This window comes from Mesorhizobium sp. M0028 (genome assembly GCF_040323855.1).
Lineage (GTDB): Bacteria > Pseudomonadota > Alphaproteobacteria > Rhizobiales > Rhizobiaceae > Mesorhizobium.
Window position 1 is genome coordinate 1 of record NZ_JAMYVG010000010.1, and the last position, 56186, is coordinate 56186.

A 56186-nucleotide genomic window follows, 5' to 3' on the forward strand; every position below is an offset into this window, starting at 1 on the left:
CGACACGCTGCGATTGCGCCTCATCAAAATCGCTGCGCGGGTGGTCGAGATGAAATCGCAAATCCGCCTGCACCTGCCGACATCGTGCCCCGACCAGCGCATCCTGCGCATCGTCCTCGATCGCATCCCCCAACTCGCGACATAACGATGGGGGCAGACGCCCCGAAACGAACCCGTCGACCGCAACCTGCAAACCCCCGCCTGCCATCACGACGGAGCAATCCCGGCGCCTGACGAGGCGCGTGGAAAAGCACCGCAACGGCGACCACAGCGTCGCTTCAGGCCGTCAAAAGCTTATCGCCGTGCATCAAGGCGGCTAGGTAGGTGTGGCCCGGCTTCGTTGAATCCGCTGCGGGCCAGCTCTCTGATAGAAATCGGCGCCGTCGTCCCAGGCTTTCCATGGGCATCGTTTCCCGCGCGGAATGAAGGTCTCCTTCCCGAAGGCGGCAATTCCTAAACTCGGTGCGATGCCCGATTTGCGGTCAGGCTGCATCCGCCTTTTCTTCCAGACCAAGTAATCGCTTCGGCCAGAGCGCCGGCGGTGAAGAATTGTCTTGCGCTATCCCTAGCAAATGCGCTCATGCTGCTATTCCTCCACGGGCACCTGCGCCGGGAGGGCACCTCTAAACGCGACCGATAGACCGAGGGGAGGGCTCAACCCAATGAGCAGGGTGGCGCCCGCAGATGCGACTCCAGCTTCGTCGGCGACATTTGCGCCGCTCGAGAATGCAACTTTCCGATCGATCTGGCTTGCTACGCAGGTGTCCAGCTTTGGCTGGCTAATTCAAACTGTCGCCATCAGTTGGCTGATGGCGACCATTTCGACTTCCGACGTGATGGTCGCCTTGGTGCAGGCTTCGACGACGTTGCCTACATTCATCCTGTCGATCATCGCCGGAGCCCTGGCTGATAATTTCAGCCGCCGCAATCTGATGTTCGCTGGCTGGTCCGTGATAGCGCTGTCCTCGGCGATGCTGACGGTTCTTGCAGGCTTGGGAATTTTCAATCCATGGATGGTTCTTGCATTCAGCTGTTTGGCCGGAGCGGGCGCCGCTTTCACCGATCCCGCTTGGCACGCGTCGGTCGGCGACATCTTACGAAAACGCGAAGTTCCAGCCGCGGTTACGCTCATCTCGGTTGGATATAACGCTGTTCGAAGCGTCGGTCCGGCGCTTGGTGGCATTGTCGTTGCCTCCTTTGGACCTTTGACAGCTTTCGCTGTGGCGACGCTGACCTATCTAGCGCTGCTGTGGACCATAGGGCGCCGCAAATGGGATGTTCGCTCGTCCCCCCTCCCGCGCGAGCCATTGACCACGGCCATTCATGACGGAGCGCGCTTCACGGCGCTATCGGCGGAGATCAAGGCGGCAATCGCGCGTGGCGCGCTTTTTGGCCTGACCAGCATCTCCATACTCGCGCTCCTGCCTGTCGTTGCCCGCGATCAATTAGGCGGAGGACCGATCGTTTATGGCATCCTGATGGCTGGCTTCGGGACCGGCGCCTTGTGCGTCGGCATCTGCAACAATGTTTTGAGACGGTCGCTCTCCCAGGAGCGACTGACAATACTGGCATGCATTGCTTGCGCGGCGTGTTGTTTATCTCTTGCTCTCACGTCTTCAGTGGCAGTGGCGGCTATTGCGCTGGCGCTCGGCGGCGCGGGATGGGTGGTCACCTGGACGGGGCTCGACGTAAGCGTTCAATTGGCAAGCCCAAGGTGGGTCGTTGGTCGCACGCTCTCGATCTATTATGCCCTTTCGTCGGGTGGTATCGCGGCCGGCAGTTGGCTGTGGGGTACGGTGGCTGAGAACTATTCGCTTGCCTCAGCCCTGGAGATTTCAGCTGCTGCGCTACTGATGGTCGCGGCCACCGGGTTCCTGTTGCCGATCCGTCAATGGCAAGACTCTGATCAGGATCCTTTTGGCTTCGAGACACCGCAACTCGCTCTCGACCTGAAGCCGAGAAGCGGCCCGATCGTCATCAAGATCGAGTACTCAATACCGGAGGCAAACGTCGAAGCTTTCCTCGATCAGATGCAGGAACGACGGCGGGTGCAAAGCCGCGTCGGCGCCAGGCACTGGAACCTCCAGCGCGATCTTCAGGATTCCTCGCTTTGGACAGAAACCTTCCGCACGCCGACCTGGATGGACTATCTGCGCCTAAACCATCGCCTCACAGCGGCGGACAAGGAATTGGACCAACGTCTGCTCGAATTGAACATGGGTGGAAACCCACCTCTTACTAAACTTTCGATTGAGCGGCCGACCGGGGCAACCCGCAAGCGGGATCAACCGACGCGATTTTTCTTCCGCCGGTGATCGCAGGCTGTTGTTGATAGAGTTTCAAGGGTGAGGGTAGATGACCGGCTTGGTAAGATTTGAGAGGCCAGTTGTGATTCAGATTGGCCGCTATACAGAACGCACCGTGTTCGATGTTAATGATGCGGCCTCCATCCTGCTGCGGGATCTTGGTGGTCGTCAGACGGAGAAGCACAGGGCAGCTATGGACGCCTGTCTGAAGGTTATACGAGGTGAGCTTCATCCACCCGCCGCCCGCAGGGCTTTCGTCGCGGTCGCGCGCGAAGCAAAGATTCTACGCTGCGATTGACTGGAGTGCTCAAGCGGCACCGCCCGGCAACTGGCGGCTGATACGGAAGGCCTGAGGCATGACGTTGCCGCTCTTCTATCTGACACGAGCAGGGCGCAGCAGTTCCTACCCGTCGACTACATCAGGCAAAGTATCTTCGACGACGCTCAAATTTCGATCGAAAGCCTCGGTGTCGGATGCGTGGGCTCGGAGAGATCGCACCTTGTTTAGGATAGCCGCAACCGCCGCTTCTTTTTCTGGCGCTATGCGTGTTGTCACCGCTTTGGCCGCCAACGCGGAAAAATCTATGGCGGCATAAGGTGGCACACCTGCAGTGTCGCTTGCTTTCGGCCGTTCTTTGACGATTGTGCGCCGGCCCCGCGGCGGAGCCATACGGCCGGCTTTTGCGGCAAATGTTGCGCCGCGCCGTAGGCGCGTCTGCAAGAGGCCTGAGCGGTACGCCGGTGCTGTCGGCACAATCGTCGGGAGCGCAGGAGATGGAACCGCCGCGGAAGCGTCCAGCGCAGGTCTTTTCGTGCGCGAAGCGTCGGTAGAGGCGGGCAGGGGCATGAATGCGCGTTTGGCGAGCTGGCCGTCGGCGAAATAGAAATTGCGCGTGCCAAGGATCGGCAGCTCGCCGCGCGGCAATATGATGACCTTGTTCTTGTCGAGCGTGCGGATTTCGTCCGGCCGCATGAGCGGCCGCCGCACTTCCTTGCGGTGCTCCGAGCGCGTGTAATAAGTGTCGAACAACGTCGCCTTGGTGCGCGTCACGTCTTTTTGCACGTCCGACCTTTCGCCGAGCTGCTCGGAAACGTAGCGCAGATCGTCAGCATCCTGCGCGCCGAAAAAGATCTGCACGCGAGCGGCATTAATGAGCGTCTTGCGCCCTTCCTGGCGATAGATCTCGCCTACAGCCTTCAACGACTGCACGAAAAACCACATCGAAACACCGTTGCCGCCGAGCACGCTCGCCATTTCGGTGACGTTCTCCAGCTTGCCGAGGTTCTGGAACTCGTCGAGCAGCACAAGTACCGGATGCTCGCCCGGCTGCGGCAGGCTTTCCGACATGAAGTTCATCATCTGCGTGATCAGGACGTTGAACAACGGTCCAAGCGAAGTGATCTGCTCGCGGCGCACGTCGAGATAGAGAGAAATCCGGTCCCGCTTGAGCCTGCGAATATCGAACGTGCTGCGCGAGGTGGCTCGCATCAGGCGCTCGTTGAGGAAGGGGGCCATGCCGGTGCGCACGCCGGCGTAGATTCCGGAGAACTGCCGCTCAGACATCTCAAAGTAGGGCAGCAGGGTTTGCAATGTGAAATGCGAACATTCGCGGCGGCGTTCCTCGCGCAGCGAGCCGATGAATTCCAGGAGCGGCTGCTCGGCACCGTTCATGATCTCGAGGATTGTGGCAAAGGTCTTTTTCTGGTTTGGGATCGTCGGCGATTCCATGACGAAGGATGCTATGCCGGTAAAAAGGAGACGGGCGTCGTTCACCCAATAAGGGTCGGCATTTGAGGGCGGTCGCGGAAACAGCGCCGCAGCGATGTTGCGAAGGTCGATGTCGCGCTGCGCCGAATCCAGCGAGATGAAGTCCATCGGATTGTAGCATGCGGTATTGCCGTCCTGATCAGCCGGCGCAAAACGCACCACGCGGCTGATGGTTGAACGGTAACCGGCAGTCGCCGCATAGGTCTCGCCCCGCAGGTCGAGAACCACGAGCGAATGCGGCCAGGTCAAGGCGTTCGGGATGATGAGAGACGTGCCTTTACCGGAGCGCGGCGGTCCTATGACGAAACCGCCGACATCATCGCCATCAATCCACAATTTCTTGCCGCCGATCAGCTTGCGCTGGGTCAAGCGGATCTTGCCGGAGCGCTGATCGCGGCCGGGCGACAGAATTTCGGCCAGCCTGCCGCCGGCTCGACCGACGAAGACGCCGCCAACTTTCGTCAGGCCGGTTTTTGATACGTCGCTCATAGTCATGAAGCGAGAGTCGTTGCGCTTTTTCGGGCGCATGAGAAACAGGCCGACCAGCGGCGCAAGAAACCCTAATGCCCCTGCGGCGACGGCGTATTGTACCCGGCTAACATTCCCCGCTATCGTATCTGCCCAGGCCAGACGAACGACGGGCAAGGGATTGGCGTTCAACTGGTCGAACAGGACCCGGGAGCCAGTCCTGAACCAATCTGTCGCGGCATAGACGACGGTGAAGACCAGGGCGCCCAGGGCCATCGCCATGAGCACCATGAAAATTGCAGTTGCGATTTTCTGCATGGATAGGCCCCCGCTAGATTGTCTCGGCCTTGGTGAACTTGATCTCGCTGATGCCGCGCCGTCCGCCTTCGGTGCGGACCATCTGGACGACCACCGGAATGACCTCGCGCAGATAGCCGAGGATTTCGCCTCGTGAGAGGCCCGAACTGCCCTGCATGACCATGAGCGCCAGCCGCTCGTAGGCGGACCGGGCGGAATTGGCATGAACGGTCGTGAGCGAACCCGGGTGGCCGGTGTTGATCGCCTGGAGGAACGCGAAGGTTTCAGCGCCGCGTAACTCGCCCAAAAGCAGACGGTCGGGCCGCATGCGAAGCGAGGCTTCGAGCAGCTGTTGGGCGGAGACCTTGGCAAGCCCCTGGTCGCCCTTCGAGGCTATCAAGGTGACGTTGTTGGGAGCCGGCAGCCTCAGTTCGCGGGTGTCTTCGATCGTGATGATCCGCTCATGGGCCGGGATCTCCTTCAAGAGCGCATTCAAGAAAGTCGTCTTGCCGGTTGACGTGCCGCCTGAAACCACGATCGAGACGCGGTTGCGCACCGCGTATTGCAGGAAGTCCATTGGCGACGTGTCGTGCAACATCTCGACGAGTCGCTTTTCTTCGATTGAAAGCGCAAGGCCGCTGCCCATTGCCGTGTCCTCGAAGGCGCCGAGATCCTTGTAGGCAGCAAGGCTCATATCCATGATGACCTGCTTGCGGATCGAAATCGCCCCGCCTTCGGGAGCCGCCGGCGGCAAGATGCATTGGATGCGCTCACCCGAGGGTAGAGCGGCCGACAGGACCGGCTTCTCTTCGTTGATGACCTGATTTGTCGCCGAGGCGACACCCGTCGAGATATGCCTAATCCAGCCGGGCGTGACCTCGCGCTTGACGACATGCTCCATTTCCTTCGCGCCGAGGCGTTCGATAAACAATTCACCCGGCCTGTTGATCGCAATCTCGGACACCGCATCTTCGGTCAAATAGGCCCATATCGGTTCCAGATGAGCACGCAGGACCGGGGCTCTCGCCCAAGGGTCAGGGAGGGGATGCACGGCATTCATTTCACCGGGCTCCCATAGCCGGAATAAAAATGATCCGTCGGCATGCCGTAGAGAGGCGTCGGATCGATCGCCGCCTTCGGCCGCCCACCTGCCTTCAGGCGTGCAACTTCTTCCTGGACGGGATCGGCGTATAGGTCCGAGAAATCGAGATCTCGCCGCACCAGCACGACGACCGATGTGCCCTGGTCGACGTAGACTGTCGGGCCAATGTTCTGCGTGTCGCGAAACGCCTCTTGCGCGAGTTGCTGCAAGGCGGTCGATGACTTATCAAACGCGATGCTGCGGGCGTCGCGCTGCGAGCCATTGCCACCATAAGTTAGGGTCGTGGTCTCACCTGTTACGGGATCGATTGTCGACACCTGGCGCTGTTGGCCATCTTGCCCGCTATCGCCAAGCGAGGACAGATATTCAGAGACTCCGCCAACCACGGAAAGCATGATGGCGTTGCCGTACCGTGCAGCCCAGTGCGTATCGACACGGCCGCCCATGCCGCCGCGGCCGAGCGCGTCGGCACCAGGCGATTTGATGTCGACGGAAATGCCATCCGAGCGGATGACCCTGCTCCAGACGATGAAAACACGCTTTTGACCGCGCGCAAGCCCCGAGCGGTATTCTCCGGTCAGGCGCGAGCCCTTCGGAATGAGGATCCGCCTGCCGTCGAGCGAGAAGACATCCTCACGCACGACAGCGCGCACGGCACCGGGAAGGTCGGTGTTGATCGCGGTTTCCAAATAGCCGCGAATGATCGTGCCTTCAGGGATCAACGCATCGGTGCGTCGGAAGACCCTGGCTTTGACGATGCCGGAAGAACTTGCCTCAGACTGCGCCAGGAATGCCTTGTTGGGATCACTGTCGGCGCCGGGGACCGGAATGATCTGACCGTCGGGCGCGATCTCGACCTGCGCCGCCTGGGCGCCGGCATCCGTCGAGCCGGTTTGATCATTCGTCACCATCTGGTTCGAGCGCAGGCGTTCCCACACCGCTTTTTCGCGCTCGGCGGCCTCTGCCTTACGGCGAGCCTCTTCCTCTGCCGCGGCTTCGCGGCGGGCTTCTTCCGCCTCGGCCTTGCGGCGAGCCTCCTCTGCCGCCATTTGCGCCTCCAGCGCGCGCCGCTGCGCATCGAGATCCGCGCCCTCCTGCACGGTCTGATCGACATTGGTAGCCTGTTGCGCGCCGCTCTGGTCGGCGGCCGGTGGCGGCACCACAATCTGCTCGATGGTGCCGTCGGCAGGTTGCGGCGGTTCGTTCAACGCCGGCGGGCGGAATTCGGGCGGGTTGAAGTTTTCCTCGCCGTCGCTGCGAACATCGCGCGATACCGGCTCCCGGGGCCAGTTCAGCCATATCAACGCGCCAACCAGCACCACGCCGAGGGCGACCAGGGCGATCCTGGTACCCACGCCCGCACCGCGGCGCGCGACCGTCGGGCTGCCGTCCAGCTGGTTATAATCGATCTGGGTCATCACCGCCCTCCGCTGGATCCGAACAGGGTGGAACCGCCTGTCAGTTTCGTTGGACCGTAGACTTGCTCGACCGGATCGATGGCGTTGGGTCGCGCCCGGTTGTAGAGGCAGAGCGTCTTGCCATCGGCCCGCAAGGTGAATTGCTGCGCGACCTTGTCGATGACTGTGTATTTGCCCTGCGTGCGAACGTTGACCAGCGACTCATGGCGCTTGTCGTCGACAACGAAAATCGCCGGAATGTCACCCTTGAACTCCAGAAACACCTTCGTGCCGTCGTCGAATACGGTACGCGGCTTCAGGCTGTCGTCACCCTTGTAGGCATAGTCGTAATTGAGATCGGCATAGTTCAGGTCCTTCAAATCCGGATCGGCGGCGCTCTCTTTGGCCTGTGAGAGCAGGCGCGCGTTGATATCCTCGTCCGGGTATTTGAACCGGACCTGGAACGATGCCCGGTCACGGCTATTGTCGGTTGCCTGCAGCAGCAAGGAATAGACGCGCCGGTTGGTGACGACGTTGACGTTGGTCCACGCATCGCGCTCCAGCGGCTTTACGAACAGAAATCGCGATCCGCGTTTGGGGATGATCGACCAGCCTTTCGTGTCGCCAGCCGACACGGTTTCGATGACTTCGGTCGGGCTGAGCTCGACCATCGTCGAAATACCCAGAGCTGCGCGCACCGACGTCACGTCGTCATTGTTGAAGGTGACGTATCGGATGCGGCCGTCGCGTGCGGCCGCGTCGTGCATTGTGCCGAGCAGAAAGGCGGCCGACAGCGCAAGGCCCACGCGCCATCTCATTGTAGGCTCCCCGCAGCGGGCGCCGATTCCTGATCGCGGCGGTAGTCCGTAACCTGAAATCCCAACGGATTGTCGAAACGCCATTCGTTCTTCAGCGGCGTCGAGGTGTAGCGGAATTTTATCACCGCCACCCAATCGTCGGTGGTGGACGAATTGTCCCGCCGCGTCGTCGTGGCAAAGCGCACCGAGGCTGTGTTGCGATTGAGCAGGGAAACCGACTTGATCTCGACCGAGACAGTGACATTGCGGCCAAAAATCTTGTCCAGCGATTGTGGATTTGCAGGCGTATAAAGCCACGTCAAATCCTTGGATGCCGCGTCGGTGGAGTAGAGCTGGGCCAGGTCGTAATTCTGTTTCAGTTCACGGGAATCGTAGGTTTCCCGGGCCCTGATATAGCGGACCAGATTGGCCGCCGTGACGGCTTCGTTCTGCGACAAATCTCCAGGCTTCAGCGCGCGCATGATTTCGAGGTAGCCCGTCGATTTGTCGACCTCGACAACATACGGTTCGAACTGCCGGAGCGGCAGGATCAGCACGAGCGCCAACAGAGACAGCACCGCCACCAGTCCGGAAACGCCGCTGATGATCCAGGCCAATGTACGCGATCGACGCATTGACCGGTGCGTGTCGTCTTCCCAGGTCGCGCCCGCCCTGTAATAGCGCTTGTCGACGAGTTCGCTGCTGCGGTCGGCAGCCGTTTCCACTGGCATTGTCACGTTACTATTGCCTCGTTTGCGCGACGCATTCTGATCCACGCCGCGATCGGTGATCGTTCTTGTGTCCTAGGCCAGAGGCCTGGAGTTATCGCGCGCACCTTGCTGGATGGCGGACCGGGTTGCGGCATCCGCCCTAGCTGCTCGCGAAGATCGAAAACTGTTTGCCGCGAGCTGTCGGGCGCCGCGAGCGGCGCGGCCTGCGACCCATCGCGCGCCGGAATAGCGCACGGCGTTTCTGCCGAAGTTTCTATAAGGATTGTATGCTCCCACGGTGCTCAGATACCCGCCGCCATTCAGGATCGAAGCAATCGAAGGTATCTGCATGAGAACGTAGATCCCGATGATCGTCACCAGCACCAGCGGCAGCACCAGCGACATTTTGCTGTCCATGGTCGCTCCGCCGGACGTGGCGGTGTTCAGCGCCGCGTTGACGAGCGAGAAGTAGAAACCGAGAAAGCCGTAGATCAGGACTTGCTGGATCATCAGGAAGGTGCTCAGCGAAAGGAAGCCTTCGCTCATGCGCGAGGACCATCGGTAAAGCCAGAGAATGATCCATATCGGCGCCAAGGCCAGCGTGATGAACAACATCACCTTGGCGGCGATGATCGCGGCAATGGCAAGCGCTGCGAAGATGATGGCAGACAGCAGGACGAGCAGCGACAAGAGCGCGCCAAAAATGTCATAGAAGGATCCGCTATAGACCTGATTGGCGACGTCCTGCGCCCCTTGGTAGAGATTGTCGATCAGCGCTGGAATTGCCGCCTGATCGCTGAGCTGATTGCCGGTGGCCCGCGACACGGCGCCGACGATCACCTTACCGACCTCGTCTGGAATGCTTTGCACGAGCTGATAGATCGTCGCGGAAAATGTCCCCCATCTGGTCAGCAGCAGATAGATGATGACGGCGCGGCCGAGGCGATAGGCCGCTTCGATTGGCGAAATCGACTCACGCCCGCTCAAAATCGAATAGCCCCACCACACGATATAAAGGGTCAGCATCAGCGTGAAGACGTTGCCCATCGCATTGCCCAACTGCATATAGACGGTGCGAACGAAGTCCTCGCCGATGTTGTCAATGCCACCGAGGATGCTTGCGGCGAGACCGTTCATGGATCCTCGTCAATGATGCTGGCGAACGGCGTTGAATTGACCGGCTTCAGCGCGCCGCATTCGTCGGTGTGGGCATACGCCAAAGGCCCGCACGGAGCTTTCAGTTCGCGATTAGCGCATCCAAAAAGCCCCGCGCCGAGCCCAATCACAACGCATATGCGCAGGACTCGCCTCGACAAGCGCTCAGCCCCCGCTCTTGCCGAATTCCGCGAATGGATTGACGGTGCGCGGCGTCATCATCTTCTGCACCTGGCTCTGGCGAAGAAGATCTCCCTTCAGCTTCTCATTCAGGGCCGCGACCGCACCGTTCTGCACGCCGATCAGTTCGTTGACCGCGCGCGCGTTTTCCAGCTGCATTCGTGTGTTCTGGTCCACCGATCCCTTGACGTCCTGTGACTGCCCGATCTGCCCGCTCGCGGACTGCAGGGACCGTTGGCGCTGGGTGACACCTTGCGAGGCCTGCGAAGTCAGCGCGCTTAGCAGCGAGGCCACGTTGACGCTGCCGCCATAGGCCGTGTTGACGGCGCTCGTCTCTTTGCCGGCAATCTGCTGGAGCTGCTTCACCAGCTGGAGCCCGTTGATGACGGCGCCGGCGATTTTCTGGATTTCGGGCGAAAGGCCGCCAAACGAAAGAGCCCCGCCGTTCAGGATCGATCCGAACGACGGCGCCTGGGCAATCGACATATTGCCGCCAAGGCCCATCTGTCCGATCCCGAGCGATCCGTCACGACTGCCGCTGAGAGCCTGCAGGATCTCGTCGCTCTTTTTCAGGATATCCTTGTTCGAATCCATGATGGAGTTGGTATTGTCCGCATTCTTGCGGGCGACATCGAGATTGGCGCCATCGATGACGGCAATCTGTGCGTGGGCCGTGCTTGCCCAAAGCGCCAGACTGCCGGCAATTGCGAATTTCGTCATGTCAGCCTCCTATTGCTGCAGAGAATCGATGACGCTGGCAGCGCCAGCAGGGTCAGTGGTGATGATCATCGAGCGGCTGTCGGCTGAGCTTGTCCCTGCATTCTCAACCGCGCATGGTAGCCACCGGCCGCGATCGATCTTCAACCATTCCAGTTCCACGGGATTGCAAGAGAACGGGTTTGGAGAACCGCTCTTCGGCTGTTGCACCAGCTTGGCCGACTGCGATGCCTGAACGTTCTGCAACGACAGAAGTTGAGCCAGCAGGCCAGTGAAATTCCCCGCATTGGCGAGGTACTGGTTGGTGACATCGGCGTTGATCCCACGAGCCGACGAGTTCAGCTCCCAAGCGTCCTTGTATTCCGTCACTTGGCCAACGTTGCCCGCTAGCGCGTCAATCGCCGCATAGTTGGCGCCCATCTGCGATGAGCTTGCATCAAGGCCGCCAGCCGCCTTCCTGACCGTGCCCATGGCCGCGTCCTGGGCCGTGCCGCCGGCGCCGTCGGCCGTCACGATCGAGAATGGTGCCGGCGCGGCGGCCGGAGCCTTGCCGCTCGACACATAGTCGTTGAAGTAACTGTTCCAACGGCCGACGCCGCCGGCCCATTGGTTTTGCTCGCCTGCGTTCGATCCGTTGTAGAAGGAGGCGAGACAGCTGTAATTTGTCGCCCCGCATTGCTTCACCCCCATTCCGAGATATTTGACGCCGCCTTCGATATTCTGCTCGTTCACGTCGCGGTCCAGTCCCATGGACTTGCCGGTGCCCTTGGTCAGCTGCATGACGCCTTTGACGCCGGTGTGGCTCCCGGCGCACGTGTCAAAGCGCGATTCCTGATAGGCGACGGAGAGCGCCAGGCCTTCGGGCACGCCGTACTTTTGCGCGTAATAGCGGATCATTTTCACGTTGCCCGCGTCGCGCTGCAACGCGTCGGCCGGGGACCGGCGAAACATCTGTGAGCGGTATTTGTTCGAATAGGTGCAGACGACGCTTTTTTTCCTGTTAGTTTCGTCCTTCTTCGCTTCATCCGACTTCGTGCTGTGCTGCTCGTCCTCTTGCCGCTTGTCGAGGTTCGAATCGTCGATGACCGCGATTTGCGCGACAGCCAAGCTCATGCTTTCCGCCGTCGCGAGTGCCACGGCCAGACAAGCGCTGCTAAGCCGCTTCGTCATGCTCGTTCTCCCATCCGCAGAAGTATGGCAGCCACATCTCCGGCTCGTCGCCGAAGGTTTCCCGGAGCCGTGCGCATTCCTTGCTGTTGGCTTCGTTCGAGGACAAGACCTTGATGAGATCGGGCATCGCCGACAAATCGAGCTTGGCGACGATCGAGTCGCTGTCGTGCTTGACGAGGAAGGTGCGTGTTTCCTTCGCGGTTCGGCGCACGAACTCGAATTCCTTCGCTGTCAGCGAGAAGCGCTCCATGTAGGACTCCTTGCTCGCCTTCGGGTTGGGGAAGAAAATGTTGGTCTTCGTTTGCTCGATCAGTGACGACGAGATGGCGGAATTGACGACGTCTTCCGCCGTCTGCGTGCCAAAGCCGACCACGCCGTTGCGGCGACGAATGGTCTTCAGCGTTTCGTTGATGAAAGCGGCGAAAACCTCGTCGTCCAGCAGCTTCCAGCCTTCATCGAGGAAGAGCATGATCGGCGAGCCGTCGATGACGTCCTCAAGACGGTGGAAGATGTAGAGCAACGCCGCCGAGCGCAGCTTTCGGTCGCCCAGGATTTTGGTCATGTCGAACCCGACAACGGGTTTCGAGAAATCCACCAGATCGACGGGATTGTTGAAAAGCCAGCCTCTGTCCTTCGGGTCGAGCCAGGGCTGTATCCGCGCGGCCAGATCATTCATGCCGGGCATGAGCGAACCCCGCAGCACTTCCGGCAGCAGGTCGAAGGTCCGCTGTTTGCGCGGGATCTTGTAGATCATGTCGACGGCGGCGTTGATGACGCGCATCTCCGCCACGTCCAGCGCACCGCCTTCCGGCGTTAGAATGTAGATGAGCAGATCTTCCAGGAAAGAACGGTTTTCTGCCGTGTCCTCGAGCTGCAATGGCGCGAACCCGGTCGGCTGAGAAGGCTCCATCACCTCGTATCGACCGCCGAGCGCCCGAACGAAAATTTCAGCGCCGCGCATATAATCGAAATAAACACATCGTGGCCGCGGCATGATGCGCATGGCCTGCGCCATCAGGAATGACAGCACCACGGTCTTGCCCGAGCCGGTCGGACCGAACACCGTAAAGTGCCCGACATCGTGAACGTGGAAATTGAAATAATAGGCTGTCTGGCTGGTCGTTTCGAGCAAAGCGATGGGGCGTTTCCAATGCAGCCTCTCGCGTTGGCCCGAGGGGAAATTGTGTCCTGAAAAAAGGCCGGCGAAGTTAAGGGACGAGATCAACGCGCGTCGCGCGATGTAGCTGAAATTTCCCGGCAACTGCGCCCAAAAGGCGAGTTCCGTGTTCAGTGTCTCGCGGACCGGCACGATCGACATGCGCGAAAGCTCGGCCGTGATATCGGATAGCGCACGGTTGAGCCCAGCCATATCCGGTGCCAATGCCATGACGCTCATGTGATGTTGTCCGAAGACGACTTCGCCGCCGGCCAGCTTGTCGGCGCCGTCGTGGACGGACTGCTCGACTGTCGTGCCCGCCTCGTCGGAGCCCTCAACCTGGTTCGCGATGGTGTTGATCCTGCGCATCGCCGTGACACGGTCTTCGATCGCGAAACTCTGCGTCAGGACGAACTCATGTGGCAGGCGCAAGAGACCGTCCAATGAGCCCGGCGCGGTGAACGGCGGATATTCCTTGATCGACACCATGGCGCCGAGCTTGCCAGCGTCCGGTCCGCGAAGTTCCAGCGCGGACTTGCCGAAAAACAGCTGCCGCGTCGCCAGCACATCGCCAAGGGACATGCGCGGCAAAGGCATTTCCACATCGACGCCGCCGGCGAGGATCTTCGCCAAAAATTCCGCGGGCTCGGAAAAGAAGCCGTTGCGGCGCTTCACGAGACCGAGAAGACGTGCACCATAAGCCGTAAAATCCTTGACGACGCCGTCGAGAACGTCCTGCAGTTCGGCCATCGCCTCTTCGCGGGTTTCTTCGCCTGCGGTGCTGATGCGGAACGCATTGAGCGCCTTGTCCACCCAGCCGACGCGGCCGACCATCGGCCGGCGTATGACCGTCAGATACGCTTCGTTGACGAAAAGGTTTTTCGCCCCAAGCTCATCCATGTAGCGGGCGTCGAGCTCGGCCACGAAAGGGTTGTCAAAGTCGCCTTCGATCTCCGGCGTCACGTGGCGGCGGATGATGGTAGTGTAGACCGCAAAGCGAGACGTTGAGAGATTCCGGAACGTCGTGTTGCGGTTGAACATGCGGCTGTTCAACTCGGCCTGGTCCATCGTCTGGAAGGGCAGGCCACTGAGCTGGATGACGCCCACCAGAAAGCCGCTCTTCGTTACGATCAGATTGTCATCGACATGGCGAAGGTAAGGGATGTGCATCGCCGCGGGCTTTTCACGCCGCCGCTCACGGCCAAATTTCAGGTCGGCATCGAGGCTCATGGCGAATAGCTCCTCGCCCCCCAGAAAGTAAGGTTCGCCACCGCTCCGCGTTTGGAGACGCGCCGCTCGAAAATATGAAACATATAGGGGTCGAGCTGGCACAGATATGCGCTGACCAGATGCACCACGCCGAACACCCCAAGACCGAGCATGAAGCTGCTCGTGGCGATAAAGCCGATCACCGCCAGGATGCCGTTCAGAGCAAAAACTTCATATCGCACCCCCCATTTCATCGGGGGGCGTGTCAGTGGCAGGCTGACCGGCTCGACATAGACTTCCTCGTCGTCCATGTCTCAGCTGCCTCCCGCGGTCGCGCGAACCGCATCCACCAACTGGGCAGCGCCGAAGATCAGAGCGATGCCAATGATGATGGAAAAAGCCATCATCCACGCCAGGCGGCCCGTCATGGCGAGGAAGCCAAGAAAACAGACCGCGATGATGGCGAATGAGCGCGCGATGTTGCCCTGCAGAACGCCGACGAACCACTCCAGCACATTCTCGACCGGTGCCGCCGACTGCGCATATGCACTGGCCGGCGCGAGAGCTATTCCGACCGCCGAGGCCAAGGCCAGTTTCAGGGCAAATTTGCCCGCTTTCCTGTATTCCACCCTTGGCTCCTTTCAGTTGCCGAAATCCATGACATGACCATCCTGCCAGGCGTCCTCGCTTGCTGGCGGAGCGGCCGCGAGCATTTCGGATTTGGCCAGGGCAGACTTCTTCACGACACCGCCGAACTTCCAGCGGTTCAGTATTTTCACGATGTATTCTGCAGTTTCCGGATTCACCGGAATGCCCTGCGCCTTGTAGACGCTGTTGGGCCCGGCGTTGTAAGCCGCCAGCATCAGCAGCGGATCCTGGAACTCGTCATAGAGTGACTTCAGATGGCGGAGGCCAGCCCGTACATTTGCCTCTGTGTCGCAACGGTCGCTCACGCCGAGATCGGCCGCCGTGCCTGGCATCAGCTGCATGATCCCTAGGGCTCCGGCCTTCGACGGACCCTGACTGGCGCCGAGATCGCTTTCGGCCCATGCAATTGCCTCGGCCAGATCGGCGTCGAACCCTTCCTCTTGCGCGATTGAACGCACAAGTCGGGAGACCTCAGCACGATTTCCGGTCGTACACGCCCCCGGCCTTTGCGCCCCGACCGCGGCAAGGGCTTGCGCCGGTGTTGCAAAGGCAACTGCTACGCGGTCTGATGCCAGGTCCTGGCCGTGCGCATTGAACGGCATCGTGGCGCCACACAGGGTGAGCAGGAGAGCGAATCGAGCGTTCATAGTGTCGCCAAAATTTAACACTTTACTATGGCTACACGCAGCCCTAGTAAAGTGTCAACACTGTATGTAATCGCAAGGACGGATTTCGATGAGACAGACGGCCCTTTGCATGGTTTTGCTGCTTCAGGGCACCGCGGCTTATGCTGCCGGCGCCGACGCCCCGAGTGCCTTTGCCCAGCCGTCGGAGCACTACCTGCTCCAGTTTGCCAAGCCGGGCGAGAAGGTGTTCGTCTATGAACGCTATGATGCAAAAGGCGCGCTCTTTCAGCGCGATGCGGCCGCCCTTATCTCGCCGGTTAAGGTGCCGTCGGCGACCGAGCGCGTCATAAACGGCGTGACGTACCGGCTGCGCGGCCTTGCGGCCTGCCCCAAACCGAAGATCACGTACAAGACGCAGCAATGGGACTGCACGAAGGCCGCGCAGGACTATGAAGAGGCAATCTACAACAATCGCGCATCTGTCGTGCTTTGCAAAACACTTGTGCTGCAAAGCACGAAGGGTGAACCCGACGCCGTGTCGTGTTTCTCTCTCGTCGGTGCGGGCAACGCAAACGACCCGTACAACGTCGCCTACGACGATGACGAAATGGTTTTTTTCGACATGGCGGCGATCGGACGCAACAAGGACGGCAAGTCGCTGCGCCCCGATCTGGAGCATTCGGCCGACCTCGGTGGACAGTTCCAGGAATGAAGCAGGCGAGCTTCGCAGTGCTGGCCGCATTTGGTTTGTGCGCTTCGGCCCAGGCCCAGGATGCATCCGAGTCTGCCGTGCCAACGCCCTTGGCAGTATCGAAATCGGCTCAACTGCTGACCGGAGATACCTGGCGTGATGGAGATCACCTTTTCCGCCTCTATGGCGTCCAGTCATGTCTTCGAGGCACGTCAGCCGAAGAGCAAAATGGAAACAAAATCGATTGCGGGAACACCTCGCTGGCGCACCTTGCAGCCCTATTCGATAGCGCGGCGGTTACATGCCAGCCAATCGGCTACGCCCTGGACAAGGCGGTTTTTGTCGTGTGCGGTGCGCAGCTGAATGGCGACACAATCGACGTCGGCACGGCGCTGATAGCGACCGGATACGCGTTTGCCGCAACAACCGCAAACGGCAAAGCCGTCAATGAGAACTATCTGATCGCGGAAATCAACGCTAAGATGAAACGTGCGGGTTTGTGGGGCACAACGTTTCGGCATCCTGTGCGACTGCTGCTAAACAAGCGGTCGGAGAGACAGCATGAAACACGATGATGAAGCGCACAGATATTACTATCCTGTGGAAGGACGCGGCGACGGCGCCATTGGCGGAGCGGCTGCGTTCATCGCGATCATTTTGGTGCCGGCGGCCATCTACGCGGGCTGGAATACCGTGGCCTCATGGATTTCGACGATCTTTTCTTAGGGCTGCAGTTTCGTGAAGGAACCGAGCAACGCGCGCCAATCGTCGACATCAATCTCGCACCAGCCATGAGCCGTCAGCCGTTGGAAGTAAGCAGCCTTCATTTTCATTTCCGCGATAGTGGCTACTGGAGCAATGGCAGCACGCCTTCGCACAGCGGCCTCCTCCGCCATGACCGCGTCCAGCCTCTCACCCAGCACGATCGCGTCCGGCCCTTCGGCCCCCATCCATCGCTTGCCGATACATTCAAGCGCGGCAACGCTCTGACGATGTTCCGCAATCAGTTTTGCGACGTCTTCAGCCGCTTCCATCTGTCCATTGCTGCAGACCTGTTGAATAGGCATCGTCCTCGCCCTGGCGTACATCGGTCACATACTGGTAGCTCGGGAGGTGAGGAAAAATAGGGATGACATCATCCCTTTTTTGAAGCGACCAATTCTGAGAGACAGGGGCGGTGGGCGCATGCGTAGAGGGATTGGCTTCCAATGTTTCGTGCCCTGGTGGTCGAAGACCAGACACTTATGCGTCTGGCACTGATGAACGAAGTGCAAGCAAGCTTCGAAGAATGCATTGTCCTGGGAGCGGAGACGCTGAACATCGCGACTGCCGAGCTTCAAAACAATCATTTCGATCTTGTCGTGATCGATCCTGGCTTGCCCGGTTTTGATCCCACGTCACAGGGCGACCGCGTCGCTGTCGTCGACAAGATCATCGAGGCTTCACCCAGTGCGATCCATGTTGTCGTCACCGGTTCTGACAACCTTTGCGAGGCGGATGGCTTCCGGCAAATCGGCGCTGCCGCCTATCTCGGCAAGACCGGGCTTGCGCCCGGCGTGTTCAGGGACGTGCTGGACGATATTTCCACCAAGGGATTCTCGTTGCGCCTGTCGCGGGTTGTCATGACGAAACCCGATTATCGCTTTTCTGTTCTTACACCGCGCGAACAAGAGGCCATCGACATGATGGCGCATCGCGAACCCGGCGTGAAACGCAAGGAAATCTTTTCGCTGATGGCCGACCGGCTGGCCATTGATGCCGGCTCGGCCGAGAAATACTACAAGCAGGCTCGCGCCAAGCTCATGCGGCAAGGCCATCCGCTCCCACGAGGTCTGTGAGACAATTGCGCCCATGATCGTCCATGGAATCAAGGTTCCTGTCGCACCACAGGATGTTTCGCCGGTTATCTGGAGAGCGCTTCAAAGCCAGAGCTATGAGGCGAAGGAAGCGAAGTGGATCTTCAGGGCAGTCAAGGCGCGCGATCGCGTACTGGAGCTAGGGTCCGGTATCGGCATCATCACCGCACTGATCGCGAAAATCCCCGGCGTTCAGGTGTGGGCTTTTGAAGCGAATCCCGCAACAGCGGAACTAGCGAAGCGCGTGATAGCGGCCAACGATCTCGACAATGTCACATATTCGCAGGGTATCCTCACAGCAGGCCCGCCGCGGTCCTTCACCTTCTACGTTCGCCGCGACCTTTGGATGTCTTCCACGGACAAAGACCAAGGACCATATGAGCGCGAACTTTCGATCGTCTCGGCCGACGTCGATCGTTTCATCGCCGATCATCGAATAAACGCCCTCGTCATGGACATTGAAGGAGCTGAGAAAGAACTTCTGCAGGATGCCGAGCTGCCCGGCGTCGAACGCATCTTTCTTGAGCTGCACGACCACCTCTATGGCCTTGACGGCATCCGCAACATCACCCTTGCCCTAGCAGAAAAGGGATTTGCCTACGATCCGCGGGGCTCCCGAGGACCTTGCGTCCTCTTCGCTAAGAACGATGGCCCCCGCGAATACGAGGATGTGGAAGATGTTGCGTAATGCTCTCGCCGTCATGTTTGCCGTAGCCCTTCCGCTCGCCAGCGCCGCCGAGGAAATTCCGCTCGATCCCAACGAAGTGTCGGTTCAAGACGCCAGCGGCAAGACTGTCGCCGTTTTTTCAGTAAAGCAGCTGCGGGCAGACTTTCCACAACAGACCTATGACACGCGTACGCCTTGGACGAGCGACAACGAGAAAATCGAATATCGTGGGCCGCTGCTTGCAAATGTGCTTGCCAAGGCCGGAGTCACCGCCGTGCAGGAGGTCAAAGTTGTCGCCTATGACAACTTCGTTTCCGACATTCATATGGACGAAATCCGGTCTTATAATCCGATCCTGGCGATCGAACGTCGTTGCAACGAGAGTGACAAGGCCGGCTCGCATTGCCCGCCGGGCCAGGATTTCCGCCCGATCAGCATGGTAGAAAAAGGCCCCATCTTCATTGTTTGGCCCTTCGACCAATTGCCTGCTTCATATGTTCCCGCAAGAAACTCGATCTGGGTGTTTTTCCCAGTCATCCTGCGCGCCACGCAATGAAGTTCTTAAACGGCCGTTTGCTCACTGTTCTGCCGTATCTCGGTATGGCTGCAGCGCTTGGGCTGAGTGCGTGGACATTCATGCAATCGAACCGCTACCGTCAGGAGACGGATGCCATCCTCAATCAGACTTTCGAGATTCAGTGGCGCGCGGCACAGATTCGCGAGCGCCTTATACGAGTCTATGGCTATCTTCGCATTGCCGACGAGACGGGCAAGCTTGATGCGGACATCGATCGACAAATGGCGTTGGTGAACGTCAACGTCGCGCAGTTGGAAAACCTGCCCTATCTGAACCGCTTTTTTCCCGACCACGATGCCGAACTCCTGGGCCGGATTGGCCTAACCCTCGAACAGAAAATTGCCCCTCTTGTGTCAGCGCGTACAAACTACACCCAAGCCATTGCCGACATGGCCAAGCTGGAACAGTCAATTTACGAGATTTCCAGCTCTACCGTTGATCACAGTGCCACCTTGCAGCAGACCGCCAGCATCGACATTGCGGCCTCGCGCAACTGGTTCATCTTTGCCATCGCACTTGGCCTGGGTGCCACCTTTTATCTCGTTATCCATCAACGCTATGCTTTGGCCAATCGCCGTGACCAGCATATGCGCTCGTTCGCTTCGCTCTTTGCGCATATGACCCGATCGCGGGTTACAGCCTTGAGGCTGTTCCTTGAGCACGCACAACCAGACAAGCAACCGAGCGGCGAAATGCTTGAGGCTGCGCGCAGTGCTGCTACTGAACTGGAATCGATCACCAACAGTGTCCTTCAGATCGCCTATGCGCCACAAGATTCCAGCACCGTGGCGCTCGGCCCACTCCTCGAGGATCTCGCGCACGATCGCAGCAGTTTGGTGCAAGTTTTGGTCGATCCTAAAGCACGTCTGCAACCTGTTCCGGCGACGCCGTTACGGTTGGTCGTTAATGAGCTGATAGAAAACGCTCTTGCCGCTCTATCCGGCACCAGAAACGCCCCAATTCTCATCTCCGCGACAGTCAAGCGACGTCCCTTCCTCCTGCGCAGTTACCTCGTACTAGATGTGGCGGACAACGGCGCAGGCATGTCGCCTGCAATCCTTGTGAAGGCAACTACACCTTTCTTTTCAACGCGAGCTGGAAATCATACTGGCCTTGGACTGACCGCATGTTCCCAGATGGTCTCGACGCTGAAAGGAAGGCTCATCATCAACAGCGCTCCCGGTGCCGGCACAACCGTAGAGATCAGGATTCCGGTGCATTCGACTGCCGCCACGTCATGGCAGTCGTTCCTCAGGCGCGGGCGAAAAAAGGTACACACGTGGCGCGCCTAATTGTCAGCTCTGCTCCATTTTCACCTGAATGCACCGGTATGCGCTATCACGGCGAAAACCTGCCAGGCATTCTGTGTAGCGCAGCTTAGACGGATGATGACGCTGGAAGTTCACGGCACTCTGAAATGAGAACCTACGCCTCCGGGTGCGTCAGAATCAGGTAGATCAGTTGATGGCGGGACCTTATCGGAAAAGAGGAAGGTCGCTGGATCAAGTTTCAACGCCTTGGCGATCGCCGCAATTGTGTCGACGCTGATATTGCCGCTTGCGCGTTCCAATTTCATGAATGTCGCCTCCGCCACGCCGATGAGCTCGGCCATCTTATAGCGGAGCAAAGTGCGTCGTTTTCGCTCAATGTCGATGATGTGCGCCAGACGCATGCGGATTGCATTTTCGTCCAACTGATGCGCCCATTCGGGAAGTTTTTTTCCGCCCGCGAGCAGGTCCGCAACTGACACATGCAAGCCGCTTGCCATGATTTGCAACGTCGTCAGGGTGACATTGTTTTTCTGTCGCACGGTCTGGATGTATGTCCGGTAGGCGAGCCTTTCGCCCTCGACGGTCCGGAACAGCTCGGCCATGTGCATATGGGATAGGCCACGCCTAGCTCTCTCCCGCTCCAGCGTTCTCGCAATGTTGGCGCGCAACGGGTTGTTGACCAGGCCCGCGTCGTCTCGTTTCATAAATCGATGTAGTCGCACAACCTGCCTTCTCGATCTGTCCTTTTTCGCGCGGATGATCCATAGTAAAGTATCAGAATCCGCAGCGAGGAAAAGGCTATGAACATGCTGAAATATCTCTTGGTGGGTGCCACCGTCGTCGTGGGCGCCGCGGCTCTTCCATCCCAATCACAGGCATCGGAATGGGGCTGTCAGGTCCTCCTCTGCCTGTCCGGTGACTGGCAGGCCACTCCTTCTTGCCACCCGTCAATCTACAAGTTGATGGCGGCGATGAAAGCGCCGGGTTTTAACTGGCCGATCTGTCCACAAGCCAACTCCAGCGCCGCGAGATTCGAGAAGTATGAGGATTGTCCAGCTGGCTGGCAAGCAGCTGGCAGCTACGACTCCGATCGGCGAGGAATGAGGCAAGAACGGAACATCTGCCGTATCAGCTCCGACAGGCTCACCCTGCCCGCCACTTTCACGAATAGTCGTCTCGGCCAAGACCATGACAACGGATCTCGACAGGCCCAGATCGAAATCAACGGTAGGTTGGTGACGGCAAAAATCCAGATCACGGGCAACGATAGAGGGCATTCCCTTGGTAATGGCCCCACCTACTACACCATCTCTCGGCCGGTGCGCGGAAAGCCCTGGTTCATCGAGTATGACGACGCGAACGGCATGCGCCAGAAAAGCTGGTTCAATCTCAACATGCCATAAGCCAGGCGATCACGCAGGATGAGTCGCCATGAGGATCACAAGGCGTGTCTGTCCGGTTCATTCACCCCGACGCCAGCGATAGCTTCGAGACAGCAATACGGTACTGGATCAGGGAAGGGTAATAAGTGTTGAAGGCGCTGCTCCTGTCGACTGCGATAATGGGCCCATGGGCAGGCTTGGCGGTGGCTAGCCAGAGCGAGAAGCCGCGATCGAGCGCGGACAATCCGATGTGGCCCGCTTCACTGAAATGGGACTGCAAGACCGCCGCCAAAATCGTGTGTGAGCGTGACGGCAGTTGCACAGTGGCCGAGGACCATACTAGGTTTGTGCTGAACTATGGCAGCAACGAAGCTGAGTTCCCGGCCAGCAATGTCAGGATCAAACGGCACTATCAACAGACCGTGCAGGCAAGCCCTTTGCAGCAGGAAGTTAAAGTCGAACTGGCTGACAATCGCGTTCTTTGGCTGACGGCCGTGGATGCCAGCCGCACTTATTCGGAAGCCTGGGTCGGCGCAATGAGCGAGTTGAAGGGCGGCGCGGTACTCATGGAATCCGAGGGCGTCTATTGTATGCCGCACAAGTGAGTGAGCCGAGAGGGAAGGCGAGCGAAAACCGATATGTTCTGACCTCGGGCGCCAGCCACCGGCGTTTCAGAAAAGTCCGGCATAACCGTCTTCCCGGTCTAGTTTCATCAGACGATCAGCCGTCGACTCCTGCGCAGCGGCGTCCTGACCCATCACGGCCAGCGCAGCGAACAGCCCAACAGATTTCCTCATCCAAGTCCCCTCACGCCAAGGACCAAGAACGTTTTGCCTTGCCTGGCGAGAGCTGGGTGCGGATGGTCAGGAGGTCTTGCATGACTAACCTGTCAACAATGAAACGAACATTCCATGGCACGGTGCTCGAGCGCATCGTGGTGGTGGGGCTGGGCGGCCTGCCCCTGACCGCAACGATCGACAATCTGCCGGAAGCGTATCCGGGCGGACAAGTCGCGCGAGGCGGGCGCCTGGGCCTGCTCGGCAATCGCGACATCATGGATACGCCGTTCAACATAGGCAGCTACACGGCGCAAACGATCGAGGATCAGGGCGCACGCACGGTGGACGACGTGATGATCAATGATCCTTGGTACGGAGCACCCATTCAACCGGCGGGATATTGGATTCCTTCTACATTCGCGGCTTTCCGATCAATGAAGGAAATTTTGGCGAGGTCGCGTTCGATGGTGTGTTCGGGGTCGCGCCGACCTATCGCTTGTTCACCGATTATATCGAGCGATCGAGGTTCTCAAAGGACCGGTGGCGCTCCTTTATGGCATCGCGCCGAACAGCAGTCTCGGGGGGTACGACCAATATCATCCCAAGCGCGCGGGCCGAGGTCGATCTGACACGGTCGAGCCCCCAGGGCGGCGGGCATCTCGATGTGAGCGGGCGTTTCGGCGCCGAGCGGCAGTTCGGGGTCCGATTCAACGGCAGCTATCACGGCGGCGACGCCGATCGACGACCAAAAGCGCGACGTGCCGGTGGTGACAATCTGCGGCGCGGGCCGCACCGGGCAACGGAGCGCCGATCGCCACGATCAAGCCTGGCCGGTCTGCGCCCGCGGTTTGCCGCCAATCGGATGTTAGAGCTCATGCTAATGAGGCGTCAGCACTCCGATTTTCTCAATGGTTTGGAAAAATCAAAAGATAATTCCTTATCTCTATAGATTTTGTGTAATATCGTACGATCCCGTGTTGGCAACCGGGCATCCCCTTGGTGGAACAGGAGATCGACGACACGTGGCAAGAATTTCGGTTCTCGGCATATCCGGCGGCGTTAGTACGCCATCCCGCACCACCGCGGTGGTGAGCGCGCTGGTCAAGGCGGTCGCGTCGCGTGTCCCGTCGGACGCCGGCCTGATCGAAATCACCGAGGCGGCGCCGTCGATTTTCGCCGGGCTGTCTCGTCGTGCGCTCGGCGCGTCTGGCGAAGCGATCATCCAGCGTGTCGAGAAGGCCGACCTGCTCGTGGTCGGAACGCCGGTCTATCGGGCGTCCTACACCGGCGCTCTCAAGCACCTGTTCGACCTCGTCGATTATCGTGCACTGACGGGCAAGACCGTGCTTCTCGCGGCGACCGGCGGAAGTCCATACCATGGCCTGGTTCTCGAACATCAGCTCCGGCCATTGTTCGGGTTTTTCGGGGCCGTCACCGTCCCGACCGGCGTCTACGGCGCGCCCGACGATTTCGTCGATGCCAAGATCGTCGGCGCAGCGATTTTCGAGCGCATCTCACGGGCCGCTACCGAAGCGGTCTCCTTGCTTAATTCCAGTGATGCAAACACTGCCGTCGCCACGCGCGTCGGTTGAAGCCAATCAAAAGGGGAAACGAACGAAATGACCTCGAATTCCGACGACGTGAAATTCGCCTACTGGGTCCCGAACGTTTCGGGCGGCCTTGTCATCTCCAACATCGAGCAGCGGACAGGCTGGGACATCGACTATAACCGAAAGCTTGCTCAGATCGCCGAGGCCAACGGCTTCGACTACGCGCTGAGCCAGATACGCTTCACGGCCGGCTATGGCGCCGACAACCAGCACGAATCCGTATCGTTCAGCCACGCCTTGCTTGCGGCGACCACAACGCTGAAAGTCATCGCGGCGATCCTGCCCGGCCCATGGAATCCAGCGCTGGCGGCCAAGCAGATAGCCACCATCAACCACCTGACCAATGGCCGTGTCGCGGTCAATGTCGTGAGCGGCTGGTTCCGCGGTGAGTTCGCCGCCATCGGCGAGCTGTGGCTCGACCATGACGAGCGCTATCGCCGCTCGGAGGAATTCATCCGTGCGCTGCGCGGCATCTGGACCGAGGATAATTTCACGCTAAAGGGCGACTTCTATCGCTTCACCAACTACTCGATGAAGCCGAAGCCGATCGATCCGCAGCCGGAGATCTTCCAGGGCGGCTCATCGCGCGCGGCGCGCGACATGGCTGCGCGGGTTTCCGACTGGTATTTCACCAACGGCAACACGCCGGAAGAGATCAAGAAGCAGGTTGACGACATCAAGACCAAGGCGAAGGCCAATGGCCACAAGGTGAAGATCGGCGTAAACGCCTTTGCCATCGCTCGCGAAACCGAGGCAGAAGCGCGCACCGTGCTCGACGAGATCATCGCCAAGGCCAATCCGGAGGCGGTGCAGGGTTTCGCCGATGAGGTCAAGAATGCCGGCAAGGCCTCGCCGGAAGGCGAAGGCAACTGGGCGAAATCCTCCTTCGAGGATCTTGTCCAATACAATGACGGCTTCCGCAGCAATCTCATCGGCACGCCGGAACAGATTGCCGAACGCATCCTCAAGCTGAAGGATGCCGGCGCGGATCTGATCCTGCTCGGTTTCCTGCATTTCCAGGAAGAGGTGGAGTTCTTCGGCAAGCGCGTCATCCCTCTGGTGCGCGAACTGGAAGCGGCGCGCGACAGGGAGCTCGTCGCCGCGGAATAGGACAGGCACGGCCTTCAGGCCGCCGCCCGCACGCCTTCAAAATTAGGAATGTTTCATGATTGGTGCTTCGCTGGGAGCCGCCGCATACGAGCGCTCGCCCGAAATTTCCGGCATTCTTGCTGGTGCTGATCCCGTCGAGGACACGCGCCCGGCGCGCCTGTCGCCAAAGGCTGATGCGATCCTGGCGCTGGGCGGGATCAGCATTTCCTTTGGTGGCGTCACGGCACTGCGGGATGTCGACCTCGAGGTCAAAAGCCGCGAGATTCGCGCTGTGATCGGTCCCAATGGCGCCGGCAAATCCTCGCTGATCAACATCATCAGCGGCCTCTATCACGCCGATCAGGGCAAGATCGCGATCGATGGCCAGTCCTTCTCCCGGGTGTCGGCAAGCCGTCTGGCACGGCTCGGCGTCGCGCGCACCTTCCAGAACCTGGCACTGTTCGGTGGGCTTTCAGTGCGCGACAACATCGCGTCGGGCCGCGTCCACACCCGGCGCGCCAGCTTCGTCGAACATATCGCTGGTCTACCGCGCGCCCGGCGCGAAGATGCCGCGATCGCTGAAAAGGTCGACCAGACAATCGCCTTCCTGCATCTCGAGGCCGTCGCCGATCGCCTGGTCGCAACGCTGCCCTACGGCCTGCAGAAGCGGGTCGAACTGGCGCGCGCCCTCGTCGCCGAGCCGAAGATCCTGCTGCTCGACGAGCCGATGGCCGGCATGACGGCGACCGAGAAGGCCGAGATGGCCGGTTTCGTGCGCGCAGCGCGCGACCGGCACGACGTCACCATCATCCTCATCGAACACGACATCGGCGTGGTCATGGGACTCTCCGACCGCGTCGCCGTGCTCGACTACGGCCGCAAGATCGCCGACGGGACACCGGCCGAGGTCAGGGCCAATCCGGCGGTGATCCGGGCCTATATCGGCACCGCCGAAGGCGAAGATGGCGAGGGCATCCGATGAGCTACTATGATTTCCTCTTCGTCATCGAGGTGCTGGTCGGTGGCTTGCTCTCAGGCGTCATGTATTCGCTCGTCGCCATCGGTTTCGTGCTGATCTACAAGACGTCGGGCGTGCTGAACTTCGCGCAAGGGTCGATGGTGCTGTTCGCCGCACTCACCTTTGTCAGCCTTGTCGAACGCGGCATCCCGTTTGCGCTTTCGCTGCTCATTACCCTCGCGGTCATGGTTGCGCTGGGCTTCACCATCGAGCGAACTGTGCTGAGGCCGCTGGTCAATCGCTCGCCGATGACGCTGTTCATGGCCACGCTTGGCCTGTCTTACATCATTGAAGGCGCTGCCCAGTTGGTGTGGGGCACGCAGGTGCACGGGCTCGATCTCGGCATCGACGACACGCCGTTCGAGGTCGGCGGCATCCTGATCTCGTCGTTCGATCTTCTTGCTGCAGGCATTGCCGCGGCGATGGTCGCCGGCTTGAGCGCATTCTTCTATTGGACCCGGATCGGCCTGGCGTTTCGCGCCGTCGCAGACGACCAGTTCGCCGCGCTTGCCGTCGGGCTGCGGCTGCCCCGGATCTGGGGAACGGTGTGGACGGCCGCGGGGTTCGTGGCACTGGTCGCGGGACTTTTGTGGGGCGCGCGCCTCGGCGTCCAGTTCTCGCTGTCGCTGATCGTGCTGAAGGCGCTGCCGGTGCTGGTGCTTGGCGGCTTCGATTCTATCCTCGGCGCCATCGTCGGCGGCCTCATCATCGGCGCCAGCGAGAAGCTCGCCGAGGTCTACCTCGGACCCTTTGTCGGTGGCGGCATCGAAGGCTGGTTCGCCTATGCGCTGGCGCTGGTCGTCCTGCTGGTGCGCCCCTCCGGCCTGTTTGGCCAGAAGACTGTCGAAAGGGTCTGACCGATGGCCGTGCAAGCGCTCGATGCCGCAAGGCTTCCCATCGACTGGCAGAGGTTAGCTCTGCCCGTCGCCCTGATTGCCGTGGCCTACGGCCTGATCCCCGCCTATGCGTCGAGCTATCTCGTCGAGGCGATCCTGCTGCCGTTCCTTGCGCTCAGCCTGGCGGCGGTCGGCCTCAACCTTTTGACCGGCTATTGCGGCCAGCTTTCGCTGGGCTCCTCCGCCTTCATGGCGGTCGGCGCTTTCGCCGCCTACAATTTCAACCTTCGGGTCGAAGGACTGCCGCTGGCTGCGACCATGATCCTGGCCGGGATTTCAGCCGCCGGCATCGGCGTCGTGTTCGGATTGCCGAGCCTGCGCCTGCGCGGCTTCTATCTCGCCGTCTCGACGCTCGCCGCCCAGTTCTTCGTGCAGTGGGCGCTGACCAAGTTCGGGTGGTTCTCCAACGACAACCCATCCGGAGTGATCTCGGCGCCGCACCTTGCCGTTGCGGGCTTCTCGCTCGACAGGGCGACGGGCCGCTACCTGCTCTCGGTGACCACGGTCATCGTGCTCACGGCGCTGGTCTGGCGCCTGGTCAACAGCGCGACCGGCCGCAATTTCATCGCCGTGCGCGACAACGAAACCGCCGCGCGGGTGATCGGCGTCCCTGTGCTGAAGACCAAGCTGCTGGCGTTCGCCATCTCGTCCTTCATCATCGGCGTCGCCGGGGTGCTGTGGGCCTTCACCTATCTGCGCACCGTCGAGCCGGCCGGCTTCAATCTCGACCGCTCGTTCCAGATCCTGTTCATCATCATCATCGGCGGGCTGGCCTCGATACGCGGCGCCTTTCTGGGAGCGGCGTTCATCGTCGTCTTTCCGCTCATCCTGTCGCGGCTTGGCGCCTTCCTGTTTGGCGGACTGTTCGATTCGGGTGTTCTCGACATGAGCCAGCGCATCGTGCTCGGCGCGCTCATCATCATCTTCCTCATCGCGGAACCGAACGGGCTGTCGGCCCTCTTCGACCGCCTGAAACGACGGATCGGCTCAAGGTCCAGCTGAGCGCCGCTCGACATCCTCTCACGGACCACAACCTCAGGAGACGCAATCCATGACCTTCTTCAGTCACCTCAAGAAAGCGGCGATCGCCACGGCCTTCGTCCTCGGCGCGACGGCGGTCCACGCCGACGAGCAGTATTTTCCCCTGCAGAGCTACCGCGTCGGCCCTTATGCCGCCGGCGGCACCGGCTTCTTCGGCGGCTTCATCGACTATCTCAACCTGATCAACATCCGCGACGGCGGCGTCAACGGCGTCAAGCTGACCTGGAGCGAGGGCGAGACGCAGTATGAGGTCGAGAAGGGCGTCGAGGTCTATGAACGATTGAAGAGCAATCCCGGCATCGCCGCCTGGAACCCGCTTTCGGTCGGCATCGCCTATGCCATGATCGACCGCATCACCGATGACAAGGTGCCGCTGATCACCATCAACCACGGCCGCACCGACACCACGGACGGACGCGTGTTCCCTTACGTCTTCCCGCTGCTGCTCAATCCGTATAGCGAGACCTCGGGCATCGTGAACTATATCGCCTCCAAGGAAGGTGGCCTCGACAAGCTCAAGGGCAAGAAGATCGTCGTGCTCTATCACGGCTCGCCCTATGGCAAGGAGACGATTCCGATCTATGAGCTGCTGTCGCAGAAATACGGCTTCGAGCTGTCGCAGATCGAGGTTCCGCATCCAGGCAACGAGCAGCAGGCGCAGTGGCTGACGATCCGTCGCGAGCATCCCGACTATGTGGTGCTGCGCGGCTGGGGCGTGATGAACCCGGTTGCGCTCAAGACCGCGCAGAAGACCGGCTTCCCGGCCGATCACATCGTCGGCAATGTCTGGTCGAATTCGGAAGAGGATGTGATCCCCGCGGGCGATGCCGCCAAGGGCTATACGGCCATCACCACCCAGGCGTCAGGCGAGCAGTATCCGGTGGTCCAGGAGATCGTCAAAACGGTCTACGGAGCCGGCAAAGGCAATCTCGAGGAAAAGAGCCGTATCGGCTCGGTCTACCACAATCTCGGCATCGTCAACGGCATCCTCAATGTCGAGGCGGTCCGCATCGCGCAGGCCAAGTTCGGCAACCGCACGCTCACCGGCGACGAAGTCCGCTGGGGCTTCGAGCATCTCAAGCTCGATCCGGCACGCGTCGAGGCGCTGGGCGCCAAGGACCTGTTCCACTCGATCAACGTCTCCTGGGACAATCACGAAGGTGACGGCTACGTGACCTTCCAGCAGTGGGACGGCAAGAAGTGGAACGTCGTCTCCGACTGGATTGCGCCCGACTGGAAGCTGCTGCGTCCGATCATCGAGAAGTCGTCCGAGGCCTATGCCAAGGAAAAGGGCATCAAGATCCGCACGGCCGAAGACGCCGAAGCAGTGGTCAGCAACTGAAGTCAAACAACTCGCGGCCGGGCCCCGGGCCGGCCGCGATTTCCTGCCTATTGCGGAGTCATCGATGTCCAGCCCGGAAAATCCGATCCTGTCGGTCAGTCGCGTGGAGGCCGTCTACAACGGCGCCATCGCCGCCCTGCACGGTGTCGACCTGTCGGTCGGTAAAGGCGAGATCGTCGCACTGCTCGGCTCCAACGGCGCCGGCAAGACGACGCTGCTACGCGCCATATCCAATCTCCTCCCGGCCGAGCGCGGCACCGTTACCGCTGGCCGGATCACTTTCGACGGCGAGGATGTCTCCAGGGCAAGCCCCTCTCACCTCGTCCGCAAGGGTCTGGTCCAGGTCCTCGAGGGCCGACACTGCTTCCGCTCGCTGACGGTCGAGGAGAACCTTCTGACCGGCGCGCTCGGGCGTTCGTCCTCCCGCACCGGCGTCAAGGCCGACCTCGACCGCGTCTATGCGCTTTTCCCCAGGCTCACCGGGAAGCGGCGAACCCGGTCCGGCCTCACCTCCGGCGGCGAGCAGCAGATGACGGCGATCGGCCGCGGTCTGATGTCGCGGCCGAAACTGTTCGTGCTGGACGAGCCTTCGATGGGGCTGGCGCCGCTGATCGTCGACGAGATTTTTAGCGCTTTGAAGCGGCTCAATCGGGACGAAGATCTTTCGATCCTTGTCGCCGAGCAGAATTCGGCAGTGGCGCTGAAATATGCCGACCGCGCCACCGTGCTCGAAAACGGAAAGAGCGTGCTGGAAGGGTCGGCCGCCGACCTGCGCCAGCGCGACGACATCAAGACCTACTATCTCGGCGGCACGCCGCTTCCATCGCAACATTTTCCCCAGGAGACCGCAGCATGACCATCCAATCGAAGCAGCCGTCCGATATCCGCAGCGCCGTCCCCCCGGTTGAGCGTCCGTCGGCCAGAGCGCATGTCATCAAGACCGACGCCGAGGCGATCGCTGTGGCGGAAAAACTGGCCGCAGACTTCGCCAAGGACGCCTCCAGGCGGGATCGCGAGCGCATCTGGCCGAAGGAAGAGCTCGATGCGTTTTCGCAGAGCGGCCTGTGGTCGATCAACGTGCCGAAGGCCTATGGCGGACCGGAACTCTCCTATGTGACGCTGTCGAAGGTGATCACCATCATCTCGGCGGCCGATCCGTCGCTCGGCCAGATTCCGCAGAACCATCTCGGCGTCGTCGCCGCCATCCGCACCGTCTCTGACGAGGCCCAGAAGCAGTTGCTCTTCGCCGAAGTTCTGTCCGGCACGCGGTTCGGCAACGCGTTCTCGGAATTCGGCTCCAAGCGGGCGGCCGATTTTGAGACCAAATTCGTCGACGCTGGCGACCACGTCGTGGTCAATGGCCAGAAATTTTATTCCAGCGGCGCGCTGCTCGCCCATCTGGTGCCGATCGTGGCGCTCGATGACGAGGGCCGGGCCTGGTATGCCATCGCCGATCGCGGCGCGCCCGGACTGACGGTCATCGACGACTGGTCGAGCTTCGGCCAGAAGACGACGCTGTCCGGCACAGTCCTGCTCGACAATGTGAAAGTGCCGAAGACGCATCTCGTCCCCGGCTACAAGGGCTATGACCGGCCGACGGCCGACGGCGCCATCTTCCAGATCATCCAGGCTGCTGTCGATCTCGGCATCGCCAACGCGGCGATCGACGAAACCGTCAGCTTCGTGCGCACCAAGTCGCGCGCGTGGATCGACAGCGGCGTCGATCATGCCTGGCAGGATCCCTACACGATCCAGGCGGTCGGCGACCTCCGCCTGCGGGCCAATGCGGCCGAGGCGGTTCTGGACAAGGCCGGCCTTGCGGTCGATCGCGCTGTGCTCGACGCCAACGATAAGACCGTCGCGGAAGCGCAGATCGCGGTTGCCGAATCCAAGATCCTCACCACCGAGATCGCCATCAACGCCACCAACAGACTTTTCGAACTCGCGGGCACGCGCTCGACATTGGCCGAGCACAATCTCGACCGGCATTGGCGCAACGCCCGCACCCACACGCTGCACGATCCCGTGCGCTGGAAATACGCGATCCTCGGCAACTATTACCTGAACGACGTCAATCCGCCGCTCCACGCCTGGAGCTGAGCGAGAACGCCGTAAAGTCACAAAGGACTGTTCATGAGCACTGCCATCCCCGACAGGATCAAGGTCCTGTGGTTTCTCCCGACCCATGGCGACAGCCGCTATCTCGGCACCTCCGAGGGGGGCAGGGCGGTCGACCTGCCCTATCTGACCCAGGTCGCCAAGGCCGCCGACGCCATTGGCTATTACGGCGCGCTGCTGCCGACCGGCCGAAGCTGCGAGGACAGCTGGGTCGTGGCGTCGGCGCTGGCGCCGTTGACGCAGCGGCTCCGCTTCCTCGTTGCGGTGCGGCCGGGCCTGCAATCGCCGACGCTTGCCGCGCGGATGACCTCGACGCTCGACCGCATTTCCGGCGGGCGCCTGCTTATCAACGTGGTCACCGGCGGTGACCCGGTCGAGAACAAGGGCGACGGCATCTTCCTCAGCCATGATGAGCGCTATGAGGTGACGCGGGAGTTTCTCGATATCTACAAGGCCGTGCTCAGCGGCGAGACCATTGCCTTCGAAGGCAAGCACTTCCGCATCGAGGACGGAAGGCTGCTGTTCCCGCCTGTGCAGACCCCGCATCCGCCGCTGTATTTCGGTGGCTCGTCGGAGGCGGCCAATGCGGTCGCCGCCGAGCAGATCGACAAATACCTCACCTGGGGCGAACCGCCGGCTGACGTCGCCGCCAAGGTCGACCATGTGCGCGGCCTTGCCGAGAAGGCCGGACGCCAGGTGAGTTTCGGCATCAGGCTGCATGTCATCGTTCGCGAAACCAATGACGAAGCCTGGGCCGATGCCGACCGCCTGATCAGCCGCCTGGACGACAAGACGATCGCCGAGGCGCAGAAGGTTTTCGCGCGCATGGATTCCGTCGGCCAGTCGCGCATGAGCCGGCTGCATGGCGGCCGTCGCGACAAACTCGAAATCAGTCCGAATCTGTGGGCCGGTGTCGGCCTGGTGCGCGGCGGCGCCGGCACCGCTCTGGTCGGCGATGCGGCGACGGTGGCGGAGCGCATCGACGAATACCGGCGCATCGGCATCGATACCTTCATCCTGTCCGGCTATCCGCATCTGGAGGAAGCCTATCGCTTCGGCGAACTGGTGCTGCCGCTGTTGCCGCTCGATCACGAAATCTCGACGCGGCCGACGGCGGTTAACATGGGCCCCTTCGGCGAAACGGTGGCCGGCGACCATCGCCCGTCGTCGCTGCGCGCGAGCCAGTCTTGAGCGCCAGCGAACCGATCATAGCGATTGTCGGCGGCGGCTTTTCAGGTGCGGCGACTGCGTTTCATCTGGCGCGGCTGCTCCCGGCCAGTGCATCCGATATCGTGGTCGTCGAGCCGCGCGAAAGGCTCGGCTATGGTCTGGCCTATTCGACGACCGATCCTTCACACCGCATCAATGTGCCGGCCTCGAGGATGACGCTGATCTCCGGCCAGGACAGCCACTTTGCCGACTGGCTGGAGCAGACCGGCGCCGTTCTGAATGACGCCGAGGCGATCACTACCAACGGCGCGGCCTATCCACAGCGTCGCGTTTTCGGCCGTTATGTCGAATCCCACCTTCAGCCATTTTTGCAAAGCAAGACGATTCGGCACGTCCGATCCGCCGTCGCGTCGGTCGAGCGTAACGGCGACGCATATCGCCTCATCCTTGCCGACGGCGGAACGCTCGCGGCCGATGCATTGGTTGTCGCAACGACTCATCCGCCGCCGGCCTTACCGCCAGCCTTGCGCGCTATAGCCGGCGCCGCCGGTCTGGTCGCTAATCCCTATGATCTCGAACGACTGGAAGCGATCGAGCGCGACCACCATGTCCTGGTCGTCGGCACCGGGCTGACCTCGGCGGACGTCATCGCCACTCTCGACCGCAGGAGGCATCGCGGCAGCATCACAGCACTTTCGCGCCATGGCTACCGCTCGCGCAGCCATGCAGCCTCGCGTGGCGATCCGATCGGCGATTTCACGACCCTGCCTTCACGCAGCGCAACGGCACTGTTCAGGCGCATCCGGGCCACGATCCTTGATGCCAAGCGTCGGGGCGAAGGCTGGCACCCGGTGCTCGACGCCGTCCGGCGACAGGGGCAAATCATCTGGCAGGCCTTGCCGCTCGCCGAGCAGCGCCGCGTGGTGCGCCATCTTCGCGCGCTGTGGGATGTGCATCGCTTCCGCATCGCTCCACAGATCGCGGCCGTGCTTGATCGCGGCGTTGCCGAGGGCAGGCTTGCCTATCGCGCCGCAACGATTGTCGGCGCCGAACAGGTCGACGGACGCATTTGCGTCAGGCAGCGGCTGCGTGGCCAACGCAGCCTCGTTGTCGAGGCTTTCGACAGTGTGATCGTGACGACCGGACCGGCGCACGCCGATATCTTGCGGACCAACACGGCGATTGCGGCGCTCGAGCGGATGGGATTGGTCCGGCTCGACCCGATTGGTCTTGGTTTGGAGACCGACAGCCAAGGCCGTGCGGTCGGCACATCCGGGCGCCCGACCGACAGCATTTTCGTCAGCGGGCCATTGGCGCGCGGCAGCGTCGGCGAACTGATGGGAATTCCCGAAGTCACCGCACATGCCGAGCGCATCGCCGCCGAAATTCACCAATGGTTGGGATACCAAACGGCGTTGCGTCGCAAGGCGTCGTGAAGCTGTGATTAGCATGAGTCTATTCAGATGACACTGACGGAACGCATCGCCAGGATTGAAAGCGCCTTCGAGGTTTATGAAAGCGCCATTGGTCGCAGTGCCGCTCCTGGCGCTTTTCGCGTTTGTCGCCGACGCCGCCGAAGTCGCCCAAGTTCAGGTGGAGAGACTGCGCGTTTGAGCGGAGTACGGTCTTCGGAGTTGGCTTCTCTGAGAGCACCGAAGTAGTCTAGGCGACGAGCTTGGCTGCGTGTGCCTTCAACTACTGTTGGCTTCTAACAACTCCAATCTGATGTCAGGGGGGTGACGCCTCTGGAAATTTGTCGATAACTGTGAGTTCGGATTTTGACGAGATCTTCACCATAAAGCGATGAGCTGCAATTTCTAGCGACGGCCGCGCTAGGGACGGGCCTCCAGCACCATGTTGAACGGCGTCTCCGTGGCGCGACGGAATCGCTTGAAGCCGCCGCCGGTCACCACCTTGCGTAGCCTCGCCTCGCCGGCCTGGGCGCCAAGCCCGAGCCCGACTTCCTGCGACAGGGATGCGGGCGTGCACACGAACGTGGAAGCGGCATAGTAAACGCGTCCGACGGGATTGAGGTTCGCCGCTAGATGATTATGCGCGAACGGCTCGACGATCATCCACGTGCCATCCGGCTTGAGCGACCCGTGGACATGGGTGGCGGCGCCCGCCGGGTCGCCCATGTCGTGAAGGCAATCGAAAAAAGCGACGAGGTCATAGGTGCCGGGGTAGGTCTTGGCGGCCGCGACCTCGAAGCGCGTGTTGGCGCCGACGCCGGCTTCCTCGGCGGCCTTGCGGGCGCGCTCGATCGAAGGGGCGTGATAATCGAAGCCGACGAAGCGCGAATTGGGGAAAGCACGTGCCATGAGCACCGTCGATGCGCCATGACCGCATCCGACATCCGCGACCTCCACGCCGCGTTCGAGCTTCTCGACTACGCCCTCCAGGGCCGGCAGCCAGGAGTCGATCAGATTGGCATTATAGCCTGGACGGAAGAACCGCTCCGTGCCGCGAAACAGACACGCGCTATGATCGTGCCATGCAACGCCCTTGCCGGACTGGAACGCTTGCCTCACCTTTTCTTCGTCGAGCCACAGCGCGGATAGGAACTCGAATGCGCCAGCCATGAAGGCCGGGCTATTTTCATCGGCGAACACCAGTTCCTGCTCGGCGTTGAGATAGAAATTGTTGTTGGCTTCATCGTAGTCGACATACCCCGCAGCCGCCTGCCCGGAAAGCCATTCCGTTACAAGGCGCTCCTGGGTGCCGGTGCGTGTCGAAAGTTCGGCGGCAGTCATCTTGCCGCCTTCGCGCAATGCCTCGAACAGGCCGAGTTTGTCTCCCAACAAGACTCCCGCGCCCGTAGCGATCGCACCGAGATCGCAGACCATTTTCTCCAAGAATGTGTCCAACTTTTGCTGACTCGCTTCAGACATCGGAATCTCCCTTTGGGCTCGATCTCTCCCGGTAAAAGCCTCACAAGGGGAGAAGAATGGCGAAATTGGAGCCCGGGCCCATCCTTTGGCGTCCACGCGCGGGCCGATCACCATAATGGCGGGTTCGGCCGAAAGCAGCTTCTTTGCCGCTGCCTCGACTTGGTCGATCGATGAGGGCGGCGCGGCGCTGGTGTAGCCGATGCCAAGACCCGACAAGCGTGGCTGCAATCGAACTGGAGGAATCCAGATTGTTGGTAGCATAGGTGCCGATCAGATAGTTCTTGCTCGCTTTTAGCTCGGCCTCTGTCGGCCCTGTTTCCGCCAACCCCCTGATCACGTGGCGTATCCGCCGAGCGTCTCGGCCGCCCTGTCGGCGCGCGTCGCCGTGGTCACGACAAGCGCATTGGAATGCTGGTAGTCTTTCAATCTGGAATGGATACCGTAAGCAAGGCCGCGCTTTTCGCGCACTTCCTGGAACAGACGTGAGGTAAATGGCGAGCCTCCGAGTATTTTGCTTATCAGCTGTGCGGCTTAGAATTCCGAGTCGCTGCGTCCGATGCCGGGAAAAACAAGCTGCAGCGAAGTCTGCGGCGGGTCGTAGGCGACCAATTACGCCGGCCGAGCTCGGGGCGACATCGGCCACCGGCGCGATCGCCTGCTTCTGAGGCAAATCGCCGACCGAGTCGTGGAGCCTTTCACTCAGGCCTTTGGCATCAATGTCGCCGACGACCGCTACGTGCAGCCCGTCACCGACGAAAGCGGCCTTGTGGAGGGCGCCTAGATCGACCGGCGTTATGCCGGCGAGGCTCTCCTTGGTGCCCCTCGTCCGGCCTCGAATAAGGATGCGTGCCGTAGATTCTGCGCCGCTTGGCGCGGATGCGGTCGACGGGCTCCTGGTCGAAGCGGGGGCTGTTAGGCGCGAGCCTGAGCAGATCGAAGGCGGCGTCCTTCCGTTCGGGCAGCATGCGCATCTGCCATAAATGCCGTCGCGCTGCGCGTCGAAGCTCATCTCGGCCCCGGCATGGTCAACCGTCGCCTGGAAGGCATCGCTGTCGAGATCGCCGGCGCCCTCGTCGAACAGGCCGGTCATCAAATTGGCCAGTCCCTCCTTGTCAGCCGAGTCCTGCGTGGTGCCGCCGTCGAAGACGAAGCGGATGGCTCCGGTTGTGGTGACGGGACGGACGATAAGCAAGGTTCGGGGCGAAGTGATTTGTTCCGCGGCGGCGGTATGTTTTGGTGAGGTGATCATGCGACGTCTTCTTTGGTCGGGCACGTGTTTGCGGATGATGATGCATGTACCGTGCCAAATGAGAAAACCATTTATACGCAGTCTGGTAGATCTGACCCTGCTACGTTGCGTATCCGACATTGTCGGAAATTGGACAGCGCCGAACGCGAAGCGGCTCGGGGCTTGTGACGATGCTTGCGCGTGCTGCTGCGGAGGGGGATATGAATGCGCTTCGAACTGGCGCGAGGCCTTCGAGGATGCCGGATTCTTAGCAAGGAGAAGTTGCTGGCGGACGACCGCCCATCCGAACCGTTTGGACGAGAATCACCCCTTAAACGGGGTCCTCATTCGGCACTCTCGCTGCGGCCACAGCCTAAGTTGCACCGACAAGGTGCGCCTGGAGCAGATCAATCTTGGCGCGGCCGTACGTTTGCCGCTTGATGAGTTTGAGCTTGGTGATCTGGCCTTCGGTCTAGCCATTCGACCACGGAGAGATGATGGCGTTGCGGACTGCGGCGATGTCCTTTTCGACCCTGTTTGCAAAGGAGCCGACGAGGCTTGCCTTCGCGCCGTCCAGCCGAGTGTCCAGTTTTGCGGCCGCCTTTGATCGGATCATCTGCTGAAAGTCGTCGATCAGCGTTCGCGCGATGACCGAGGTCAGGAACATTGCTCTCGATTGCCCCGATCAGTACAGCGTCCGATTTGGACAGGTCGTCACGCGCCAGCGTCATGAGCTTGGCCATGCTTCGTGCCGAAGGCGTGCGGGCAAGTGCGCTTTGATCGGTCCTTTCAGCAAGGCGTCTGCGCCGCGCCCATTCAGAGACGACGCCGATCTGGCCACGAAAGCCTTTCTTGCGCATTTCGCGCCAAGTCATGTGCTTGACCTGGCGGCATCGTCTTCGTCGAAATCGTTGCGTCCATTTCCATCCTGTTCCCTGGTTTCTGACCTTTACGGCTTCTCTGCTAGCCGCTTGACGGTGACCGGAAAACTTATCCGCCCGGTGCCGTCCATCAGTCGATTATGAGTCCCGATAATCAAGTCCGATATCCAAGATCGGCGCGCTATGGGTCAGCCAGCCGATGGAGACCAGATCGACGCCCGTCGCAGCAATCTGCGCAGCCATATCGAGCGTAATCCGGCCCGATGCTTCGGTGACCACCCGCCCGGCAACCATCGCCACCGCGTGGCGCAACTCATCGACCGACATGTTGTCGAGCAGGATAGCGTCGGGGGCGAAGCCAAGTGCCTCCTCCAACTGGATCAGCGTATCGACCTCCACTTCGATTTTGACGAGATGAGCTACGCTTGCTCGCGCCAGCCACGCTTGCGGCGGCAACGCTCGTCATCCGCCGCTCTATAACCCTCGACAAGGGCCTCAATGCGATTTCAGTCAAGATGCAATCTCTCCGCTCTCGAAGGCGAGAGACTGGCAAGGCACAAGCAGGAGCGACATTCCTATTTTGCCAGATCAGGACATTTCATAACGCTATTATGGAACTCGGCGGCGGTTTTCTAGCTGTTGCTTGGTTCTCTCCTGCCGCAGCTACGAAGTTGTGGATTCTCTCAGTAAACTGCGGTTATCGGGTTGAACTATGGTGCCAGAGTCAGAAACGACAGCACATCGCAATGCCACTGGGGGGCTGACCGACCCTTGTCCGTGGTGCCCAGTACGAGAAGACCAGGTTATTGCCCTGTTGGGCAAACCACAGCTCATTGGCGTCAATACCCGTCCGGAAGTCGAGCTCGTCATGTCGGTGAAGGAGCCGGATTCGACAATCGTATCCGACCCGTCCTTTATGCGTTCCAATTTCGAGTGCCTGTTTTGTGCGGTCTCCGGCCGTCGTTTGTCGACGACGTGAGTTCTATGTACCGACCTATCGAGCGAAGATAGGCAACGATCTCCGGTAGCAGGTGATCACGATCGCCAAACTCTTCCACGATTCTTTTTACCTTGCGCCAGGGTACCTTCCCGTCAACATCGCCCAGTGAATAGCCTAAGTGACCGATCGCACAGATATCACAGCCAGCCTCGATCACCTTGTCGACGAAGGCGGGAATCTCGCTCGCTTTCATTAGCCGCATGTTGCTGGTCATCGCAGATATCTCCGTTGGTGGTCGGCATGGAAATTGCGCCGACGCTCAAACGTGCTTGAATGCGCGCACCTTCGCTACCTGTGCACTTGCACAGCTTGTAGGCAGGCCTGCAGAAGGCGCGGATCGAGTGTTCCTGCGCATTTGTTCATTGTTGGCACCCCTTATGGTGGGTGGAACCTTGCCATCTTTGAAGCTTCCCAGCACAAGGAAGCCGCTTGGAAACTCATCCAGTTCCTAACCCGCGAAGACGTGAACGGCGATGTTGTCGAACTTGTCCCGGCAAACATGAAGGCCGCAAAAAGCTTTTTGGCGGCAAACCGCAAAGGTGCGGATCTCATCATCCCTCATCTCGAGAATGCCTCACCCCGGCCGTTGTCACCTCGCTATCTCGAAGTCGCCGACATCGAGGTGACTCTAGCGCAGGATGTATTTTCCGGAATGGATCCGCAGAAGGCAGCCGGCAAGGCCTGCACTGCTATCGACGCCCTTAACTAGTCACCAGGACTAAGCCGGGCTCGGGCTTTGCCCCGAGCCCGGCCCTCTCTATCGGGAAATGACACAATGTCCCATCGTGAACGCTGGATGGCCTGGATTTTCGTAGCTCCGGCGCTGCTGCTGGTCGGCGCACTTATGTATTACCCGATGATCGGCACCATAATTGAAAGCCTTTATTCGACCTCGTTCATCAACCCGGTGCCGAAGTTCCAGGGGCTTGCAGCGTATTACAAGATCTTGGCCGATCCGATCTTCGGCCAAGTAGTGTGGAACTCCCTCATTTGGACTGTCTTTGTGGTAGCACTGCAGAATGTGTTCGGCTTGCTGGTCGCACTGCTGCTCAATCAGCAGATGCCTGGCCAGGGACTTATGCGGTCGTTGGTGCTTTTGCCTTGGGTCCTCCCCGGCGTAGTGGCCGCCATCCTTTGGCGATTCATGTATGACCCGCAACTCGGTTTGGTGAACTCGTTACTTATTAGCCTGGGACTGATCGACCACGGTACCGCTTGGCTGGCGGAAACGTCGACAGCCATGGGCTCGATCATTATGGCGGCCGTATGGAAAGGGTTCCCCTTCTCGGCGATCGTCTACTTAGCGGCCCTGCAGACGGTCGACCAAGAGCAGGTCGAGGCCGCCAAGATAGACGGAGCGGGAGCGACTAGGCGCCTGTTTGACGTTGTGCTCCCCGGAATCAAAGACGTGATCGCCATCAATCTCCTCCTTACCACTATCCTCACTTTCAATTACTTCGACATAATCTGGGTGATGACAAACGGTGGCCCACAGAATGCCACAGCCATCTTCCCAACCCAGATCTACGAACTCGGTTTCGGACAATTTCGCTTTGGCGAAGCCGCTGTATATGGCGTTTTTTCAATCTTGGTCCTGGCGCTGCTGATAATGGTCTATTTCGGCGTTTTGTCGCGCGGCCGGCATAGGGGGAAGGCGTCATGAACACCCGTTCCCACAGGAGCCGCCAAGCCGCACTGCTGGCCCTCAACGTCGTATTGGCGCTGATAATCCTGGTGCCCTTCTTTTGGATGGTTTCAGTGTCGTTGAAGCCGGCGGCCGAGCCTTTTTCCATTCCCGCCAGGCTGTGGCCGGAGAACCCGACCTTCGACAACTACATCACTGCATTCCGGCCGGAGTTCCGAACCTATTTTATGAATTCGGTCATCGTTTCACTGTCCACCGTCATCATCACCGTTTCGTTAGCCCTGCTGGCCGCCTATGCATTTACGCGCACCCACGTCCGCCTACTTATCATCGCCATGACGCTGGTGATCGTCACGCAGATGTTCCCGGCCAGCGCCATCATCATCCCGATCTACAAGATGATGAAGGGGGCCAACCTACTCAACACATATACGTCGTTGATCCTCGCCTACGTCACCGTAACCTTGCCGGTGGCGATCTGGATGCTGCGTGGCTTCATGGCCAATTTGCCGCTGACACTCGAAGAAGCGGCGGCGATCGATGGGGCCGGGCCGTTCAGAACGTTTTTCGAGATAATCGTGCCGCTTTGCCGGCCGGGGATAGTCGCCACTGCAGTCTTTGTGCTTATCGTCACCTGGCAGGAGTTCCTCTTTGCGCTCTCCTTTACCTCGACCAAGGAGATGCGCACGCTGCCAGTTGGAGTGAATGACTTTATCGGCCAGTACGGCATCCGCTACGGAGAGCTCATGGCCTCATCCGTGATGATCTCCATGCCCGTGGTCGCTGTCTTCTTCTTTCTGCAACGACAGTTCGTAGCAGGCCTGACGGCCGGCGCGGTGAAGGGCTGACGTGTCGGATATCATGCTCTTGGATATTCCTGAGCCCAGCATCGCGTTGCTGACGTGGGACTGGCTGGAGAAGCTGAACGTAGTGCCCTCTGATCCAGACGTGCATGTGCATATTCTCACCGGTACTGACGTTGGCGCCTTAGCACTTGGCACCGACATCGCCGGCTACATGGGCCGACCTGAGCGGGAGTTCATGGAGTTTCAGTTTGCTCGATGCGGGCTGAACGACCGTCGGAGGCGTTCCCAAAACCGACCATCGCCGTCAACGATTTATCGTGACAAATACTCCACAGCTATGACTGCTGTCCGTAGCATCGTCCACGAAGGGATATGATCTTGGCCTCCGTAACGTTGTCATCCGTATCTAAATTTTGGGGCTCCTTTGTCGCCGTGGAAAAGATCTCGCTCGCCATGGCCGATGGCGAGTTCATCGTGTTGCTCGGGCCCTCTGGCTGTGGCAAGTCCACCACAATGCGCATGATCGCCGGGCTCGACGACCCGAGCGCTGGCGAGATTCGCATAGACGATCGTGTGGTCAACGATTTGCCCCCGGGTAAACGCGACCTCGCCATGGTGTTCCAGAACTATGGCCTCTATCCGCATATGACCGTGGCGGACAATATTGGTTATCCGCTCAAAGTCGCAGGTGTGAACCGTGAGGAACGCGAGCGCCAGGTACGCGCCGCCGCCGAGCGCGTCGAACTCGGCGGGCTTCTAGAGCGCAAACCCGGTCAACTGTCCGGCGGGCAAAGACAGCGCGTGGCGCTCGGTCGTGCCATCGTACGCACGCCCAAACTGTTTTTGATGGACGAACCTCTGTCCAATCTCGACGCCAAGCTGCGCGTCTATATGCGCGCGGAATTGAAGCACCTGCAGCGCGACCTCGGTACCACTACGATCTATGTGACGCACGACCAGGTCGAAGCGATGACGCTGGCTGACCGTGTCGCCGTGATGGCGAACGGCAAACTACAGCAGGTCGGCACACCCCTCGACATCTACAACACGCCGGCAAACGTCTTTGTTGCCGGCTTCCTCGGCAATCCACCCATGAACCTGCTTCCGATAGCAATTGCCGACGGACGGGTGCAGGACTCCGAGTTGACGCTTGCGGCTCCGGCCGGCGTGAACGGCGCGATCACCGTCGGCCAGCGACCCGAAGATATGCGGCTCAGCGAAACAGACGCGGGTAATATGGCCGGCGAGGTTTATACCACCGAACTATTGGGCGACAGCACGCTGGTTACCGTAAAGGTCGGCAAAAACTTGGTCGCCGTGAAGACCGACAAAAATACCAAGGTGCACATGGGAGAAAACGTCGGCATCCGCTTCGATCCGAAACATCTGCATTTCTTCGACACGACCAGCGGCACGCGGGTCGCGTTCGACGCAAGTAGGTGAGGCTAGTCAATATCTCATGCAGCGTGACACCTACAAAGTTGAATTCACAGTCGAGCCTTGAGGTAAGATAATGAACGCCGAATTGCGTTGGGGGATTCTAGCGACCGGCTGGATTGCTGATCTCTTTGTCCAGGATTTGCAGCTTGCCGGTCATCGTGTCTCGGCTGTCGGCTCTCGAACACAGGCAGGAGCCGACAAGTTCGCCAATCGTTTCAGTATTCCCAACGCGCACGCCAGCTACAAGGACCTTTTGTCGGACCCGGAGGTCGATATTATCTATGTGGCTACACCCCATCCGATGCACGCCGACAACGCGCTTAAGGCGCTGACCGCCGGCAAGCACGTGCTTATCGAAAAGCCATTCACGATCAATGCACGGGAAGCGCGCAATGTCGTTGATTTCGCCTCTGCGAAAAACCTGGTCGTGATGGAGGCGATGTGGACGCGCTTCCTTCCTCATATGGTGCGCATCCGGGAGATCATCGCATCAGGAGTGCTTGGAAAGATCTATTCGGTGATCGCCGATCATACTCGTGACCTTCCTGGCGATCCCAATCATCGGCTCAACGCTCTGGAACTCGGCGGAGGCGCCCTGCTTGATCTCGCCATTTACCCCATTTCGTTCGCCTTTGACGTGCTCGGAGAGCCTGAACACATCGTTTCGATGGCTCGGATTAAGGAGACAGGAGTGGACGCTGAGGTAGCAACTATCTTCCAACACGCCGGCGGGGCTTTGTCTACCACCATCTCCAGTCTCGACAACACCGGACCCAATGTTGCATCGATCCTCGGCACCGAGGGGAGAGTTGAGATTGCATCTACCTGGTATTCGCCAACTTCATTTCGCCACATCGACAAGAATGACAGGGTGATAGAAGAGTATTCGTCGTCGGTAGCAGGACGTGGCATGCAATATGAAGCTGCCGAAATGGAGAGGCTTGTGACGGCTGGAAAATTGTCCGGTGAGATCATGCCTGCTAACGAGACCGTGTCGATAATGCAATCACTTGATACGATCAGGGCGCAAATCGGACTGCGCTATCCGAACGAATAGAGCATTTTAGTTGATTTCGGTCGAGAAGTGCTGGAGCGGATGCCGCGACGACGGCCGCGGACCGCACCTTGGCTTGGGCTGGTAGACCTCCGGCGGCTTTATTACTTGATTACTTGAGCAAGCCCTTGATCCTAAAGTCAGGGTCTATCAGCGAACTGGCCGCAACCACAGTTCCGCGCTCGATGAGCTTCTCGAGAACACTCATGTCCCTCGCGACCGTGTTCCCCTGTCCTATTGCGGCGGCCGCTGAGACCCGGGCATCTTGATCGCACTGAAAGACGATGCGGACCCCACCGGAGGCTGCGCGGTGATGTATATCCCGGGTTAGATCGAACTGCCCTGCGACCTGCAGAGTCAGATCGAACTGATCCGACCAAAACCACGGGACTTTCTGGTACTCTCCACTGGCACCGAGCATGGCTGCTGCGGCATGGGCACCCTGGTCCTGTGCGGCCTTCCAGCTTTCAAGTCGCATACGGGCTCCTCGCCACTCGAAATTGCAGCAGTCGCCTGCGGCGAAGATATTGGGTTCGGAGGTTCGGAATGCGCTGTCGACAACAATCCCGTTATCCACGAGCAGACCGGCCTTTTCGGCGAGCTCGGTATTAGGGATCGCCCCGACGCCAGCGATAACGGCGTCGAACTCCAGTTCAATCCCGTTGGCCAGCACAATGCGGTTCGTTCCAGCCTCGGTGACGACAGTACCAGTCAGAATCTTGACCCCTGCGGTTTCGTGCCGCGCGTGAACGATTTGGGCGATCGCCCCGGGCACGGCGCGTCCGAGAATGCGCGGTGCGGTCTCGATCACCGTAACCTCGGCACCTGCCTGCCGCGCAGTCGCGGCGAGTTCAAGGCCAATGAATCCGCCACCAATGACCCCGATGCGCGCATTGCTGCTGAACTCCAGCATAATGCGCCGCGCCTGCACATCGGTTCGTAGTGTGAGACAGCCTTCAAGGCCAGGAAACAATCTGGCACGGGCTCCCGTCGCAAGGAGCAACTGATCATACGTCAAGAGCGTGCCATCGGCGAGGTGAATCTCCCGCCTCTCAGGCACCAGAGACTCGACCAGCGCACCACGTCGGAGTTCGATCCCTGCTCCGGGATAGGCATCTTCGGCACGAATGGCCTTGGGATTGGCTAGCATCGTCTTGGATAACGGCGGTCGTTCATATGGCAGAGCTTTCTCTGCAGTCAGCAACGTTACCGACCCTTGAAAACCAAGTTCCCGCAACGTGAATGCGGCGCGGACACCGCATTCTCCGGCGCCGACAATAGCTATCTCTGCCATGCGGTCCTTCACTTCAGCTCTTGAGAACGACTTTGTTGTCTGGCGCAAACTGTTCGTTCAATGGAACCAGAGCAGCGCCAATCGCGCGGGCGTTAAACCCGATCGAGCCCACACGGAACTCAGGAATGATGATGCCCTCCAGATCGTAGCCTGCCACTCGTTCCCGGACGCTCACGATGAGACGATCGAGGAGAGGTCGCAAGAGGACGCCGTCAACAACGACACTATCGGCTTCGATGAAGCTCGTGCCAGAGATGGCCGCAAAAGCAAGTGCATCCGCCGCCAGATCGCACCACTCATCGAAACAGGCAAGTGCCGGTTCATCAAGCTTGGCGACGGATCCACCATCTTCACGGAACGTCTTCATTGGCAATTTGTGCTGCGCCGCAAGGACCTCCAACCGATTGAGGGAGGCGGCTTGACTCAACCGCGCGGGCGCTGGACTCCTATTGTGCGATCCAAGTTTAAGAGGGATTGCACCCACCGCGCCCGCGTTGCCGGTGTGGCCGGTAATTAGATTGCCCTCCAAAACAACACTGCCGCCAATCAAGGTGCTGATGTAAAAGTATACGATTGACCGATTCCGGTTCTCTCTCCGGAAATCAATCTCAGCCAAGCAAGCAGCGTCAGCGTCATTGAGCACCACGGCGCTCAAGCCGGAGGTTTCTTCGACCCTGGCGACCATGTCGGCCTCCCGCCAGCGTGGGGATGCACCGCCAGGATCACCGATGACGGCTATGCCAGACTCGATCGCCGTTGGAGCAGCAATACCTACGCCCACGAGTCTGGATTTCTGGACGCGGCTCAAATCATCCTTCAGGCTGTCGAACGCTGTTCCCATCAGGCCCGAGACGACGTCCGCGTCGAGGGCATCGTAGGCAAAGCTTTTCTTAGCAATCACCCGGCGGTCGAACGATAGAGCCAGCAGATCCAAGGAGCGGCGGCCAATCTTGACCCCGATCGAAATCGCTCCATCCGGTGCAATCTCGATCGGAGTAGAAGGCTGACCAATCCGGCCGCGGATTACGTCCTTCTTCCGCAGGTATCCTTCCTTGAGGAGGCGATTTACGATAATCGTGACCGTTTGCGAGGACAAATGTGTAATGCGCGCGATCTCGGCCTTGGAAAGCGCGCCAGCCTCCTGGATCAGACTAAGGATTAAGCGCTCATTGTAGTGTTTGACACCTATCTGGTTGCCGCCACGGTGCGTCGCGTTGCCTACGAATGCGTTGAAGGTGCTGTCGACTGACATTAGATACAGCTCGCGTTTTCAGGGGCGTTAAGATCGGAAACGCCGGTTATCATGGCGCCCTTCTCGTTACTGCTGGCCGGTCTTGACGTCCAGAACGCCCGCGATGCCATCGCGCCAGTGCCCGCCGCGTCTGATATCCCAATTGAGGCTCCCTTTGAGCGCGTGAATGCGGTCGTAGTGCTTCGTCTTCCACCCGTCAGCTTGCCGTAGGATCGACGGCCGAAATCTGGCATGATTTTTTTTGTAAATCAACCGGATTTAGTTATTGACCATTTGTTGGAATATTGGCATGTTGTAGGCCGATCGGGCCTTTCGGGGCGAGATCGAAAGGAGCATCCGATGGACGATCTTAAGTTTGGAACGCGCAGCAAGCGCGGCGATTGGGCTCCCAACGAGCTGTTGGAGCCGGCGCCAATATGGCTCTTCCCTCCCAATCCAAAGAAGCTTCTGAAGTGGCTTCCATCTTACTTCTTTCCGTACAACCTGCTGTTCATGGTCTCGGCACTCGCCTACTGGCAGCTGGTTGTCCCTGACGCCGCAGTCCTGCAGAACTTTGCATGGGGTTGGTCGCTGAAAATGCTGGCGGTGAACCTCATCCTGGCCTTTCTCTGGTACCAAAGCTGGGAGTTGCCGCTTTACGTTCGCCGTCGGCAGGGGAACCGATTTAAGTACAACCACAAGTTCCCGGCGGATCAGCAATCAAATGTATTTTGGTTCAATAAGCAGACCCTCGACAATATGCTGCGGTCGCTGCTGATCGGTGTACCGATATGGACGTGCCTGCAGGTCTTGATGCTGTGGAGTTCCGCGAATGGATACATACCCTGGCTCAACTTCGCCGAGCACCCTGTGTGGCTCGGGGTCGTGGCTGTCGTGGTGCCAATAATTCACGACTTCCACTTCTATTGCATCCACCGGCTGATCCACGTCCCAGTGCTCTACAAATACGTCCATTCGGTGCACCACAACTCCATAAATCCCAGCCCGTGGTCATCGCTATCGATGCATCCCATTGAGCACTTGCTCTATTTCGGGGTGGTTTTCTGGCACTTCGTTATCCCCTCAAACCCCGTCATTGCACTCTACCAGCTACACTTCGCGGGTTTCGGCGCCGTGCCTGGGCACATCGGTTTCGACACGGTTGAGACCAGCGATGAGCAGGGGTTCGATACCCACGCCTATATGCACTACCTCCACCATAAGTATTTCGAGGTGAATTACGGAGGCGAGGGGCTCGTCCCCGTGGACCGGATGTTCGGCACCTATCACGACGGGTCGAAGGAATCTGACGAACGGATGAAGGCGCGTTTCCGCGCCAAGAAAGAGCGCCTCAAGGACAAATCGGCCTGAACCCGCTCGAACCCTGTTGCCTCAAAATCTAGCGAGAGTGACGATGCCTTGGATTGACGTTTGTGGAGCCGACGACCTGGAAGAGGAAGGCGGCCTACGGTTCGACCATGCAGGTAAGACGTTCGCAATCTTCCGGAATCATCAGGACCAGTATTACTGCACGGACGGGCTTTGTACCCACGAGAATATCCACCTCGCCGACGGGTTGGTGATGGAGAATACGGTGGAATGCCCCAAGCATGCCTCGGTCTTCGACTTCACAACCGGCGAGGTCGAGACGCCTCCCGCCTGCGATAACCTGCGCACCTACGCCGTTAAGGTCGAAGGCGGCCGCGTGATAATCGATGTCTGAGGAGACTATCCGTTGACCGACATCAACGCGAAAGCCGTAATCGCGGAAGTCACGGCTCTTCCGGAGACGGTTGAAAAGGTCCGCGGCTTGCTATGCGACTACGGGCGCATTGTTCGGCAAGAACCTGGGAACCGAGCGTTTGCCTGCCGCCAAGTCGACGGTCGACCAGACAAGTTTGTCGTCTACGAGGTCTACGCGGACCAGGCGGCCTTCGAGACGCACCTTTCCGCACCCGAGAACGCTCGATTGAACGCCAAGCTTGGGACCCTCGTTCAGGGTGCCGGTTCAGTCCTGACCTTCCTGATACCCGTTGAGTAAGCGAGACTCATTAAAGGGAGTCGCATTTCGCGGAGACCCACGATCATGTACCACAACAGACCTCACGTCGAAGACATACGCGCGAAGAAGCGACGGGGCGAAAAGCTTTCGATGCTCTATGTCACCAGCACGGAGGAAGCCGCCGCCGCCGCCGCTGCGGGGATCGATCTCCTGTCAATCGAGGCAAAGGACTTCACCCCCGAAATGCGTGAGGCGGCGGGGGCGTGCTTCGTGCAGATCGGCCTGACGCCGCCAACGAAAGGAACCGTGGACGGAAAGCTGCTGGTCAGCGCCGAGCAATTCCTGGAGGCGGCTTACCGCTACACAGCGATTGGGGGCGATTGTTTCTATTGTGCCGCTTCTTTCGATATCCAGAGGACAATGTGCGAAAATCACATTCCGATTGTCGCTCATGTGGGCCTTATTCCATCTTACGTTACCTGGACCGGCTGGCGCGCTGTCGGAAAGACCGCATCAGAGGCGCTGACGATGTGGAAGCGACTAAAACGGCTCGAGGAAATCGGTTGTTTCGCTGTTGAGCTTGAGGTCGTTCCCGGCCGGATAGCCGAGTTCTTCGCCAAAAACACATCGATGATCTACTTCAGCCTCGGTTCGGGCTCAGGTGGCGATGTCCAGTACCTGTTCGCAGAGGACGTGCTCGGCTACGGCCGGAACCGCCTTCCGCGCCACGCCAAGGCGTATCGCAACTTCAAGGCCGAGTTCGACCGACTGAATAGTGAACGCGTCGCGGCATTCCGGGAATTCCGGGCTGACATCTATTCCGGTGCCTATCCCGGACCCGAACACACTGCGGCGATCCCGGAGGCTGAATTTGAAACCTTTCTTAGTCACTTGGGATCTCGATAGTGAGACTTGCTCCGTCTCAATATCAGTATCCACTTTTTCGATCTATTCTCAGTTGAGATAGACTAATTGTCCCTCGGTCCGCAGGGATTTCCATCGCAGCCGCGCTGGTCGTACCGGCACGGCGTCCAGCATTCTTCGACGCCCGCGAGACCGAAAGGCAAAATCATGACCGTTGGCATTCAACCCAGCAAGCTCATCGACGGAAAAGCAGTCGCAAACACCCTTACCACGCAGATTGCCGCCGATGTAGCTGCGCTGAGATCGGCAACCGGAAAAGTGCCGGGCTTGGCAGTGATCTTAGTGGGAGAAGACCCAGCGAGTGCTGTCTATGTCGCATACAAACACCGTCAGACGCTTGCGGTGGGTATGGCGTCCTTTGAACACAAACTTCCAGCCGACACCAATCAGGACGACCTGTTGTCAATCGTTAATGAATTGAATCAGGACCCTTCTGTGCATGGCATTTTGGTACAGCTACCATTGCCGTCTCAGATTGATCCGAACATGGTTCTCAACGCGATTGATCCGACCAAAGACGTCGACGGGTTTCATGTCCAGAATGCCGGCAGGCTGGCGACCGGCCAAGAAGGGTTCGTTCCGTGCACTCCTCGCGGCTGCCTATTGCTCCTGAAGCATCGTCTCGGCGATTTAGCTGGTCTCCACGCGATCATAGTTGGACGAAGCAATATCGTCGGCAAACCAATGGCCCAACTGTTGCTGGCTGAGAATTGCACTGTAACAGTCGCTCATTCGCGGACCCGCGAACTTCCGGCTCTCTGCAGGATGGCCGACATTCTAGTCGCCGCGGTCGGACGCGCAGAAATGATCCGAGGTGATTGGATCAAGCCAGGCGCGGTTGTCGTCGACATAGGTATCAATCGGGTGACCCAAGGCGGAAAGCCGCGCCTTGTTGGCGATGTCGCATTTGCAGAGGCTGCTCACGTTCAAGCGATTACACCTGTCCCAGGCGGCGTGGGTCCGATGACAATCGCGTGTTTGCTCGCGAATACCCTTTCCGCATTCCGTCACACCTTGGCGGCGCGAAACAACTGAGGAACGAACAATGTCGAAATTTGCACTTCGCGTGAAATGTCGTTCCACCAGGGGCATAGTGGCTGCGATCTCCAGCTTTCTCGCTGATCAAACTTGCAACATCACGGACAGTGCGCAGTTTGACGATGTTGATACTGGCAACTTCTTTATGAGAGTGAGCTTCCGGTCTGAAGGTGGGCGAAACCTGGACGAGCTCCGCGTCGGCTTCGATCCAATCGCATCGCGCTTCGCGATGGATTCAGAATTCTTTGACGAGGCCGTGAAGCGAAGAGTTATCGTCATGGTCTCTCGCTTCGGCCACTGCCTCAACGATCTCCTCTACCGTTGGCGCATTGGCGCTCTCCCGATCGATATCGTGGCGGTGATCTCCAATCACATGGAATATCAAAAGGTCGTGGTGAATCACGACATTCCGTTTCACTGCATCATGGTAACGAAGGAAAATAAAGCCGAAGCGGAAGCCCAGCAGATGCTTGTAGTGACCGAGACCAAGGCCGAGCTGATCGTTCTAGCTCGCTACATGCAGGTTCTCTCGGATGAAATATGTCGGAAGATGTCCGGCCGCATTATCAACATCCACCATTCGTTTCTTCCTTCGTTCAAGGGCGCCAATCCCTACAAGCAAGCGTATGAACGCGGAGTGAAATTGATCGGCGCGACCTCTCATTACGTCACTGCCGATCTAGATGAGGGGCCGATCATTGAGCAAGACATCATTCGGGTGACACATGCGCAGTCCAATGAGGATTACGTCAGCTTGGGTCGTGACGTTGAAGCACAGGCCTTGGCACGGGCGATACACGCCCACATCCATGGCCGAGTTTTCCTAAACGGGAACAAGACGGTTGTATTTCCACCATCACCCGGTTCGTTCGCCTCAGAACGAATGGGGTAGCGATAGAAAGGTTCTGTCGCAAACTTTTCGGAAAGGTCATTTGCAGCTTCCGGCCTGCTCGGCGAATTCCGCCGCAATCATGGCTGGGACGAATGGGCACACGACCCCCGCTACACCAACGAGCACTGGCGGATGGAGAGCGTCTTCCTGCGCGCGAGGGATATGGCCATCGCTGAGGCGGCCGGAAACGCGTGAATGGAAATTGTGCCTCAGCTGACATTCCTATGACCTGAGCGTTTATCCGGGACCTCATTTCCATGATACAGAAACGGCAGTTGCGGCTCGGAGCGTAAGACGGCAGAGCTTGCCGCCACTACTCCGCAGCCTCGGCATAGTGCGCTGGCACATAGTTGAGAATGGGTCCGAGCCAGCGCTCCACTTCCGCGAGCGGCATGTCCTTGCGGCGTGCATAGTCCTCAACCTGGTCGCGTTCGACCTTGGCGACGCCGAAATAATAGCTTTCGGTATGCGACAGATAGATCCCCGACACAGACGAGCCGGGCCACATCGCATAGCTTTCGGTCAGGCTCACCCCGGCATTGCGCTCGCTGTCGAGCAGCCGGAACAGTGTGGCCTTCTCGGTGTGGTCGGGCTGGGCGGGATAACCGGGCGCCGGGCGGATGCCGCGATAGGGCTCGCCGATCAGCTCGTCCGGCGCCAGCTTTTCGTCGACCGCATAGCCCCAGAACTCCTTGCGCACCTTCTCGTGCATGCGCTCGGCGAAGGCCTCAGCGACGCGGTCGGCCAGCGCCTTGACCATGATCGACGAATAGTCGTCATTGGCCCTCTCAAATCGTTCGGCGATCGCCACCTCCTCGATGCCGGCCGTGACGATGAAGCCGCCGATGTAGTCGGGCTTGCCGCTGTCCACCGGCGCGACGAAATCCGACAATGCGACATTGGCCTTGCCGTCGCGCTTGGTCAGTTGTTGGCGCAGCGTGAAGAAGGTCGCCAGCTCCTGCGATCGCCCCTCATCCGTGAACAGCCTGATATCGTCGCCGGTGGCATTGGCCGGCCAGAAGCCGATGACGCCGCGTGGCGCAAACCATTTTTCGGCGATGATCTGCTTCAGCATCGCCTGCGCATCCTCGAACAGCTGGCGCGCGGCGGGTCCTTGCGCTTCGTCTTCGAGGATCTTGGGATAGCGCCCTTTCAGCTCCCAGGTCTGGAAGAACGGCGTCCAGTCGATGTAGCGCGCGAGTTCCGTGAGATCCCAGTTCTCGAAGACCTTCACACCTGTGAAGGACGGCTTCGGCGGCTCATATTCAGACCAATCGATCCGATGCGCATTGGCCCTCGCCTTGGCCAGCGGCAGCCGCTGCTTGTCGGCTTCGGACCGGGCATGCGCGTCGGCGACTTTCTTGTATTCGGCGCGCAACGTGTCGACATACTTCGCCTTGCTGTCATTCGACAGCAAGGACGACACCACGCCGACCGCCCGGCTGGCGTCGGTGACGTAGACGGTCTGGCCTTTCGCATAGCGCGGGTGGATCTTGACCGCCGTGTGCACGCGGCTGGTCGTCGCGCCGCCGATCAAAAGCGGAATGTCAAAGCCTTCGCGCTCCATCTCGGCGGCCATGTGCGCCATCTCGTCGAGCGAGGGCGTGATCAGGCCGGACAGGCCGATGATGTCGACATTTTGCTCTCGCGCCGTCTGCAGGATTTTTGCCGCCGGCACCATGACGCCGAGATCGATGATCTCGTAATTGTTGCAGGCCAGCACGACGCCGACGATGTTCTTGCCGATGTCGTGGACATCGCCCTTCACCGTCGCCATCAGGATCTTGCCCGCCGTCTGGCGTTCGCCATTGTCGATGCCATTGGCGGTATTGGCCAGCTTCTCGGCCTCCATATGCGGCAGCAAGCCGGCCACCGCCTGTTTCATCACCCGCGCCGATTTCACCACTTGCGGTAGGAACATCTTGCCGGCGCCGAACAAGTCGCCGACGACGTTCATGCCGGCCATCAGCGGGCCTTCGATGACATGCAGCGGGCGCTCGGCGGCCAGCCGCGCTTCCTCGGTGTCGGCATCGATGAATTCGGTGATGCCGTTGACCAGCGCATGGCTGATCCGCTGCGCAACTGGCAATTCGCGCCAGGCGAGGTCGCGCTCCTTGGCTTCCTGGCCCGCCGTGCCCTTGAAGCGTTCGGCGATCTCCAGCATGCGTTCGGTGGCGGTGCCGCCGCCTTTCGGTTGACGGTTGTTGACGACATCCTCGCAGGCTTCGCGCAGGTCGGGATCGATGGATTCGTAGACGGCAAGCTGTCCGGCGTTGACGATGCCCATGTCCATGCCCGCCTGGATAGCATGGTAAAGCAACACCGCATGCATGGCCTCGCGCACCGGCTCGTTGCCCCTGAACGAGAAGGACAGGTTCGACACGCCGCCTGAGATATGGACATGCGGCAGCGTCCCGGTGATCTCTCCCGTCGCCTCGATGAAGTCGATGCCGTAATTGTCGTGCTCCTCGATGCCGGTGGCAATGGCGAAGACATTGGGGTCGAAGACGATATCCTCGGGCGGGAAGCCGGCCTGTTCGGTCAAAAGCTTGTAGGCGCGGGTGCAGATTTCGACCTTGCGCGCTTTGGTGTCGGCCTGGCCGTCCTCGTCGAAGGCCATGACGACCACCGCCGCGCCATAGGCGCGCACGAGTCTGGCATGATGCAGGAATGCCGCCTCGCCTTCCTTCATAGAGATGGAGTTGACCAGCGGCTTGCCCTGCACGCATTTCAGGCCGGCTTCGATGATCTCCCATTTGGAACTGTCGACCATGACAGGAACACGGGCGATGTCCGGCTCGGCGGCGATCAGGTTGAGGTACTCCACCATCGCCCTCTTCGAATCGATCAGTCCCTCGTCCATGTTGATGTCGATGATCTGCGCGCCATTGGCGACTTGGTCGCGCGCCACGTCGAGCGCGGCGACATAGTCGCCCGCCGTGATCAGCTTGCGGAACTTGGCTGAGCCGGTGACATTGGTGCGCTCGCCGACATTGACGAAGGGAATCTCATCCGTCAGCGTGAACGGTTCCAACCCGGACAGGCGCATCTTGCGCACGATGTCGGGAATGGTGCGCGGCGGATATTTCCGCACCGCCTCTGCGATGGCGCGGATGTGCTCAGGCGTCGAACCGCAGCAGCCGCCAACGATATTGACCAGCCCCTCGCGGGCGAAATCCTCGATCTGCGCGGCCATGAATTCCGGGCTCTCGTCATAACGGCCGAATTCATTGGGCAGGCCGGCATTTGGATAGGCGCAGACAAAAGTGTTGGCGACGCCTGATATCTCGGCCAGATGCTCGCGCATGGCATTGGCGCCGAGCGCGCAGTTGAGGCCGATGGTGAAGGGGCTGGCATGGCGCACCGAATGCCAGAAGGCGGTCGGCGTCTGGCCGGACAGCGTGCGGCCGGACAGATCGGTGATGGTGCCGGAAATCATCACCGGCAGGCGCACGCCCTTCTCATTGAAGACCTCTTCTGCTGCGAAGATTGCCGCCTTGGCGTTCAGCGTGTCGAAGATCGTCTCGATCAGGATGATGTCGACGCCGCCATCGATCAGGCCGCGCAGCTGCTCGCCATAGGCGAGGCGCAATTCGTCGAAGGTCACGGCGCGATAGCCGGGATTGTTGACGTCGGGCGACATCGAGGCGGTGCGGTTGGTCGGCCCCAGCGCGCCGGCGACGAAACGGCGCTTGCCATCCTGCTGCTCGGCACGAACAGCGGCGCGCCGCACCAGCCGCGCGCCATCGCGATTCAGCGCATAGACGGCATCCTCCATGCCGTAATCGGCCTGGGTGATCGACGTCGAGGAGAAGGTGTTGGTTTCGAGGATATCCGCGCCTGCGATGGCGTATTGATAGTGGATCTCCTCGATTGCCTTCGGCTGCGTCAGGATCAGAAGATCGTTGTTGCCTTGCTGATGGCAGGCGCAGCCGGCGAAGGCCTCACCACGGAAATGATCTTCATCGAAACCCAGCCCCTGGATCTGCGTGCCCATGGCGCCGTCGAGGATGAGGATGCGCTCACGCGCCGCTGCCGTCAGCGCCGCAAGCACTTCCGACTCGTCGGGCTTTGCCGCGACGGAGCCGAACAATGCGTCCAGCGATGCAGAATTCTGCGACATTTTCATCCTCAAGACGACAGTAGTGTCCATTCACATAAAGACATCTTTATGTCAACATACGCGCTCCAGCCTGGGTGTCGCGCACCGGAGAGAAAGTTTTGTGTCAAAATCGGTCCAAAAGCAGATGAGATGGATGAGCGGCATGCTCTCGAAGCGGCTTGGGCGGCAGCGCTCAAGCCGGCGCCGCTCCCATGTGTCTCGACCGATGCAAACAATATTGTGGCCTTTGGCCCAAACTGTCCACTATCGAACGGACGCATTATAGTCGAACGTTTTGCATTTCGTGCGAAGCCCTCAAAGCAACAAAAGAAGACGCGCGCGGGGAGAAGGCGGCCGGCCCAACTTGAGTATCAGCGCGGAGCTACATCATCAGGATGGCACGTCACTTGCACATCAACTTTGGGAAGCCATCGTGACGGCAATTGCCCGCAAACCAAGGGAGATGACGATGGCAATTCGCCTGAATTGCTCGGAGCAACTGAAGATGGCTGAAGATCTGCAGGCGTACCATGCCGAGCCACGGG

Annotated in this window: 57 protein-coding genes and 2 pseudogenes (1 of these 59 running past the window's edge); 36 read left to right on the plus strand and 23 right to left on the minus strand. The window is 59.8% G+C overall.

The genetic code is table 11. The annotated features are described in order from the left end of the window. The 3 genes from NKJ93_RS19075 to NKJ93_RS19085 all read left to right on the plus strand — a co-directional run. Positions 1-145 (plus strand): transposase (locus NKJ93_RS19075; RefSeq protein ID WP_352590759.1); only part of this gene is annotated, 145 nt, incomplete at its 5' end. Positions 146-662: 517 nt separating this feature from the next. After that, positions 663-2315: an MFS transporter gene (locus NKJ93_RS19080; RefSeq protein ID WP_031195547.1), complete on the plus strand. Its 1653-nt coding sequence runs from the start codon at positions 663-665 to the stop codon at positions 2313-2315. 40 nt (positions 2316-2355) lie between these two features. Next, positions 2356-2604: a DUF982 domain-containing protein gene (locus tag NKJ93_RS19085; RefSeq protein WP_023723202.1), complete on the plus strand. Its 249-nt coding sequence runs from the start codon at positions 2356-2358 to the stop codon at positions 2602-2604. Positions 2605-2709: 105 nt separating this feature from the next. Here NKJ93_RS19085 and NKJ93_RS19090 read toward each other — a convergent pair whose 3' ends face one another. From NKJ93_RS19090 to NKJ93_RS19145, 12 genes are all read right to left on the minus strand, one after another. After that, positions 2710-4860 carry a type IV secretory system conjugative DNA transfer family protein gene (locus NKJ93_RS19090; RefSeq protein ID WP_352516250.1) on the minus strand — a complete coding sequence of 717 codons (2151 nt, stop codon included), beginning with the start codon at positions 4858-4860 and terminating at the stop codon, positions 2710-2712. A 13-nt stretch (positions 4861-4873) separates the two neighbouring features. Then, a complete protein-coding gene (gene virB11 / locus NKJ93_RS19095) occupies positions 4874-5899 on the minus strand; it encodes a P-type DNA transfer ATPase VirB11 (protein WP_352516251.1) in 1026 nt (341 codons plus the stop codon). Then, positions 5896-7359 (minus strand): type IV secretion system protein VirB10, encoded by a 1464-nt coding sequence (gene virB10, locus NKJ93_RS19100; protein WP_352516252.1) that lies wholly within the window; start codon positions 7357-7359, stop codon positions 5896-5898. Before virB10 ends, virB11 begins: the two co-directional genes overlap by 4 nt. Beyond that, positions 7359-8156 (minus strand): TrbG/VirB9 family P-type conjugative transfer protein, encoded by a 798-nt coding sequence (locus NKJ93_RS19105; RefSeq protein ID WP_352516253.1) that lies wholly within the window; start codon positions 8154-8156, stop codon positions 7359-7361. The genes virB10 and NKJ93_RS19105 overlap by 1 nt, the downstream gene beginning before the upstream one ends. Next, on the minus strand, positions 8153-8866 hold the full coding sequence (locus tag NKJ93_RS19110) for a VirB8 family type IV secretion system protein (RefSeq protein WP_352547726.1): 714 nt from the start codon (positions 8864-8866) through the stop codon (positions 8153-8155). The genes NKJ93_RS19105 and NKJ93_RS19110 overlap by 4 nt, the downstream gene beginning before the upstream one ends. 72 nt (positions 8867-8938) lie before the next feature. Continuing rightward, entirely contained in the window at positions 8939-9982 is a 1044-nt protein-coding gene (locus tag NKJ93_RS19115; RefSeq protein ID WP_352516254.1) for a TrbL/VirB6 family protein, read from the minus strand. A gap of 183 nt (positions 9983-10165) precedes the next feature. Further along, positions 10166-10900 carry a type IV secretion system protein gene (locus NKJ93_RS19120; RefSeq protein ID WP_352516255.1) on the minus strand — a complete coding sequence of 245 codons (735 nt, stop codon included), beginning with the start codon at positions 10898-10900 and terminating at the stop codon, positions 10166-10168. 9 nt (positions 10901-10909) lie between these two features. Then, positions 10910-12067, minus strand: a complete 1158-nt coding sequence (locus tag NKJ93_RS19125) for a transglycosylase SLT domain-containing protein (protein WP_352516256.1) — start codon at positions 12065-12067, stop codon at positions 10910-10912. After that, positions 12051-14453: a VirB4 family type IV secretion/conjugal transfer ATPase gene (locus tag NKJ93_RS19130; RefSeq protein WP_352516258.1), complete on the minus strand. Its 2403-nt coding sequence runs from the start codon at positions 14451-14453 to the stop codon at positions 12051-12053. The genes NKJ93_RS19125 and NKJ93_RS19130 overlap by 17 nt, the downstream gene beginning before the upstream one ends. Next, a complete protein-coding gene (locus NKJ93_RS19135) occupies positions 14450-14743 on the minus strand; it encodes a VirB3 family type IV secretion system protein (RefSeq protein ID WP_352516259.1) in 294 nt (97 codons plus the stop codon). Before NKJ93_RS19135 ends, NKJ93_RS19130 begins: the two co-directional genes overlap by 4 nt. Positions 14744-14746: 3 nt before the next feature. Beyond that, positions 14747-15061 (minus strand): TrbC/VirB2 family type IV secretion system protein, encoded by a 315-nt coding sequence (locus NKJ93_RS19140; protein ID WP_352516261.1) that lies wholly within the window; start codon positions 15059-15061, stop codon positions 14747-14749. Positions 15062-15073: 12 nt separating this feature from the next. After that, positions 15074-15727 (minus strand): lytic transglycosylase domain-containing protein, encoded by a 654-nt coding sequence (locus NKJ93_RS19145; protein WP_352516262.1) that lies wholly within the window; start codon positions 15725-15727, stop codon positions 15074-15076. Between the two features lie 88 nt (positions 15728-15815). Between NKJ93_RS19145 and NKJ93_RS19150 the strand changes: the two genes are divergently transcribed. Genes NKJ93_RS19150 through NKJ93_RS19160 form a run of 3 tightly spaced genes read left to right on the plus strand, consistent with a single transcriptional unit; the run spans position 15816 to position 17123 of the window. Next, positions 15816-16418 carry a hypothetical protein gene (locus NKJ93_RS19150; protein WP_352516264.1) on the plus strand — a complete coding sequence of 201 codons (603 nt, stop codon included), beginning with the start codon at positions 15816-15818 and terminating at the stop codon, positions 16416-16418. Further along, the gene (locus tag NKJ93_RS19155) at positions 16415-16972 is read left to right on the plus strand and encodes a thermonuclease family protein (protein WP_023722879.1); all 558 of its coding nucleotides are present in this window, start codon (positions 16415-16417) and stop codon (positions 16970-16972) included. Before NKJ93_RS19150 ends, NKJ93_RS19155 begins: the two co-directional genes overlap by 4 nt. Next, complete coding sequence (locus NKJ93_RS19160) at positions 16959-17123, plus strand: hypothetical protein (RefSeq protein WP_156948357.1); 165 nt, start codon at positions 16959-16961, stop codon at positions 17121-17123. Before NKJ93_RS19155 ends, NKJ93_RS19160 begins: the two co-directional genes overlap by 14 nt. Here NKJ93_RS19160 and NKJ93_RS19165 read toward each other — a convergent pair. Beyond that, entirely contained in the window at positions 17120-17464 is a 345-nt protein-coding gene (locus NKJ93_RS19165) for a hypothetical protein (protein ID WP_031195334.1), read from the minus strand. The two genes, NKJ93_RS19160 and NKJ93_RS19165, sit on opposite strands and share 4 nt — an antisense overlap. 141 nt (positions 17465-17605) lie before the next feature. On the opposite strand from NKJ93_RS19165, the gene NKJ93_RS19170 reads away from it, so the two are divergent. Genes NKJ93_RS19170 through NKJ93_RS19185 form a run of 4 tightly spaced genes read left to right on the plus strand, consistent with a single transcriptional unit; the run spans position 17606 to position 20789 of the window. After that, the gene (locus NKJ93_RS19170; RefSeq protein WP_023722882.1) at positions 17606-18235 is read left to right on the plus strand and encodes a response regulator; all 630 of its coding nucleotides are present in this window, start codon (positions 17606-17608) and stop codon (positions 18233-18235) included. 13 nt (positions 18236-18248) lie between these two features. Then, positions 18249-18941 carry an FkbM family methyltransferase gene (locus NKJ93_RS19175; RefSeq protein WP_023722883.1) on the plus strand — a complete coding sequence of 231 codons (693 nt, stop codon included), beginning with the start codon at positions 18249-18251 and terminating at the stop codon, positions 18939-18941. After that, positions 18931-19476, plus strand: a complete 546-nt coding sequence (locus NKJ93_RS19180) for a putative pterin-binding protein (RefSeq protein ID WP_156948359.1) — start codon at positions 18931-18933, stop codon at positions 19474-19476. The genes NKJ93_RS19175 and NKJ93_RS19180 overlap by 11 nt, the downstream gene beginning before the upstream one ends. Next, positions 19473-20789 (plus strand): sensor histidine kinase, encoded by a 1317-nt coding sequence (locus NKJ93_RS19185; RefSeq protein WP_023722885.1) that lies wholly within the window; start codon positions 19473-19475, stop codon positions 20787-20789. The genes NKJ93_RS19180 and NKJ93_RS19185 overlap by 4 nt, the downstream gene beginning before the upstream one ends. 110 nt (positions 20790-20899) lie before the next feature. On the opposite strand, the gene NKJ93_RS19190 is transcribed toward NKJ93_RS19185, so the two are convergent. After that, the gene (locus NKJ93_RS19190) at positions 20900-21370 is read right to left on the minus strand and encodes a helix-turn-helix domain-containing protein (RefSeq protein WP_245278784.1); all 471 of its coding nucleotides are present in this window, start codon (positions 21368-21370) and stop codon (positions 20900-20902) included. Positions 21371-21568: 198 nt separating this feature from the next. On the opposite strand from NKJ93_RS19190, the gene NKJ93_RS19195 reads away from it, so the two are divergent. After that, the gene (locus NKJ93_RS19195) at positions 21569-22171 is read left to right on the plus strand and encodes a hypothetical protein (protein WP_023722887.1); all 603 of its coding nucleotides are present in this window, start codon (positions 21569-21571) and stop codon (positions 22169-22171) included. A 125-nt stretch (positions 22172-22296) separates the two neighbouring features. Next, positions 22297-22755, plus strand: coding sequence for a hypothetical protein (locus NKJ93_RS19200; protein ID WP_031195338.1), 459 nt, complete (start codon positions 22297-22299; stop codon positions 22753-22755). A gap of 66 nt (positions 22756-22821) precedes the next feature. Here NKJ93_RS19200 and NKJ93_RS19205 read toward each other — a convergent pair whose 3' ends face one another. Continuing rightward, the gene (locus NKJ93_RS19205) at positions 22822-22947 is read right to left on the minus strand and encodes a hypothetical protein (protein WP_023722890.1); all 126 of its coding nucleotides are present in this window, start codon (positions 22945-22947) and stop codon (positions 22822-22824) included. A gap of 382 nt (positions 22948-23329) precedes the next feature. Between NKJ93_RS19205 and NKJ93_RS33630 the strand changes: the two genes are divergently transcribed. From NKJ93_RS33630 to NKJ93_RS19260, 11 genes are all read left to right on the plus strand, one after another. Further along, positions 23330-23878: a hypothetical protein gene (locus NKJ93_RS33630; RefSeq protein ID WP_023722891.1), complete on the plus strand. Its 549-nt coding sequence runs from the start codon at positions 23330-23332 to the stop codon at positions 23876-23878. Positions 23879-23951: 73 nt separating this feature from the next. Then, positions 23952-24521, plus strand: coding sequence for an FMN reductase (gene msuE, locus NKJ93_RS19215; protein WP_352516267.1), 570 nt, complete (start codon positions 23952-23954; stop codon positions 24519-24521). Positions 24522-24548: 27 nt separating this feature from the next. After that, complete coding sequence (gene sfnG, locus NKJ93_RS19220) at positions 24549-25649, plus strand: dimethylsulfone monooxygenase SfnG (protein ID WP_352516268.1); 1101 nt, start codon at positions 24549-24551, stop codon at positions 25647-25649. Positions 25650-25704: 55 nt separating this feature from the next. Next, on the plus strand, positions 25705-26610 hold the full coding sequence (locus NKJ93_RS19225) for an ABC transporter ATP-binding protein (RefSeq protein ID WP_352516269.1): 906 nt from the start codon (positions 25705-25707) through the stop codon (positions 26608-26610). Next, complete coding sequence (locus NKJ93_RS19230; RefSeq protein WP_023722895.1) at positions 26607-27503, plus strand: branched-chain amino acid ABC transporter permease; 897 nt, start codon at positions 26607-26609, stop codon at positions 27501-27503. Before NKJ93_RS19225 ends, NKJ93_RS19230 begins: the two co-directional genes overlap by 4 nt. A 3-nt stretch (positions 27504-27506) precedes the next feature. After that, positions 27507-28544: a branched-chain amino acid ABC transporter permease gene (locus tag NKJ93_RS19235; RefSeq protein ID WP_352496334.1), complete on the plus strand. Its 1038-nt coding sequence runs from the start codon at positions 27507-27509 to the stop codon at positions 28542-28544. A gap of 49 nt (positions 28545-28593) precedes the next feature. After that, complete coding sequence (locus tag NKJ93_RS19240) at positions 28594-29925, plus strand: ABC transporter substrate-binding protein (protein ID WP_352516270.1); 1332 nt, start codon at positions 28594-28596, stop codon at positions 29923-29925. A gap of 64 nt (positions 29926-29989) precedes the next feature. Beyond that, entirely contained in the window at positions 29990-30781 is a 792-nt protein-coding gene (locus tag NKJ93_RS19245) for an ABC transporter ATP-binding protein (protein WP_023722898.1), read from the plus strand. After that, entirely contained in the window at positions 30778-32025 is a 1248-nt protein-coding gene (locus NKJ93_RS19250; RefSeq protein ID WP_352466344.1) for an SfnB family sulfur acquisition oxidoreductase, read from the plus strand. Before NKJ93_RS19245 ends, NKJ93_RS19250 begins: the two co-directional genes overlap by 4 nt. Before the next feature lie 33 nt (positions 32026-32058). Further along, positions 32059-33234: an FMNH2-dependent alkanesulfonate monooxygenase gene (ssuD, locus tag NKJ93_RS19255; RefSeq protein WP_023722900.1), complete on the plus strand. Its 1176-nt coding sequence runs from the start codon at positions 32059-32061 to the stop codon at positions 33232-33234. Further along, complete coding sequence (locus NKJ93_RS19260; RefSeq protein ID WP_352515797.1) at positions 33231-34649, plus strand: FAD/NAD(P)-binding protein; 1419 nt, start codon at positions 33231-33233, stop codon at positions 34647-34649. Before ssuD ends, NKJ93_RS19260 begins: the two co-directional genes overlap by 4 nt. A gap of 396 nt (positions 34650-35045) precedes the next feature. Here NKJ93_RS19260 and NKJ93_RS19265 read toward each other — a convergent pair whose 3' ends face one another. The 5 genes and pseudogenes from NKJ93_RS19265 to NKJ93_RS19285 all read right to left on the minus strand — a co-directional run bounded on the left by NKJ93_RS19265 (position 35046) and on the right by NKJ93_RS19285 (position 39427). Further along, a complete protein-coding gene (locus NKJ93_RS19265; RefSeq protein ID WP_031195349.1) occupies positions 35046-36104 on the minus strand; it encodes a class I SAM-dependent methyltransferase in 1059 nt (352 codons plus the stop codon). 40 nt (positions 36105-36144) lie between these two features. Beyond that, on the minus strand, positions 36145-37353 hold the full coding sequence (locus NKJ93_RS33635) for a peptidase M16 family protein (protein WP_502896266.1): 1209 nt from the start codon (positions 37351-37353) through the stop codon (positions 36145-36147). Positions 37354-37705: 352 nt separating this feature from the next. Further along, positions 37706-38183: pseudogene (locus tag NKJ93_RS33640) on the minus strand (transposase); the annotation flags it as partial. A 168-nt stretch (positions 38184-38351) separates the two neighbouring features. Then, positions 38352-38648 (minus strand): annotated as a pseudogene (locus NKJ93_RS19280) (nicotinate-nucleotide diphosphorylase); the annotation flags it as partial. Between the two features lie 479 nt (positions 38649-39127). Next, the gene (locus NKJ93_RS19285) at positions 39128-39427 is read right to left on the minus strand and encodes a Y4lK-related protein (RefSeq protein WP_023722911.1); all 300 of its coding nucleotides are present in this window, start codon (positions 39425-39427) and stop codon (positions 39128-39130) included. Positions 39428-39568: 141 nt separating this feature from the next. Here NKJ93_RS19285 and NKJ93_RS19290 point away from each other — a divergent pair, with 141 nt between their 5' ends. The 6 genes from NKJ93_RS19290 to NKJ93_RS19315 all read left to right on the plus strand — a co-directional run bounded on the left by NKJ93_RS19290 (position 39569) and on the right by NKJ93_RS19315 (position 44161). Then, the gene (locus NKJ93_RS19290) at positions 39569-39922 is read left to right on the plus strand and encodes a type 2 periplasmic-binding domain-containing protein (protein ID WP_352590738.1); all 354 of its coding nucleotides are present in this window, start codon (positions 39569-39571) and stop codon (positions 39920-39922) included. 66 nt (positions 39923-39988) lie between these two features. Continuing rightward, positions 39989-40876, plus strand: a complete 888-nt coding sequence (locus NKJ93_RS19295; RefSeq protein ID WP_031194747.1) for a carbohydrate ABC transporter permease — start codon at positions 39989-39991, stop codon at positions 40874-40876. Continuing rightward, positions 40873-41706 carry a carbohydrate ABC transporter permease gene (locus NKJ93_RS19300; protein ID WP_023721605.1) on the plus strand — a complete coding sequence of 278 codons (834 nt, stop codon included), beginning with the start codon at positions 40873-40875 and terminating at the stop codon, positions 41704-41706. Before NKJ93_RS19295 ends, NKJ93_RS19300 begins: the two co-directional genes overlap by 4 nt. 1 nt (position 41707) lies before the next feature. Continuing rightward, positions 41708-42040: a Clp protease/crotonase-like domain-containing protein gene (locus NKJ93_RS19305; protein ID WP_031194746.1), complete on the plus strand. Its 333-nt coding sequence runs from the start codon at positions 41708-41710 to the stop codon at positions 42038-42040. A gap of 2 nt (positions 42041-42042) precedes the next feature. Beyond that, positions 42043-43107 (plus strand): ABC transporter ATP-binding protein, encoded by a 1065-nt coding sequence (locus NKJ93_RS19310; protein ID WP_031194744.1) that lies wholly within the window; start codon positions 42043-42045, stop codon positions 43105-43107. A gap of 70 nt (positions 43108-43177) precedes the next feature. Then, on the plus strand, positions 43178-44161 hold the full coding sequence (locus NKJ93_RS19315) for a Gfo/Idh/MocA family protein (protein ID WP_023721602.1): 984 nt from the start codon (positions 43178-43180) through the stop codon (positions 44159-44161). Between the two features lie 109 nt (positions 44162-44270). On the opposite strand, the gene NKJ93_RS19320 is transcribed toward NKJ93_RS19315, so the two are convergent. Together NKJ93_RS19320 and NKJ93_RS19325 are read right to left on the minus strand one after the other, a co-directional pair. Then, positions 44271-45452 carry an NAD(P)/FAD-dependent oxidoreductase gene (locus NKJ93_RS19320; protein WP_352466337.1) on the minus strand — a complete coding sequence of 394 codons (1182 nt, stop codon included), beginning with the start codon at positions 45450-45452 and terminating at the stop codon, positions 44271-44273. A 13-nt stretch (positions 45453-45465) separates the two neighbouring features. After that, a complete protein-coding gene (locus NKJ93_RS19325; RefSeq protein ID WP_023721600.1) occupies positions 45466-46704 on the minus strand; it encodes an ROK family transcriptional regulator in 1239 nt (412 codons plus the stop codon). Between the two features lie 339 nt (positions 46705-47043). On the opposite strand from NKJ93_RS19325, the gene NKJ93_RS19330 reads away from it, so the two are divergent. The 6 genes from NKJ93_RS19330 (at position 47044) to purU (ending at position 51539) form a co-directional block, all read left to right on the plus strand. Continuing rightward, positions 47044-48054, plus strand: coding sequence for a sterol desaturase family protein (locus tag NKJ93_RS19330; RefSeq protein ID WP_023721598.1), 1011 nt, complete (start codon positions 47044-47046; stop codon positions 48052-48054). 37 nt (positions 48055-48091) lie between these two features. Further along, a complete protein-coding gene (locus NKJ93_RS19335; protein WP_036245547.1) occupies positions 48092-48406 on the plus strand; it encodes a MocE family 2Fe-2S type ferredoxin in 315 nt (104 codons plus the stop codon). 12 nt (positions 48407-48418) lie between these two features. After that, positions 48419-48724, plus strand: a complete 306-nt coding sequence (locus NKJ93_RS19340) for a putative quinol monooxygenase (protein ID WP_023721596.1) — start codon at positions 48419-48421, stop codon at positions 48722-48724. 45 nt (positions 48725-48769) lie between these two features. Continuing rightward, a complete protein-coding gene (locus tag NKJ93_RS19345; protein ID WP_023721595.1) occupies positions 48770-49591 on the plus strand; it encodes a 3-methyl-2-oxobutanoate hydroxymethyltransferase in 822 nt (273 codons plus the stop codon). Between the two features lie 165 nt (positions 49592-49756). Further along, a complete protein-coding gene (gene folD, locus NKJ93_RS19350) occupies positions 49757-50644 on the plus strand; it encodes a bifunctional methylenetetrahydrofolate dehydrogenase/methenyltetrahydrofolate cyclohydrolase FolD (protein ID WP_023721594.1) in 888 nt (295 codons plus the stop codon). A 10-nt stretch (positions 50645-50654) separates the two neighbouring features. Further along, on the plus strand, positions 50655-51539 hold the full coding sequence (gene purU / locus NKJ93_RS19355) for a formyltetrahydrofolate deformylase (protein ID WP_031194740.1): 885 nt from the start codon (positions 50655-50657) through the stop codon (positions 51537-51539). Between the two features lie 313 nt (positions 51540-51852). Here purU and metH read toward each other — a convergent pair whose 3' ends face one another. Beyond that, positions 51853-55662 carry a methionine synthase gene (metH, locus tag NKJ93_RS19360; protein WP_352466336.1) on the minus strand — a complete coding sequence of 1270 codons (3810 nt, stop codon included), beginning with the start codon at positions 55660-55662 and terminating at the stop codon, positions 51853-51855. A 343-nt stretch (positions 55663-56005) separates the two neighbouring features. Between metH and NKJ93_RS19365 the strand changes: the two genes are divergently transcribed. Further along, positions 56006-56186, plus strand: partial view of a hypothetical protein gene (locus NKJ93_RS19365; RefSeq protein WP_031194737.1) — the 5' portion only. Its footprint extends 83 nt past the window's final position; the window shows 181 of its 264 coding nt (coding positions 1-181); it begins with the start codon at positions 56006-56008; its stop codon lies beyond the right edge, outside the window.

Excerpts from the sequence above, each read along its gene's own strand:
- NKJ93_RS19080 (WP_031195547.1), top strand. The coding sequence starts at position 663 with ATGAGCAGGGTGGCGCCCGCAGATGCGACTCCAGCTTCGTCGGCGACA.
- NKJ93_RS19085 (WP_023723202.1), top strand. The coding sequence starts at position 2,356 with ATGACCGGCTTGGTAAGATTTGAGAGGCCAGTTGTGATTCAGATTGGC.
- NKJ93_RS19090 (WP_352516250.1), bottom strand. The coding sequence starts at position 4,860 with ATGCAGAAAATCGCAACTGCAATTTTCATGGTGCTCATGGCGATGGCC.
- virB11 (WP_352516251.1), bottom strand. The coding sequence starts at position 5,899 with ATGAATGCCGTGCATCCCCTCCCTGACCCTTGGGCGAGAGCCCCGGTC.
- virB10 (WP_352516252.1), bottom strand. The coding sequence starts at position 7,359 with ATGACCCAGATCGATTATAACCAGCTGGACGGCAGCCCGACGGTCGCG.
- NKJ93_RS19105 (WP_352516253.1), bottom strand. The coding sequence starts at position 8,156 with ATGAGATGGCGCGTGGGCCTTGCGCTGTCGGCCGCCTTTCTGCTCGGC.
- NKJ93_RS19110 (WP_352547726.1), bottom strand. The coding sequence starts at position 8,866 with ATGCCAGTGGAAACGGCTGCCGACCGCAGCAGCGAACTCGTCGACAAG.
- NKJ93_RS19115 (WP_352516254.1), bottom strand. The coding sequence starts at position 9,982 with ATGAACGGTCTCGCCGCAAGCATCCTCGGTGGCATTGACAACATCGGC.
- NKJ93_RS19120 (WP_352516255.1), bottom strand. The coding sequence starts at position 10,900 with ATGACGAAATTCGCAATTGCCGGCAGTCTGGCGCTTTGGGCAAGCACG.
- NKJ93_RS19125 (WP_352516256.1), bottom strand. The coding sequence starts at position 12,067 with ATGACGAAGCGGCTTAGCAGCGCTTGTCTGGCCGTGGCACTCGCGACG.
- NKJ93_RS19130 (WP_352516258.1), bottom strand. The coding sequence starts at position 14,453 with ATGAGCCTCGATGCCGACCTGAAATTTGGCCGTGAGCGGCGGCGTGAA.
- NKJ93_RS19135 (WP_352516259.1), bottom strand. The coding sequence starts at position 14,743 with ATGGACGACGAGGAAGTCTATGTCGAGCCGGTCAGCCTGCCACTGACA.
- NKJ93_RS19145 (WP_352516262.1), bottom strand. The coding sequence starts at position 15,727 with ATGAACGCTCGATTCGCTCTCCTGCTCACCCTGTGTGGCGCCACGATG.
- NKJ93_RS19150 (WP_352516264.1), top strand. The coding sequence starts at position 15,816 with ATGAGACAGACGGCCCTTTGCATGGTTTTGCTGCTTCAGGGCACCGCG.
- NKJ93_RS19155 (WP_023722879.1), top strand. The coding sequence starts at position 16,415 with ATGAAGCAGGCGAGCTTCGCAGTGCTGGCCGCATTTGGTTTGTGCGCT.
- NKJ93_RS19160 (WP_156948357.1), top strand. The coding sequence starts at position 16,959 with ATGAAACACGATGATGAAGCGCACAGATATTACTATCCTGTGGAAGGA.
- NKJ93_RS19165 (WP_031195334.1), bottom strand. The coding sequence starts at position 17,464 with ATGCCTATTCAACAGGTCTGCAGCAATGGACAGATGGAAGCGGCTGAA.
- NKJ93_RS19170 (WP_023722882.1), top strand. The coding sequence starts at position 17,606 with ATGTTTCGTGCCCTGGTGGTCGAAGACCAGACACTTATGCGTCTGGCA.
- NKJ93_RS19175 (WP_023722883.1), top strand. The coding sequence starts at position 18,249 with ATGATCGTCCATGGAATCAAGGTTCCTGTCGCACCACAGGATGTTTCG.
- NKJ93_RS19180 (WP_156948359.1), top strand. The coding sequence starts at position 18,931 with ATGTTGCGTAATGCTCTCGCCGTCATGTTTGCCGTAGCCCTTCCGCTC.
- NKJ93_RS19185 (WP_023722885.1), top strand. The coding sequence starts at position 19,473 with ATGAAGTTCTTAAACGGCCGTTTGCTCACTGTTCTGCCGTATCTCGGT.
- NKJ93_RS19190 (WP_245278784.1), bottom strand. The coding sequence starts at position 21,370 with ATGGCCGAGCTGTTCCGGACCGTCGAGGGCGAAAGGCTCGCCTACCGG.
- NKJ93_RS19195 (WP_023722887.1), top strand. The coding sequence starts at position 21,569 with ATGAACATGCTGAAATATCTCTTGGTGGGTGCCACCGTCGTCGTGGGC.
- NKJ93_RS19205 (WP_023722890.1), bottom strand. The coding sequence starts at position 22,947 with ATGAGGAAATCTGTTGGGCTGTTCGCTGCGCTGGCCGTGATGGGTCAG.
- sfnG (WP_352516268.1), top strand. The coding sequence starts at position 24,549 with ATGACCTCGAATTCCGACGACGTGAAATTCGCCTACTGGGTCCCGAAC.
- NKJ93_RS19225 (WP_352516269.1), top strand. The coding sequence starts at position 25,705 with ATGATTGGTGCTTCGCTGGGAGCCGCCGCATACGAGCGCTCGCCCGAA.
- NKJ93_RS19230 (WP_023722895.1), top strand. The coding sequence starts at position 26,607 with ATGAGCTACTATGATTTCCTCTTCGTCATCGAGGTGCTGGTCGGTGGC.
- NKJ93_RS19235 (WP_352496334.1), top strand. The coding sequence starts at position 27,507 with ATGGCCGTGCAAGCGCTCGATGCCGCAAGGCTTCCCATCGACTGGCAG.
- NKJ93_RS19240 (WP_352516270.1), top strand. The coding sequence starts at position 28,594 with ATGACCTTCTTCAGTCACCTCAAGAAAGCGGCGATCGCCACGGCCTTC.
- NKJ93_RS19245 (WP_023722898.1), top strand. The coding sequence starts at position 29,990 with ATGTCCAGCCCGGAAAATCCGATCCTGTCGGTCAGTCGCGTGGAGGCC.
- NKJ93_RS19250 (WP_352466344.1), top strand. The coding sequence starts at position 30,778 with ATGACCATCCAATCGAAGCAGCCGTCCGATATCCGCAGCGCCGTCCCC.
- ssuD (WP_023722900.1), top strand. The coding sequence starts at position 32,059 with ATGAGCACTGCCATCCCCGACAGGATCAAGGTCCTGTGGTTTCTCCCG.
- NKJ93_RS19265 (WP_031195349.1), bottom strand. The coding sequence starts at position 36,104 with ATGTCTGAAGCGAGTCAGCAAAAGTTGGACACATTCTTGGAGAAAATG.
- NKJ93_RS33635 (WP_502896266.1), bottom strand. The coding sequence starts at position 37,353 with ATGATCACCTCACCAAAACATACCGCCGCCGCGGAACAAATCACTTCG.
- NKJ93_RS19285 (WP_023722911.1), bottom strand. The coding sequence starts at position 39,427 with ATGACCAGCAACATGCGGCTAATGAAAGCGAGCGAGATTCCCGCCTTC.
- NKJ93_RS19295 (WP_031194747.1), top strand. The coding sequence starts at position 39,989 with ATGTCCCATCGTGAACGCTGGATGGCCTGGATTTTCGTAGCTCCGGCG.
- NKJ93_RS19300 (WP_023721605.1), top strand. The coding sequence starts at position 40,873 with ATGAACACCCGTTCCCACAGGAGCCGCCAAGCCGCACTGCTGGCCCTC.
- NKJ93_RS19315 (WP_023721602.1), top strand. The coding sequence starts at position 43,178 with ATGAACGCCGAATTGCGTTGGGGGATTCTAGCGACCGGCTGGATTGCT.
- NKJ93_RS19320 (WP_352466337.1), bottom strand. The coding sequence starts at position 45,452 with ATGGCAGAGATAGCTATTGTCGGCGCCGGAGAATGCGGTGTCCGCGCC.
- NKJ93_RS19325 (WP_023721600.1), bottom strand. The coding sequence starts at position 46,704 with ATGTCAGTCGACAGCACCTTCAACGCATTCGTAGGCAACGCGACGCAC.
- NKJ93_RS19330 (WP_023721598.1), top strand. The coding sequence starts at position 47,044 with ATGGACGATCTTAAGTTTGGAACGCGCAGCAAGCGCGGCGATTGGGCT.
- NKJ93_RS19345 (WP_023721595.1), top strand. The coding sequence starts at position 48,770 with ATGTACCACAACAGACCTCACGTCGAAGACATACGCGCGAAGAAGCGA.
- folD (WP_023721594.1), top strand. The coding sequence starts at position 49,757 with ATGACCGTTGGCATTCAACCCAGCAAGCTCATCGACGGAAAAGCAGTC.
- purU (WP_031194740.1), top strand. The coding sequence starts at position 50,655 with ATGTCGAAATTTGCACTTCGCGTGAAATGTCGTTCCACCAGGGGCATA.
- metH (WP_352466336.1), bottom strand. The coding sequence starts at position 55,662 with ATGTCGCAGAATTCTGCATCGCTGGACGCATTGTTCGGCTCCGTCGCG.